Source organism: Rhizobium ruizarguesonis (assembly GCF_012349115.1).
Lineage (GTDB): Bacteria > Pseudomonadota > Alphaproteobacteria > Rhizobiales > Rhizobiaceae > Rhizobium > Rhizobium ruizarguesonis.
The window spans coordinates 1-55157 of sequence record NZ_PQIG01000069.1 but is presented as its reverse complement, the minus strand read 5'-3'; the positions used below and the strand labels follow the sequence as shown (position 1 = coordinate 55157).

The 55157-nt window shown below is 61.5% G+C and carries 57 protein-coding genes and 1 tRNA gene (1 of these 58 running past the window's edge); 29 read left to right on the top strand and 29 right to left on the bottom strand.

Annotated features, from left to right (window positions below; genetic code table 11):
* The 5 genes from C3Y91_RS11570 to C3Y91_RS11550 all read left to right on the top strand — a co-directional run.
* A protein-coding gene (locus C3Y91_RS11570; RefSeq protein ID WP_024323315.1) for an ABC transporter substrate-binding protein crosses the window boundary here: on the top strand, positions 1–1139 show its 3' portion. The gene continues 100 nt to the left of window position 1, outside the view; only the last 1139 of its 1239 coding nucleotides appear in the window; the start codon falls outside the window, past its left edge; its stop codon occupies positions 1137–1139.
* A gap of 75 nt (positions 1140–1214) precedes the next feature.
* On the top strand, positions 1215–2132 hold the full coding sequence (locus C3Y91_RS11565; RefSeq protein WP_020572040.1) for a carbohydrate ABC transporter permease: 918 nt from the start codon (positions 1215–1217) through the stop codon (positions 2130–2132).
* Positions 2129–2992: a carbohydrate ABC transporter permease gene (locus tag C3Y91_RS11560; RefSeq protein ID WP_168575320.1), complete on the top strand. Its 864-nt coding sequence runs from the start codon at positions 2129–2131 to the stop codon at positions 2990–2992. The genes C3Y91_RS11565 and C3Y91_RS11560 overlap by 4 nt, the downstream gene beginning before the upstream one ends.
* A 20-nt stretch (positions 2993–3012) precedes the next feature.
* Positions 3013–4935, top strand: a complete 1923-nt coding sequence (locus C3Y91_RS11555; RefSeq protein ID WP_024323317.1) for a glycoside hydrolase family 127 protein — start codon at positions 3013–3015, stop codon at positions 4933–4935.
* 22 nt (positions 4936–4957) lie between these two features.
* Positions 4958–6031: an ABC transporter ATP-binding protein gene (locus C3Y91_RS11550; RefSeq protein ID WP_024323318.1), complete on the top strand. Its 1074-nt coding sequence runs from the start codon at positions 4958–4960 to the stop codon at positions 6029–6031.
* Between the two features lie 56 nt (positions 6032–6087).
* On the opposite strand, the gene dxr is transcribed toward C3Y91_RS11550, so the two are convergent.
* Positions 6088–7278 carry a 1-deoxy-D-xylulose-5-phosphate reductoisomerase gene (gene dxr, locus C3Y91_RS11545; protein WP_024323319.1) on the bottom strand — a complete coding sequence of 397 codons (1191 nt, stop codon included), beginning with the start codon at positions 7276–7278 and terminating at the stop codon, positions 6088–6090.
* 382 nt (positions 7279–7660) lie between these two features.
* Here dxr and C3Y91_RS11540 point away from each other — a divergent pair, with 382 nt between their 5' ends.
* Both C3Y91_RS11540 and C3Y91_RS11535 read left to right on the top strand, forming a co-directional pair.
* Positions 7661–8311 carry a hypothetical protein gene (locus C3Y91_RS11540; RefSeq protein ID WP_024323320.1) on the top strand — a complete coding sequence of 217 codons (651 nt, stop codon included), beginning with the start codon at positions 7661–7663 and terminating at the stop codon, positions 8309–8311.
* A gap of 63 nt (positions 8312–8374) precedes the next feature.
* Positions 8375–8665, top strand: coding sequence for a BON domain-containing protein (locus tag C3Y91_RS11535; protein ID WP_024323321.1), 291 nt, complete (start codon positions 8375–8377; stop codon positions 8663–8665).
* A gap of 83 nt (positions 8666–8748) precedes the next feature.
* Here the strand turns inward: C3Y91_RS11535 and C3Y91_RS11530 are convergent, their stop codons facing one another.
* Both C3Y91_RS11530 and C3Y91_RS11525 read right to left on the bottom strand, forming a co-directional pair.
* Positions 8749–8901 (bottom strand): hypothetical protein, encoded by a 153-nt coding sequence (locus C3Y91_RS11530; RefSeq protein ID WP_165419162.1) that lies wholly within the window; start codon positions 8899–8901, stop codon positions 8749–8751.
* Between the two features lie 116 nt (positions 8902–9017).
* Positions 9018–9260 carry a hypothetical protein gene (locus C3Y91_RS11525; protein WP_018482748.1) on the bottom strand — a complete coding sequence of 81 codons (243 nt, stop codon included), beginning with the start codon at positions 9258–9260 and terminating at the stop codon, positions 9018–9020.
* Between the two features lie 147 nt (positions 9261–9407).
* Between C3Y91_RS11525 and C3Y91_RS11520 the strand changes: the two genes are divergently transcribed.
* Positions 9408–9926 carry a DUF2937 family protein gene (locus C3Y91_RS11520; RefSeq protein WP_024323322.1) on the top strand — a complete coding sequence of 173 codons (519 nt, stop codon included), beginning with the start codon at positions 9408–9410 and terminating at the stop codon, positions 9924–9926.
* Between the two features lie 230 nt (positions 9927–10156).
* On the opposite strand, the gene eat is transcribed toward C3Y91_RS11520, so the two are convergent.
* The 5 genes from eat to C3Y91_RS11495 all read right to left on the bottom strand — a co-directional run bounded on the left by eat (position 10157) and on the right by C3Y91_RS11495 (position 15619).
* On the bottom strand, positions 10157–11521 hold the full coding sequence (gene eat, locus C3Y91_RS11515) for an ethanolamine permease (RefSeq protein ID WP_018069276.1): 1365 nt from the start codon (positions 11519–11521) through the stop codon (positions 10157–10159).
* A 29-nt stretch (positions 11522–11550) separates the two neighbouring features.
* Positions 11551–12297 (bottom strand): ethanolamine ammonia-lyase subunit EutC, encoded by a 747-nt coding sequence (eutC, locus tag C3Y91_RS11510; RefSeq protein WP_168575319.1) that lies wholly within the window; start codon positions 12295–12297, stop codon positions 11551–11553.
* Entirely contained in the window at positions 12294–13742 is a 1449-nt protein-coding gene (locus C3Y91_RS11505) for an ethanolamine ammonia-lyase subunit EutB (RefSeq protein WP_168575318.1), read from the bottom strand. The genes eutC and C3Y91_RS11505 overlap by 4 nt, the downstream gene beginning before the upstream one ends.
* Positions 13743–14324: 582 nt before the next feature.
* A tRNA-Arg gene (locus tag C3Y91_RS11500) sits at positions 14325–14401 on the bottom strand.
* Between the two features lie 54 nt (positions 14402–14455).
* Positions 14456–15619, bottom strand: coding sequence for a M20 aminoacylase family protein (locus tag C3Y91_RS11495; protein ID WP_018069273.1), 1164 nt, complete (start codon positions 15617–15619; stop codon positions 14456–14458).
* Between the two features lie 157 nt (positions 15620–15776).
* Here C3Y91_RS11495 and C3Y91_RS11490 point away from each other — a divergent pair, with 157 nt between their 5' ends.
* Entirely contained in the window at positions 15777–16910 is a 1134-nt protein-coding gene (locus C3Y91_RS11490) for a D-alanyl-D-alanine carboxypeptidase family protein (protein ID WP_018069272.1), read from the top strand.
* A 19-nt stretch (positions 16911–16929) separates the two neighbouring features.
* The gene (locus tag C3Y91_RS11485) at positions 16930–18084 is read left to right on the top strand and encodes a CobW family GTP-binding protein (protein WP_018069271.1); all 1155 of its coding nucleotides are present in this window, start codon (positions 16930–16932) and stop codon (positions 18082–18084) included.
* Positions 18085–18183: 99 nt separating this feature from the next.
* Here the strand turns inward: C3Y91_RS11485 and C3Y91_RS11480 are convergent, their stop codons facing one another.
* The 5 genes from C3Y91_RS11480 to C3Y91_RS11460 all read right to left on the bottom strand — a co-directional run bounded on the left by C3Y91_RS11480 (position 18184) and on the right by C3Y91_RS11460 (position 21994).
* Positions 18184–18408, bottom strand: a complete 225-nt coding sequence (locus C3Y91_RS11480) for a sulfurtransferase TusA family protein (protein WP_018069270.1) — start codon at positions 18406–18408, stop codon at positions 18184–18186.
* Between the two features lie 5 nt (positions 18409–18413).
* A complete protein-coding gene (locus C3Y91_RS11475; RefSeq protein ID WP_018069269.1) occupies positions 18414–19643 on the bottom strand; it encodes a L,D-transpeptidase family protein in 1230 nt (409 codons plus the stop codon).
* A 196-nt stretch (positions 19644–19839) separates the two neighbouring features.
* The gene (locus C3Y91_RS11470) at positions 19840–20793 is read right to left on the bottom strand and encodes an acetyl-CoA carboxylase carboxyltransferase subunit alpha (RefSeq protein WP_003543368.1); all 954 of its coding nucleotides are present in this window, start codon (positions 20791–20793) and stop codon (positions 19840–19842) included.
* A 62-nt stretch (positions 20794–20855) separates the two neighbouring features.
* Positions 20856–21821, bottom strand: coding sequence for a site-specific tyrosine recombinase XerD (gene xerD / locus C3Y91_RS11465; RefSeq protein WP_502362156.1), 966 nt, complete (start codon positions 21819–21821; stop codon positions 20856–20858).
* Positions 21818–21994, bottom strand: a complete 177-nt coding sequence (locus C3Y91_RS11460) for a hypothetical protein (protein ID WP_012759201.1) — start codon at positions 21992–21994, stop codon at positions 21818–21820. The genes xerD and C3Y91_RS11460 overlap by 4 nt, the downstream gene beginning before the upstream one ends.
* A 148-nt stretch (positions 21995–22142) precedes the next feature.
* Here C3Y91_RS11460 and C3Y91_RS11455 point away from each other — a divergent pair, with 148 nt between their 5' ends.
* The 3 genes from C3Y91_RS11455 to C3Y91_RS11445 are packed head-to-tail and all read left to right on the top strand — an operon-like array spanning position 22143 to position 25170.
* Positions 22143–22733, top strand: coding sequence for a shikimate kinase (locus tag C3Y91_RS11455; protein ID WP_018069267.1), 591 nt, complete (start codon positions 22143–22145; stop codon positions 22731–22733).
* A complete protein-coding gene (gene aroB / locus C3Y91_RS11450; RefSeq protein ID WP_168575317.1) occupies positions 22730–23860 on the top strand; it encodes a 3-dehydroquinate synthase in 1131 nt (376 codons plus the stop codon). The genes C3Y91_RS11455 and aroB overlap by 4 nt, the downstream gene beginning before the upstream one ends.
* On the top strand, positions 23860–25170 hold the full coding sequence (locus tag C3Y91_RS11445; protein WP_024323336.1) for an HlyC/CorC family transporter: 1311 nt from the start codon (positions 23860–23862) through the stop codon (positions 25168–25170). Before aroB ends, C3Y91_RS11445 begins: the two co-directional genes overlap by 1 nt.
* A gap of 100 nt (positions 25171–25270) precedes the next feature.
* On the opposite strand, the gene C3Y91_RS11440 is transcribed toward C3Y91_RS11445, so the two are convergent.
* Complete coding sequence (locus C3Y91_RS11440; protein WP_018069264.1) at positions 25271–25555, bottom strand: BolA family protein; 285 nt, start codon at positions 25553–25555, stop codon at positions 25271–25273.
* 102 nt (positions 25556–25657) lie between these two features.
* On the opposite strand from C3Y91_RS11440, the gene C3Y91_RS11435 reads away from it, so the two are divergent.
* The 5 genes from C3Y91_RS11435 to C3Y91_RS11415 all read left to right on the top strand — a co-directional run bounded on the left by C3Y91_RS11435 (position 25658) and on the right by C3Y91_RS11415 (position 31414).
* Positions 25658–26275, top strand: a complete 618-nt coding sequence (locus C3Y91_RS11435; protein WP_011653732.1) for a J domain-containing protein — start codon at positions 25658–25660, stop codon at positions 26273–26275.
* 310 nt (positions 26276–26585) lie between these two features.
* Positions 26586–27578 carry a cobaltochelatase subunit CobS gene (gene cobS / locus C3Y91_RS11430; protein ID WP_018069263.1) on the top strand — a complete coding sequence of 331 codons (993 nt, stop codon included), beginning with the start codon at positions 26586–26588 and terminating at the stop codon, positions 27576–27578.
* A gap of 12 nt (positions 27579–27590) precedes the next feature.
* Complete coding sequence (gene cobT, locus C3Y91_RS11425) at positions 27591–29492, top strand: cobaltochelatase subunit CobT (RefSeq protein ID WP_018482763.1); 1902 nt, start codon at positions 27591–27593, stop codon at positions 29490–29492.
* Between the two features lie 96 nt (positions 29493–29588).
* Positions 29589–30662: an esterase-like activity of phytase family protein gene (locus C3Y91_RS11420; RefSeq protein ID WP_409202076.1), complete on the top strand. Its 1074-nt coding sequence runs from the start codon at positions 29589–29591 to the stop codon at positions 30660–30662.
* A gap of 185 nt (positions 30663–30847) precedes the next feature.
* Positions 30848–31414 (top strand): ATP-binding protein, encoded by a 567-nt coding sequence (locus C3Y91_RS11415; RefSeq protein WP_024323338.1) that lies wholly within the window; start codon positions 30848–30850, stop codon positions 31412–31414.
* Between the two features lie 6 nt (positions 31415–31420).
* On the opposite strand, the gene C3Y91_RS11410 is transcribed toward C3Y91_RS11415, so the two are convergent.
* Both C3Y91_RS11410 and rpmB read right to left on the bottom strand, forming a co-directional pair.
* The gene (locus C3Y91_RS11410; RefSeq protein WP_017962311.1) at positions 31421–32056 is read right to left on the bottom strand and encodes a VUT family protein; all 636 of its coding nucleotides are present in this window, start codon (positions 32054–32056) and stop codon (positions 31421–31423) included.
* Positions 32057–32168: 112 nt separating this feature from the next.
* Complete coding sequence (gene rpmB, locus C3Y91_RS11405; protein ID WP_003543341.1) at positions 32169–32465, bottom strand: 50S ribosomal protein L28; 297 nt, start codon at positions 32463–32465, stop codon at positions 32169–32171.
* A gap of 243 nt (positions 32466–32708) precedes the next feature.
* On the opposite strand from rpmB, the gene C3Y91_RS11400 reads away from it, so the two are divergent.
* Positions 32709–33491: a DUF3108 domain-containing protein gene (locus tag C3Y91_RS11400; protein WP_168575316.1), complete on the top strand. Its 783-nt coding sequence runs from the start codon at positions 32709–32711 to the stop codon at positions 33489–33491.
* A gap of 30 nt (positions 33492–33521) precedes the next feature.
* Positions 33522–34412 carry an aromatic amino acid exporter YddG gene (yddG, locus tag C3Y91_RS11395; protein WP_168575315.1) on the top strand — a complete coding sequence of 297 codons (891 nt, stop codon included), beginning with the start codon at positions 33522–33524 and terminating at the stop codon, positions 34410–34412.
* 59 nt (positions 34413–34471) lie between these two features.
* On the opposite strand, the gene C3Y91_RS11390 is transcribed toward yddG, so the two are convergent.
* The gene (locus C3Y91_RS11390) at positions 34472–34900 is read right to left on the bottom strand and encodes a cupin domain-containing protein (RefSeq protein WP_075225916.1); all 429 of its coding nucleotides are present in this window, start codon (positions 34898–34900) and stop codon (positions 34472–34474) included.
* The gene (gene gloB, locus C3Y91_RS11385) at positions 34900–35670 is read right to left on the bottom strand and encodes a hydroxyacylglutathione hydrolase (protein WP_075225917.1); all 771 of its coding nucleotides are present in this window, start codon (positions 35668–35670) and stop codon (positions 34900–34902) included. The genes C3Y91_RS11390 and gloB overlap by 1 nt, the downstream gene beginning before the upstream one ends.
* 53 nt (positions 35671–35723) lie before the next feature.
* On the opposite strand from gloB, the gene C3Y91_RS11380 reads away from it, so the two are divergent.
* The 4 genes from C3Y91_RS11380 to C3Y91_RS11365 all read left to right on the top strand — a co-directional run bounded on the left by C3Y91_RS11380 (position 35724) and on the right by C3Y91_RS11365 (position 39184).
* Positions 35724–36515, top strand: a complete 792-nt coding sequence (locus tag C3Y91_RS11380; protein ID WP_018448111.1) for a class I SAM-dependent methyltransferase — start codon at positions 35724–35726, stop codon at positions 36513–36515.
* 223 nt (positions 36516–36738) lie between these two features.
* Positions 36739–37836, top strand: coding sequence for a histidinol-phosphate transaminase (gene hisC / locus C3Y91_RS11375; protein ID WP_018069254.1), 1098 nt, complete (start codon positions 36739–36741; stop codon positions 37834–37836).
* On the top strand, positions 37833–38756 hold the full coding sequence (locus C3Y91_RS11370; RefSeq protein ID WP_075225919.1) for a prephenate/arogenate dehydrogenase family protein: 924 nt from the start codon (positions 37833–37835) through the stop codon (positions 38754–38756). The genes hisC and C3Y91_RS11370 overlap by 4 nt, the downstream gene beginning before the upstream one ends.
* 8 nt (positions 38757–38764) lie before the next feature.
* Positions 38765–39184, top strand: coding sequence for a GNAT family N-acetyltransferase (locus C3Y91_RS11365; protein WP_075225920.1), 420 nt, complete (start codon positions 38765–38767; stop codon positions 39182–39184).
* 103 nt (positions 39185–39287) lie between these two features.
* Here the strand turns inward: C3Y91_RS11365 and C3Y91_RS11360 are convergent, their stop codons facing one another.
* On the bottom strand, positions 39288–40304 hold the full coding sequence (locus C3Y91_RS11360) for a DUF2125 domain-containing protein (protein ID WP_018069251.1): 1017 nt from the start codon (positions 40302–40304) through the stop codon (positions 39288–39290).
* 51 nt (positions 40305–40355) lie between these two features.
* Here C3Y91_RS11360 and C3Y91_RS11355 point away from each other — a divergent pair, with 51 nt between their 5' ends.
* Positions 40356–40886 carry a gamma-glutamylcyclotransferase gene (locus C3Y91_RS11355; RefSeq protein ID WP_075225921.1) on the top strand — a complete coding sequence of 177 codons (531 nt, stop codon included), beginning with the start codon at positions 40356–40358 and terminating at the stop codon, positions 40884–40886.
* Between the two features lie 2 nt (positions 40887–40888).
* On the opposite strand, the gene C3Y91_RS11350 is transcribed toward C3Y91_RS11355, so the two are convergent.
* The 4 genes from C3Y91_RS11350 to ftsE all read right to left on the bottom strand — a co-directional run bounded on the left by C3Y91_RS11350 (position 40889) and on the right by ftsE (position 44323).
* Complete coding sequence (locus tag C3Y91_RS11350) at positions 40889–41686, bottom strand: lysophospholipid acyltransferase family protein (RefSeq protein ID WP_075225922.1); 798 nt, start codon at positions 41684–41686, stop codon at positions 40889–40891.
* A gap of 187 nt (positions 41687–41873) precedes the next feature.
* A complete protein-coding gene (locus tag C3Y91_RS11345; protein WP_075225929.1) occupies positions 41874–42584 on the bottom strand; it encodes a YdcF family protein in 711 nt (236 codons plus the stop codon).
* A gap of 73 nt (positions 42585–42657) precedes the next feature.
* Positions 42658–43671 carry a cell division protein FtsX gene (locus tag C3Y91_RS11340; protein WP_075225923.1) on the bottom strand — a complete coding sequence of 338 codons (1014 nt, stop codon included), beginning with the start codon at positions 43669–43671 and terminating at the stop codon, positions 42658–42660.
* Positions 43664–44323, bottom strand: coding sequence for a cell division ATP-binding protein FtsE (gene ftsE / locus C3Y91_RS11335; protein ID WP_003543317.1), 660 nt, complete (start codon positions 44321–44323; stop codon positions 43664–43666). Before ftsE ends, C3Y91_RS11340 begins: the two co-directional genes overlap by 8 nt.
* A gap of 205 nt (positions 44324–44528) precedes the next feature.
* Between ftsE and C3Y91_RS11330 the strand changes: the two genes are divergently transcribed.
* The 3 genes from C3Y91_RS11330 (at position 44529) to C3Y91_RS11320 (ending at position 46382) form a co-directional block, all read left to right on the top strand.
* A complete protein-coding gene (locus tag C3Y91_RS11330; protein WP_075225930.1) occupies positions 44529–45191 on the top strand; it encodes a hypothetical protein in 663 nt (220 codons plus the stop codon).
* A gap of 134 nt (positions 45192–45325) precedes the next feature.
* Entirely contained in the window at positions 45326–45868 is a 543-nt protein-coding gene (gene hpt / locus C3Y91_RS11325) for a hypoxanthine phosphoribosyltransferase (protein WP_003543314.1), read from the top strand.
* A gap of 154 nt (positions 45869–46022) precedes the next feature.
* Complete coding sequence (locus C3Y91_RS11320; protein WP_003543311.1) at positions 46023–46382, top strand: response regulator; 360 nt, start codon at positions 46023–46025, stop codon at positions 46380–46382.
* Positions 46383–46527: 145 nt separating this feature from the next.
* On the opposite strand, the gene C3Y91_RS11315 is transcribed toward C3Y91_RS11320, so the two are convergent.
* From C3Y91_RS11315 to argH, 4 genes are all read right to left on the bottom strand, one after another.
* Complete coding sequence (locus C3Y91_RS11315; protein ID WP_168575314.1) at positions 46528–49182, bottom strand: TIGR02302 family protein; 2655 nt, start codon at positions 49180–49182, stop codon at positions 46528–46530.
* Between the two features lie 165 nt (positions 49183–49347).
* Entirely contained in the window at positions 49348–50616 is a 1269-nt protein-coding gene (gene lysA, locus C3Y91_RS11310; protein WP_018069243.1) for a diaminopimelate decarboxylase, read from the bottom strand.
* 11 nt (positions 50617–50627) lie between these two features.
* Positions 50628–50840: an LPS translocon maturation chaperone LptM gene (gene lptM / locus C3Y91_RS11305; protein ID WP_018069242.1), complete on the bottom strand. Its 213-nt coding sequence runs from the start codon at positions 50838–50840 to the stop codon at positions 50628–50630.
* A gap of 133 nt (positions 50841–50973) precedes the next feature.
* Positions 50974–52377, bottom strand: a complete 1404-nt coding sequence (gene argH, locus C3Y91_RS11300) for an argininosuccinate lyase (RefSeq protein WP_130665179.1) — start codon at positions 52375–52377, stop codon at positions 50974–50976.
* Positions 52378–52417: 40 nt separating this feature from the next.
* Here argH and tlpA point away from each other — a divergent pair, with 40 nt between their 5' ends.
* Positions 52418–53080, top strand: a complete 663-nt coding sequence (tlpA, locus tag C3Y91_RS11295; protein ID WP_130665178.1) for a thiol:disulfide interchange protein TlpA — start codon at positions 52418–52420, stop codon at positions 53078–53080.
* 49 nt (positions 53081–53129) lie between these two features.
* Here the strand turns inward: tlpA and C3Y91_RS11290 are convergent, their stop codons facing one another.
* Together C3Y91_RS11290 and C3Y91_RS11285 are read right to left on the bottom strand one after the other, a co-directional pair.
* Positions 53130–54011, bottom strand: coding sequence for a 3-hydroxybutyryl-CoA dehydrogenase (locus C3Y91_RS11290; protein ID WP_168575313.1), 882 nt, complete (start codon positions 54009–54011; stop codon positions 53130–53132).
* Between the two features lie 148 nt (positions 54012–54159).
* Positions 54160–55089 carry an electron transfer flavoprotein subunit alpha/FixB family protein gene (locus tag C3Y91_RS11285; RefSeq protein ID WP_130665177.1) on the bottom strand — a complete coding sequence of 310 codons (930 nt, stop codon included), beginning with the start codon at positions 55087–55089 and terminating at the stop codon, positions 54160–54162.
* Between the last annotated feature and the right edge of the window lie 68 nt (positions 55090–55157).

The window sequence follows — 55157 nt, the reverse complement described above, 5'->3', positions numbered from 1 at the left end:
TCGGCGACGCCTTCAAGAAGGTCGTCGAAGCCTATAATTCCGGTCACGAGAACAAGGTCGTGATGACCGAGGTGCCGTTCTCCGAGCTGGTGCAGAAATATGCGACGGCGATCGCCGGCGGACAGGCGCCGGACGCCCTGTCGATGGACCTCATCTATAACCCTGCCTTTGCCGCGGCCGGCCAGCTGGAAGATCTGACGGACTGGGCAAAATCCCTGCCGTATTTCAATTCGCTTTCGCCATCGCATGTTCGCTTGGGCACCTATCAGGACCGGATCTACGGCCTGCCGCTTTCGGTCGAAACATCCGTCTTTGCCTGGAACAAGGATCTCTACAAGAAGGCCGGTCTCGACCCGGAAAAGGCACCTGTGAATTGGGACGAAATTACCGCCAATGCCGAGAAGATCCGGGCGCTCGGTGACGACACCTATGGCTTCTATTTCTCCGGCGGCGGCTGCGGCGGCTGCATGATCTTCACCTTCACGCCGCTCGTCTGGGGTGCGGGCACCGATATCCTGTCGGCCGACAGCAAGACGGCGACGCTCGATACGCCTGAGATGCGCAAGGCCGTCGATATCTACCGCAACATGGTCAAGAAGGACCTGGTGCCGGCGGGAGCGGCCAGCGACAACGGCGCGAACTTCCTGACCTTCACCAACGGCAAGATCGGCCAGCAAAGCCTCGGCGCCTTTGCCATCGGCACGCTGGTGACCGAGCATCCCGATATCAACTTCGGCGTGACGCTCATTCCCGGCGTCGGCGGGAAGCCTTCGTCCTTTGCCGGCGGCGACAACTTCGTCATCACCAAGGGTACGAAGAAGATCGACGCGGTGAAGGAGTTCCTCGAATATGTGTATTCGATGGACGGCCAGAAGATCATGGCGAAATATGGCAGCCTGCCGACGCGCGGCGATATCGCCGACAAGGTGCTTGAGGGCCTCGATCCGCGCATGCAGGTCGGCCTGAAGGCGATCGGTGTGGCCAAGACCCCCTATACGCTGCAGTTCAACGACCTGATCAACAGCGCCAACGGGCCATGGGCAAGCTTCACCAACGCCGCGATCTTCGGCGACGACGTCGACGGCGCGTTTTCGAGTGCGCAATCGGAAATGCAATCGATCATCGATAGCGGCCAGTAAACTCTCCCCCGGCCGCGGCCGGGGAGCGGTGGCAGCTTCCCGGCCAATCCCACTCGACAGATGCGGAGCGTTTTGATGACCGGTTCCGGTTCAGAGATTCTATTGCCTCGGCGCAGGCGACGGCGCCGATCGAACTGGCGCGGCCTCGTCTACATCGCGCCGGCCATGGCGCTGGTCATCGTCTTCTTCATCATGCCGGTTCTCTTCACCGGATGGATGAGCCTGCATAACTGGCCGCTGATGGGGGCGTCCCGCTGGATCGGCTTCAACAATTATGTCCGCATGGCCAACGACACCCGCTTTATGACGGCGCTGAATTTCACGGCCTATTACACCGTGATCGTCACCATCGCGATCTTCGCGATCGCCTTTCCGCTGGCAATCTTCGTCGAGAAGGAACGGCAGTTCGTCGGCGCCTACCGGACGATCATCTTCCTGCCTGTCGTGGTCGGTCTTGCGACAGCCTCCCTGCTCTGGGTCTGGCTCGCCAATGTCGATAGCGGCTTCATCGGCCCGGCCTTGAGAGGGCTCGGCCTCGTCGAAAAGAGCCCCAATCTTCTTGCGACTTTCGACACCGCCTTTTTGACGATCGTGGTGATGGTCGTCTGGAAGATCGCCGGCTTCACGATGATCATTCTTTTGACCGGGCTTCAGGCCATTCCGTCCGAGCTGACGGAGGCGGCCCGCATCGACGGCGCCGGCCGCTGGCAGCGTTTCCGGCATCTGACGCTGCCGCTGATGCGCAAGACGATCGCGCTGGCGCTGATCGTCTCCGTCACCGGTTCGATCCTCGCCTTCGACCAGTTCTACATCATGACGTCAGGCGGACCGCAGAACAAGATGATCTCGGTGGTCTACTACATCTTCAATCAGTCCTTCGTGTCGTTCAATCTCGGTTATGGCGCAGCACTGTCGATCGTGCTTCTCGCCATTCTGGTGGCGATCAGCATCGTGCAGCTCTGGCTGCTTCGCGTCGGGGAGGAGCGTCCATGACCACGTCAAGGGAACGCCGCGCGCGCAAGGCCATCCGGACGAAGTCGGCCTATCATCTGACCGGCATCGCCATATCGCTCTTCTTTCTCGCCCCCTTCGTGATCACGCTGTTGTCCTCCTTCCGGCATGGCACGGAGGCCAGCCTGCCGCCCTTGCCGCCCTGGCCGACATCCGGCGTCAGCATCGATTCCTACGCGCTGCTCGATACGTTCGGCGCCGGCATCTGGCAGCACATGATCAATTCGCTATTCGTTTCGGTCGCCACCGTGGTGCTCACCGTCGCCGTCAGCCTGCTCGCCGGTTACGGCTTCTCGCGCTACCGGTTCCCGCTGAAGAATGCGCTCTTCGTGCTGATCATCGCGACGCTGATGATCCCGTTCCAGTCGATCCTGACGCCGCTCTTCATCATCCTGGCAAAGCTCGGCCTCAACAATTCGCTGCTTGGGCTGACGCTCGTCTATGTGACGCTGCAACTGCCCTTCTCGGTCTTCATGATGCGCAACGCCTTCGACGCCGTGCCGAAAGAGATTGAAGAGGCCGCACGCATCGATGGGGCGCGGGACCTCAGGCTTCTGGTGCGGGTTCTTCTGCCGCTGGTGCTTCCGGGTGTCGCGACGGTCGCGATCTTTGCCTTCCTCAATGCCTGGAACGAGTTTCTCGCCGCGCTGGTGCTGCTCTCCAGCAATGAGAAATACACCCTGCCGGTGCTGATGACGGCGGTTCGCGCCGGACGGCTCGGCGCCATCAACTGGGGAGCGGTCCAGGCCGGTGTCGTCGTCATGACGATCCCCTGCCTGATCGTCTTCCTGCTCCTGCAACGCTACTACATGCGCGGGCTGATGGCCGGCGCGGTGAAATGATCTTAGAGAAAGTGGAGCCCATGACCAAACCAAGCAACGACCGCCAGTTTCGCCCCGTCGCCGTTCCCGATGTGGAGCTCGGCGGGTTCTGGGGCAAATGGCAGGACGCCGTCTGCAATTCCACTGCCGAGACCCTGCTCGACCGCTGCGTCGAGGCCGGCATGCTCAAGGCGATCGACGTCGATCAGCCGAGCCCCGGCGTCGTCATTCCCATTCAGCCATGGGGCGGCACGACGCAGATGTTCTGGGATTCCGACCTTGGCAAGTCGATCGAAACGATCGCCTATTCTCTCTATCGCCGGCCGAACCCGAAGCTGGAAGCCCGCGCCGATGAGATCATCGACATGTATGAGAAGCTGCAGGACGAGGACGGCTATCTGAACGCCTGGTTCCAGCGCGTGGAGCCGAACCGCCGGTGGACCAATCTGCGTGACCATCATGAGCTCTATTGCGCTGGCCACCTGATGGAAGCCGCAGTTGCCTATTATCAGGCGACCGGCAAACGCAAACTGCTCGACATCATGTGCCGCTATGCCGATTACATGATCAAGATTTTCGGCCACGGCGAAGGCCAGATATCAGGCTATTGCGGCCACGAGGAAGTCGAGCTGGCGCTGGTCAAGCTCGCTCGCGTGACCGGCGAGAAGAAATATCTCGAATTGTCGAAATACTTCATCGACGAACGCGGCACCGAACCGCATTTCTTCACCGCCGAGGCAAGCCGCGACGGGCGCGATGTCTCCGAGTACCACCAGAAGACCTATGAATATGCGCAGGCGCACCAGCCGGTGCGCGCGCAGACAAAGGTCGTCGGCCACGCGGTGCGCGCCATGTATCTCTATTCCGGCATGGCCGACATCGCCACCGAATACAAGGACGACAGCCTGACGGCAGCGCTGGAAACGCTCTGGGACGATCTGACGACCAAGCAGATGTACATCACTGGCGGTATCGGGCCGGCTGCCTCCAACGAGGGCTTTACCGATTACTTCGACCTGCCGAACGATACCGCCTATGCGGAGACCTGCGCCTCGGTCGGCCTGGTGTTCTGGGCGAGCCGCATGCTCGGCCGCGGTCCGGATCGGCGCTATGCCGATATCATGGAACAGGCGCTTTATAACGGCGCGCTGCCTGGCCTTTCCACAGACGGCAAGACATTCTTTTATGACAACCCGCTCGAAAGTGCCGGCAAGCACCACCGGTGGAAGTGGCACCATTGCCCCTGCTGCCCGCCCAACATCGCCCGGCTGGTGACCTCCATCGGCTCTTACATGTATGCCGTCGCGGACAACGAAATCGCCGTTCATCTCTATGGCGAGAGCACCGCGCGGCTGAAGCTTGCCAACGGCGCCGAGGTGGAGCTCGGGCAGACCACCAACTATCCGTGGGACGGTGCGGTCGCCTTCACCACCAGGCTGGAGAAGCCGGCGAAGTTTGCACTGTCGCTGCGCATTCCCGACTGGGCCGAAGGCGCAACCCTCAGCGTCAATGGAGAGATGCTCGATCTCAACGCCAATATGCGCGACGGATATATCAGGATCGATCGTGAGTGGGCCGCGGGCGATCGTGTCGCCCTCTACCTGCCGCTGGCGCTTCGGCCGCAATATGCCAACCCGAAGGTGCGCCAGGACGCCGGCCGCGTCGCGTTGATGCGTGGCCCGCTGGTCTATTGCGTCGAAACCACCGACAATGGCGAAGACCTCAATGCCATCGTCCTGCCCCGTGAGCTCTCCACAGCCGAAACCGTCATGCTGAAGGATCTCAATGATGCCGTCGCCCTCGATCTCAAGGTCGAGCGCGAGGAAACATCGAACTGGGGAACGCCGCTCTACCGCAAAGCGCCGGCCGAAAGGCAGGTCGCCACCGCGCGTTTCGTGCCCTATCATCTCTGGGACAACCGAGCGCCCGGAGAGATGCTCGTCTGGGTCCAGTCGGACAAATAGGTCTTTGGGGATGACGAACGGTATGGGTAACAAGAGCGTCGTGCTCCAGGACGTGCGAAAAAGCTATGGCAATCTGCAGGTGGTCCATGGGATCGACCTGACGATCGCGGAGGGCGAATTCGTCGTCTTCGTCGGCCCTTCCGGCTGCGGAAAATCGACGCTTCTTCGCATGATCGCCGGCCTGGAAGACGTGACCGACGGGGAGGTCGAGATCAAGGGACGCATCGTCACCGATCTCGATCCATCCGAGCGCGGCATCGCCATGGTCTTCCAATCCTACGCGCTCTATCCGCATATGAGCGTGCGCGACAACCTGGCCTTCGGCTTGAAGATGGCGCGCACGAATGCCGCGGAGATAGAGACACGCGTCAAGGCCGCTTCCGCAATCCTGAAGATCGACCATCTTCTCGACCGGCGGCCGGGACAGCTTTCCGGCGGCCAGCGGCAGCGTGTGGCGATCGGCCGGGCGATCGTGCGCAAGCCGGATGTCTTCCTGTTCGACGAACCGCTGTCCAATCTCGATGCGGAACTGCGCGTTTCGATGCGCATCGAGATCGCCCGCCTCCACCGCGAACTCGGCAACACGATGATCTATGTCACGCACGACCAGACGGAGGCGATGACGCTCGCCGACAAGATCGTCGTCCTGCGCGACGGCCGCGTCGAACAGGCGGGAACGCCACGGGAAATCTACGAAAATCCCTCGAATACCTTCGTGGCGGGCTTCATCGGCTCGCCGAGGATGAACCTGCTCAATGCCCGTTGGGGTGAGGGGGGCCTGGTCGAAGTCGCCGGTCGGCAGATCGAAAGCGGCCTGCCGCCGGCGGACAGGCCGTTTGGTGGCGCGGTGACGCTCGGTCTGCGGCCGGAGCATCTGAAGGTGGCATCCGACCTTTCGGGCAGCCTGACGGCCAGGGTGGATTTTTCGGAGTATCTCGGCGGAACGCAATATCTCTATTGCCAGCTTGCCGATGGCCAGTCGCTGACCGTCGAGCATCGGTCACCGATCAGTATCGCGGCGGGCGAGCAGGTGAGCCTGCTGTTTGAACCGTCTGATTGCCGGTTGTTCGACGAGGGCGGGAACCGGTTGAGCTAATCGCGGCCGTCAGGATCACAGGCGGGCGAGCACTCGGCGATCGGCCCGTCTGAACTTCACTCGGCGATCGCCAGGGTCATGAGCTCTGCCGCTCTTTGCCGGGCTTCCCTGTCGGCGGCGAAGACATCGTCCATGCCGGAAGCCGCCGGCAGGCGGGCCAGATCGTCCATCACCCTCTCGGTGACCTCGGCCATTGCGAGGAAGGACAGTCGCCCTTCGATGAAGGCTTCGAGCGCCACTTCCTTGGCGCCGTTCAGCACCGCGCCCTGAACGCCGCCGCGCGTCATCGCCAGGCGCGCGAGCCGCAGCGCCGGAAACCGCACTTCATCCGGCGCCTCGAAATCCAGCCTGGCGAGCTTGGCGAAATCCAGCCGCTCGACCGGCAGGTTCGGCCGGCGCGGAAAGGACAGGGCATAACCGATGGCGGTGCGCATATCGGGCGCGCCAAGCTGCGCCAGCACAGACCCATCCGTATAGCCGACCATGGAATGGATGATCGATTGCGGGTGGAAGATGACCTCGATTTGTTCGGGGCTGAGGCCGAAAAGGTGCCGGGCTTCGATCATCTCCAGCGCCTTGTTGAACATCGAGGCGCTGTCGATCGAGATCTTCAAGCCCATCGACCAGTTCGGGTGGGCGCGCGCGGTTTCCACCGTCACATCAGCCATGTCACGCAGCGAGGCGGTGCGGAAGGGGCCGCCCGACGCCGTCAGGATGACCCGCTCGACGGCGTGGCGCTGGTTCTCTTCCAGCACCTGGAAAATCGCGTTGTGCTCGCTGTCGACCGGAAGCAGCCTGCCGCCGCCTTCGCGGATCGCTGCGATAAAGAGATCACCGGCCGATACCAGGCATTCCTTGTTGGCAAGAGCGATATCGGCGCCGCGGCGCGCAGCGGCAAGCGTCGGCGCCAGGCCCGCAGTGCCGACGATTGCTGCCATCACCCAGTCGACTTCGCGGTCGGCGGCTTCCATCAGGCCGGATTTTCCCGAGGCGACCGCGATGCCGGTGCCGGAAAGTTCGCTCTTCAGTGATTCGTAATGGCGGTCGTTTGCCGTCACCGCCAGCCGCGCGCCGGATGATTTCGCCTGCCGGGCCAGCAATTCGACATTGCCGCTGCCGGTCAGCGCGGCGATTTCGAAGTTCTCCCGTCCGCCCAGGTGATCGACGACATTGAGTGTATTCTGGCCGATCGAACCCGTCGAACCGAAGATGCTGAGGCGCCGCGGCGCGCTTTTGCCGGTCATCATGTAGAATTTCGCGAAAATTTCTCTCGTAGGCTCAGGCTCTACTAGGCTTTGGAGGGGGCGGCAAGTGTGCGGTGCAGCAGATTTCAACCCTTGAGGGGTTTACAGCACGGCGGTTGGATGTGATCCTTCTAACATTGCTTGAGGAATCGCGGTTCCGTTGCGGCTGGTTTCGGTCGCATGGGCAATTTGAGGCGCTAAGGCGTCTATTGAAGAACAGGCACTCGGTGCCGCCGGCTTTCCGAGCCAACCATTAAATCGAGGATGAAACCGGGATGAGCGGCTTGGCCGAGATCCCTCATCGCGTTCGCTGCGAGCGCTTCTGTGTGCTGCTGCTTCGGTTTCGGAGCCGCAGCCCTGTGTCAGGCAAAACGTTCTTACCTTCATGACGACAATCAAAATAGCATGCATTCTTTTCGCCATCCTGCCCTCGCTCACCGCCGCAGCGCGGGCGGACGACCTGCTGATCTGGTCGCCGGCCAAGCTTTCGGACCGGTCCTACAAGGCGACGATGGGGTTTCGTTTGCCGGCGGAATGGGAAACGAGCGCCGGCGCCGATATTGCGCTGGCCTCGACCAAAGGCGGGGCGCTGCTGCCCGATTCCGAACAGGCAATGCTTTGGGGCCGGATCATCAGGACGAGCGTCACCCCGGCAAGCCGGTCACAGCAGGGCGCGAGCGTCAGCGTCGATACGCTGCGCGGCAGCGGCGCGCTGACCCTCAGCCGCTCGCGAAGCTGGATCCTATCCGATTCGCTCGACATGCAATCGAGCCGGTCCATCAGCGTGCAATATGACGCGGTCGAAGCCCGGCAGGCTTCGGTGACGGCATCGCAGGCGCTGAAGCTCATCCATCCCTGGACGGGAACCTCGCTTTCGGCAGGGACAGGCGTCAGCAATGCCAGCGGCGACTTCTCAAGCACGGTGGGGGTCAGCCAGACCATCCTGCCGAACCTCAATCTCGATGCCTCGGTGAGCAATCCATTTTCGGGGGGTGAGGCAGGCAGCGTCAATCTCCGCTACCGCGTCAACTGGTAGCGGCGCTGAAACCAAACTCTGTCGAAGGGCGTTTCCTCTGCAGGTTTCACGGAGGAATGGATCATGGTTTTCAAGGAGCAGACATTTCACGGGCTCGAACCCGAGATGGAAGCGGAAATCGCCAATCGTGCATCGGTCGAGGCAGCCGTCGCCAATGCGCTGGCGATCGCCGGCGGTATCGATGCGTCTGATGTCGAAGTGACGATGGAGAACGACCAGATAGTGCTGAGCGGCACCGTCGGCACGGTCGGCGAGATCGACCGGGCAACCGCGGTTGCCAAAGCCGTCGAGGGCGTGCATGCGGTGCTAAACCGGATCCTGCTTGGCGGATCCTCGCTCGACGGCACGCATTAATCATATGGCGGGCCGCTCCAGGGCCAGACCCTGCCGGACGAGGACTATTCCCACGTCGCCGCTATAAGTTGGCACTCAGCTGATCAACCGGCGAAGCGTTCGACGAGGAAGGACGAGCCGGCCAGACGATCCGTTTTATGTGCGGCGCCCGATCCCTGCGGCTGGTAGGCGATGGCGAGCAGCAGGACACTGACGGCGACATAAGCGATGGCCAAAAGAATCATCTTGATACGCATGATGAATACTCCTGTTTCACAATAAACGCGGCTGATATTGCGAAGTTCCTCATCGGCGAGATCAAATGGAAAGCCCGGCTGGGAAGATCAGCCGGGCTTTTCCTGCAGGGATTGCCTTATCGGCAGATTCGGGTTTCCTTGACGACCGTATGGCCGTGACGGCGGATTTTCTCCGTCTTGGTGAAGCAGTCCTGCGAGACGTGGCGTGGCCTCATGTGATGGCGGTAATAGGGCCGTTCCGCATGACGGTAAGTGGGGCGCGCATCATCCGTGGTGATGGTCACACTTGCCGCCTGGGACGGCATTGCGGAAAAGATGGACGCAGCAGTGAGCGTGCAGGCAAGGATAATCTGTTTCATGACAAGCCTTTCTTTCTAAGTTGGTCACGGCATCAACTCGCTGGAAGTACAGTCGGTTCAATCACATAGAGTTACCGATTGTGTCGAAGGCAGAAACCTTTGACGCGCCGGATCGTTAGCGCAGCGGGATAGCCGGAGGCATAGATCATGGGACCGATTGCAAGGATCATCACTGTCGTCGCCGGGCTTGCCGGCGGCACGGTCTTTTCGCAGGCGCCGGAATTTGCGCAGCAATACCGCCAGCGGATTGGTGGGGCGATCGACGAATTGCGGGTCATCGTCGAGGATTTCAATGCCCAGGCGGCCGAGCATCACCTCGATCGCCAGCAGGCGCTGAACGCCTATGCGCAATCATCCGACGATTTTCTGCGCGACCGCGGCGTCTCGATGCGCAGCACGATCACGCGTTACGAAACGCTGTTGTCGCAACAACTCCACCTCGGCACCGCCGCACCCGTCGCCAAGCCTTTCATCCTGCTGCGGGAGGCGGATGAGGGCGTTCTCGCCAATACCTGGCGCGACTTCGTACCCGGCGTGCCCGTCAGTTTTGCCGGTCTAGTCTGGGGCGCGATTGGATTTATCGGCGGCTGGGTCGTGGCTGCGCTGCTGGGATTGGGTGCGCGGCGGGTCACGAGGACACGGCGCGTCCATCGTCAGGTGCGGTGAACCAATCGGTGGCGAACGCGGCTTGGCGCACTGAAGATCGAACGGTCTTCGAGCTCATTTTCGAGAATGGTTTAAGAACTTTGCCCGCGGGTTGGCCCACCTGAACGGCGAGGCGAAACGACTGGCCCCGGAACGGGATGATATCAGTCAAGCTTTGCGCTGAAATGACCCCCGCCAAACTTCGGCGGGGGCGTCGATATTGATCGGAACCGGTTCGTTCAGTCGCCTTGTTACGTGGACGCTGCCGCTTCCTTGGTGATGCCACCTGAAAGCAAACGCCAAATGCCGAATGCCACTACGCCCATCGCGAGGAAGATCACAAAGATCAGGAAGTTGTAGTAGATCATCGCCGCCAGCGCGACGAGGGCGAGCCCGAGGGCAATGGCTGGCACCACGGGATAACCCCAGGCCCTGAAGGGTCGGGCGAGTTCAGGTTCGGCCTGACGCAGCTTGAACAGCGACGCCATCGAGACGATGTACATGATGATCGCGCCAAACACCGACATGGTGACAATATTGGCGGTCAGCGGCAAACCGCCGATCTGGATCAGGCTGTCGGAAAAGATGGCTGCGATGCCGACGGCTCCACCTGCAAGGACTGCGAGATAAGGCGTGCGGAATTTCGGATGGATTTTTGCAAGGACTTCCGGGAGGTAGCCGGCGCGGCCCAGCGCAAAAATCTGCCTGGAATAGCCCATGATGATGCCGTGAAAGGAAGCAATCAGGCCGAACAGACCGATCCAGACCAGCATATGCAGCCAACCGGAGGATTCGCCCACGACCGCCTTCATCGCCTGCGGTAGCGGATCGTTGATGTTGGACAGCGTGCGCCAGTCGCCGACGCCACCGGCGAAGATCATGGTGCCGAAGGCGAGGAAGACGAGTGTCAGAATACCCGCAATATAGGCAATGGGAACGGTGCGGGTGGGGTTCTTGGTCTCCTCAGCCGCCATCGCCGCACCTTCGATCGCCAGGAAAAACCAGATGGCAAATGGAATGGCGGCAAAGATGCCTCCAATGGCACCGACCGAGAATTCAGGGGCGCCAGCCCAGCCATTGGCCGCGAAATTGGCAAAAGAGAAGCCCGGCGCAACGACACCCATAAAGATCAGCAGTTCGGCAATCGCCAGAATGGTGATGAAGAGTTCGAAGGTTGCCGCGATGGTAACTCCGACGATATTGAGCGCCATGAAAATGATATAGGCGCCGACAGCCGCCACTTTCGGATCGAGGCCCGGGAACTGCACATTGAGATAGGCGCCGATGGCCAGCGCGATGGCCGGAGGGGCGAAGACGAATTCAACCAATGTCGCAAAGCCCGCAACGAAGCCGCCGAGCGGGCCGAAAGCCCTGAGCGCATATGCAAAAGGGCCGCCGGCATGGGGAATAGCCGTCGTCAGCTCCGTGAAGGAGAAAATGAAGGTGGTGTACATCACGGCGATCAGGATTGTGGTGATCAAGAACCCGAGTGTGCCGGCAGCCGCCCAGCCATAGCTCCAGCCGAAATATTCGCCGGAGATGACGAGGCCGACGGCAAGTCCCCATAAATGCAGCCCGGTCAGGCTTTTGGCGAGCGTCGGTTGAGAATTTGACATGATTGTTCCCCTTTTTTGTAGATTGAATTTTATGCTTCTTGATGTGGCAGCGCTTCTATGGCGCCTTCGGCATTTTCCTTGAGATCGACACCAGTCAGCTGCAAGCGAAGCGCCTCCCGGACGATCCAAACGATCTTGTCCGCTGCGACCTCGTAGCTGAGCCCATCGGCATGAATATTCGAAATACAGTTGCGCTCGCTGTCACGCCGTCCCGATTGCGGTCGGAACGTGATGTAGGCGCCGAGACTGTCAGGTACGCTTAGTCCCGGCCTCTCGCCGATCAGCACGATCGCAACTTCCGCACCAAACGCTGCGGCTGCCTCATCACCAAATGCCACCCGCGCCTGCTCGCCCAATATCACCGGGGCGACGCTGAAGTCGCCGAGACGCTTCATGCATGCCTTAAACAGCGGCACCGCATGGTGCTCGACCGCCGAGGCCGAAAGTCCGTCTGCGATGATGAAGGCGATATCATAGCGATCGCCTGAGCTCGGGAGATCGGCTGCGTTGGTCTGACGGCCGAGATCCGGGCGCGCCAGATAGATCGTACGGTCTTTGGCGCGAGACCGAATCCGGACCGTCGGCACGGGAGCAAGCTGCTTGGCAAGGGCGATAAAATCCACTTGCCCGTGCACCGCATCCCGCGCCCGGGCATGGGCAAGCTGGAAGTCGAGAATTGCCGATGTCGGTAAAGCGTCGCCTGCCCTTCCAAGCCCAATCCGGGCGCGTGTGGCGTTGCGGAACCGCGCAAACGGATCTCGTTCGAAGGGAGTCATGCCGATGCCCTGTAGCTCAAGAGGTTACGAGAAAAGGCGCCCGAGGCGCTGGCAGGCGCAAGACGACCCGCGTGATCAAGCATGCCCATGCGATGGAGCCAGGCTTCGAACTCCGGAGCGGGCGGACGATTGAACTGGTGCCTGAGGCCGACAATATCGTGGTAGGAAAGGCTCTGATAATTGAGCATGACGTCGTCGGCGCCGGGCACTGCGATCAGAAAGCTGACGCCCGCAACAGTCAGCAATACCATCAGATTATCCATATCGTCCTGGTCGGCTTCAGCATGGTTCGTGTAGCAAACGTCGACCCCCATCGGCACACCAAGCAGTTTGCCGCAGAAATGGTCTTCGAGCCCGGCGCGGATAATTTGCTTGGCGTCGAAAAGATATTCGGGGCCAATGAAGCCGACGACTGTATTGACGAGCAACGGATTGAGTTCACGTGCAACGGCATAGGCCCGCGCCTCCACCGTCTGTTCGTCGACACCATGATGGGCGTCGGCCGAGAGAGCGCTGCCCTGGCCGGTCTCCAGATACATGACATTGTTTCCGACCGTGCCGCGCTTCATGGAAAGTGCTGCCTGCTGGCCTTCCCTGAGGACGGCGAGATCGACGCCGAAACCCTTGTTGGCGGCCTCAGAGCCGGCGATTGACTGGAACACCAGGTCGAGCGGCGCTCCAGCCTCGATCGCCTTGATTGACGTGGTGACATGGGTCAATACGCAGGATTGGGTCGGGATATCGAACCGTTCGCGCAGCCGGTCGAAAAGAACCATCAATCTTATGCAGGCCTCGAGATTGTCGGTCGCCGGGTTGATGCCGATCACCGCATCGCCGATCCCATAGAGAAGTCCATCGAGCGTCGAGCCGGCGACGCCTTCAGGATCATCAGTGGGATGATTGGGCTGAAGGCGGCTCGATAGTCGGCCGGGCAGACCGATCGTGGAACGAAAGGCAGTGACCACCCTGCATTTGCCGGCGACGGTGATCAGATCATGGTTGCGCATGATCTTGGAGACCGCCGCGACCATTTCGGGGGTGAGGCCCGGTGCAATGGCAAGCAGTTTTTCGGCGGTCGCGTCATAAGAGAGAAGCCAATCGCGAAACTCACCGACCGTCATATGAGATACCGACGCGAATGCCATCCAATCATGGCGGTCGACGATCAACCGACTGACCTCGTCGGTCTCGTATGGGATGACGAGGTCTTCCAGGAAAGTCTTGAGAGGCATATCCGCGAGCAGGTAGCGGGCGGCCACCCGCCGCTCGTTGCTTGACGCTCCGATCCCGGCCAGCACGTCACCTGATTTCAGCGGCGAAGCGCAAGCCAATACCGATTTCAGATCCTGAAAGACATGGCGTTCGCGTCCTAGAACGATCGAATATGTTGTCATCTGCTCCTGGCCGTCGACCGGCCTATTCCAAATGTCCGAGAACTCATCCACCTTCCGGTTGTGAGCATTCGCTGGCTTCCGCCGAGTATGCTCGGCTCTACGCCAAGCAACGCAAGAAGCGTGCCATTCTTTATGGGCTGGGAGGCCGGGGCAGCCGTGCCAAGGACCTCGCATGGCTGGACCATGACGGCCTACGCTGCGCGCCCATCGCAGAGATCATTTTCAACTAGGGATAGATAATCAGTCGGAGCGATTTATCCACTTTGCGACGGCATGCTCCGATATGCGCACATTTGCGTCGAGCGCACACTGATCGCGAAAATATTCGTTGACCGTTCCTGATCTACTGGTTCTGGCCGCCTGCCTTTTTCGGTGGGGCAGTCTGTGCTGAGACGCGATCGTCAACTTTGAGCGAACTGATCGTGGATCGCCCCCGATGTTGAAAAACTAGCCAGTTGAACGAACCCAATTGATCGCCAATTTCTTCGGCCCAAGAGCTCGGTCGTGCGGCCTCAGGGCGACGCTCGGCCTCGCTGCTAACGGTCAAGGCCGGTTTCTCGTGACATCGTTATTGCATTCTTGCATGTCTGCAGGGACGTACGTTCTGTCGAGGGAGATAGGCATCTGATTGACTGGTGATCCCGGCGCGATTCGAACGCGCGACCCCCAGATTAGGAATCTGGTGCTCTATCCTGCTGAGCTACGGGACCACTTGAGTGCCATGCATACAAAAGGCTTGGCGTGAAGCCAAGCCTTAATTGTTGCTAGAGGCCGAGGCGCTGTTCGGCGAGGCGGACCCAATAGGAGATGCCGTGGGCGATGGCTTCGTCGTTGAAGTCGTAGGCCGGGTTGTGCAGGCCGGCGCTGTCGCCATTGCCGATGAAGATGAAGGCGCCGGGGCGGGCGTTCAGCATATAGGAGAAATCCTCGCCGCCCATCATCGGATCGATTTCCGCGTTGACGTTCGCCTCGCCGGCGATGGCGCTGGCGGTGGCCACAGCATGCTCGGTTTCATCGGCATGGTTGACGGTGACGGGATAGTTGCGATGGAAGCTGATGTCGGCCTCGGCGCCGTGGGCAGCGACCAAGCCCTCGACGATCTGCCGGAACCGCGTCTCGGCGAGCGTGCGCACCTCGGGGTCGAGGGTACGAACCGTACCGGCGAAGGTCGCGTCGTTCGGAATGACGTTATGGGCGAAACCGGCATTGAACTTGGTCACCGAGACGACGACCGAGCGCAGTGGATCGGCAGTGCGCGAGGCGATCATCTGCAGGTTGGCGATGATCTGGGCGCCGATGGCGATCGGGTCGATCGTCCGGTGCGGCTGGGCGGCGTGGCCGCCGCGGCCCTTCACGGTAACGGTGAATTCGTCGGTCGCCGCCATGATCGCGCCCTTGCGGGTGGCGAACTGGCCGACCGGCAGGCCCGGCAGATTGTGCATGCCGTAGACCTCTTCGATATCGAAGCGCTCCATCATGCCGTCCTTGACCATGAGATTGCCGCCGCCGCCGCCTTCTTCGGCGGGTTGGAAGATGACGGCGACATTGCCGTTGAAGTTGCGGGTCTCGGCCAGGTATTTTGCGGCGCCGAGCAGCATGGCGGTGTGGCCGTCATGGCCGCAGGCATGCATCTTGCCAGGCGTCTTCGAAGCCCACGGTTTGCCGGTGATTTCGGTGAGTGGTAGAGCGTCCATGTCGGCGCGCAGGCCGACCGTGCGGGAGCCTTCGCCCTTGCCCTTGATCAGGCCGACGACACCGGTGCGGCCGATACCGGTGACGATCTCGTCGACGCCGAATTCCTTGAGTTTTTCGGCGACGAAGGCGGCCGTATTTTCCACCGCGAAGAGGAGTTCGGGCCGGGCGTGGATGTGGCGGCGCCATTCGGCGACCTCGTCCTGCAACTCTGCGGCTCTGTTCAAAATCGGCATATCGGCGTTCCTGTTATGAAATCTCGACAATCTTTCATCGCATCACAAGCGTGTGAGGCTGTGGAAATTACTTAGTCAATGACCTTTGCCATGTCATAGCCATATAGGCTAAATAGGGGAAGATTTCGAGATTTTCCTGATATCTGAAGGACGAACCGTGTCGACGCGCCACTTCCGTTTGTTTGCTGCCTTGCGGCCGCTTTCTTTCGTATCAGCGGCGACTGCCGTTTTTCTGGGCTCCGTTTCGCTTGCCCAGGCCAATCCGCATATTCTCGTCGACGTGCAGACAGGCCGCGTGCTCGAGCATGAGGAAGCCTTCCGCAAATGGTATCCGGCCTCGCTGACCAAGCTGATGACCGTCTATACCGTGTTCGATGCGATCCGCGCCGGGCAGATCAGCCTCGATACGCCCATCGTCATGAGCAAGCGCGCCGCCGCGCAGCCGGCTGCCAAGATGTATTTCAAGGCTGGCCAGAAGCTGACGCTCGACAGCGCACTGAAGATCCTGATGGTGAAATCAGCCAATGACATCGCGGTCGCGGTTGCCGAAGCCATTGGCGGCACGCAGGAGGGCTTCGTGACGCGGATGAACGGCGAGGCGCTGAAGCTCGGCATGACGGATTCGCATTTCGTCAATCCGAACGGCCTGCCCGGCAAGGGCCAGTATACGACGGCACGCGACCTTGCGGTGCTGACGGTGGCGCTGCGCCGCGATTTTCCGCAATATGCCGGCTATTTCGCGCTGGAGGGCTTCACCACCGGCCAGCAGAACGTGCCGAGCCTCAACATGCTGATCGGCCGCTTCGCCGGCGCCGACGGCATGAAGACCGGCTTCATCTGCGCCTCGGGCTTCAACCAGATCGGTTCGGCAACGCGCAACGGCCGCACGCTGGTCTCCGTCGTGCTCGGCACCGACAGCCTTGCAGCGCGTGCCGATGCGACGGCGAACCTTTTGCAGAAGGGCTTCACCACCCAGCCTGCCAGCAACGACACGTTGGGTTCGCTGAGACCCTACGGGTCGGGACAGGACCAGGTGACCGACATCAGCGCCGATATCTGCAGCGCCAAGGGCGCCAAGGTGCGCAGCGAAACGCGCGACGAAGTCGGCCGCATGCGAGTGCAGTCACCCTACATCCAGCCAATGGACCACGATCCGCAATTCGTCTTTGCCGGCCTCATTCCGGGCCAGGATCCGCAGCCGGCCGCGCAGCCGGAAAAAATGGCGCGCGGCGATACGGCGGGAGCGATCGCCAACGTGCCGGTGCCGATGCCGCGCCCGACATCCTTTTAAGCTTTTAAGGTAAAATGACATGAGCGCGCTCAACGACAGGATTCCGGTCACCGTCCTGACCGGCTTTCTCGGCGCCGGCAAATCGACGCTGCTCAACCGCATCCTCAAGGATCCCGTGATGAAGGACGCGGCCGTCATCATCAACGAATTCGGCGACGTCGGCATCGACCATCTCCTGGTCGAAAGTTCCGGCGATTCGATCATCGAACTATCAGACGGGTGCCTCTGCTGCACCGTGCGCGGCGAGCTTGTGGATACGCTGGCGAACCTGATGGACGCGGTGCAGACGGGCCGCGTCAAGCCGGTGAAACGCGTCGTCATCGAGACGACGGGCCTTGCCGATCCTTCACCGGTCATGCAGGCGATCATGGGCAATCCTGTCATCGCCACGAATTTCGAGCTCGACGGCGTCGTCACCGTCGTGGACGCGGTGAATGGGCAGCAGACGCTCGACAATCACGAGGAAGCGCGCAAGCAGGCGGCGGTCGCCGACCGGCTGATCGTCTCGAAAAGGGCGATGGCCGAGGCAACGGACGGGCTGGAAAAGCGCCTGCGGGCGCTCAATCCGCGTGCCGTGATGATGGATGCCGACAGCGCCGAAGCGGGCAGTGCCGCGGTGCTGGTCAACGGGCTCTATGATCCGGCGACGAAGATTGCCGATGTCGGCCGCTGGCTGCAGGACGAGGATGCGCACGAGGCGCATCATGATCATGATCACCACGGTCACCACCATCATGATCATCACCATCTTGGTGATCAGGGGCATGCGCACCAGGACCCGCACGACGTCAACCGTCACGATGCCTCTATCCGCTCTTTCTCGATCATCGAGGAGAAGCCGATCGATCCGATGGCGCTTGAGATGTTCATCGATCTCCTGCGTTCGGCCCATGGCGAGAAGCTGTTGCGGATGAAGGCGATCGTGTCCGTCTCCGACCGGCCGGATCGGCCGCTGGTGCTGCATGGGGTGCAGAGCATCTTCCATCCGCCGGTGCGGCTGCCCGCCTGGCCGGGAGAAGACCGGCGCACACGCATGGTGCTGATCACTCGGGATCTGCCGGAAGCCTTCGTGAAGGATCTCTTCGACGCTTTCCTCGGCAAGCCGCGCATCGACATGCCGGATCGTGCGGCGCTCTCCGACAACCCGCTCGCCATCCCCGGCCTCAGAATTTAAAGCATGTCGCGCAAAAGTGTGCAGCGGTTTTGCGCCAAAGACATGCGGAAAACAAAGACCTAAAGTGCGGCAAGCGAATCTGAAAGATCGCGACGCTCTTTAGCGCTTGCGGATCAGGAAGCGGTGGCCGCTTTCGGTCTTTTCCGTCTCGATCAGCTCGTGGCCGTCCTCATTGCAGAAATGCGGCATATCGATCACGGCCAGCGGATCGGTGGTGTCGACGCGAATGAGCGTGCCGCTCGCCATGGCGGCGAGCTTCTTGCGTGTCTTGATCACCGGGAATGGGCATTTCAGGCCGCGAAGATCGTAGAGAACGGGGTTCAAGCCGTTCAGTTCCTCGCCCAGAATTTCCAGAACGGCTTCTTTGCCGTGGCTTCCGCCGTTTCCTGCGGTTCGGGCGCTGTAAAGGCCAGCGGGTTCTGTATCGGCACCGGCACGACCGCAGGTGTCGCGGCAGCGACGGCCACTGCCTGCGGCTGGGCAGGTGCTGCAGGCGGCGTGGCGCCCGGCGCGCTCTTGGCAGCGAGGCCCTGCGCGGTGCGCTTGGCCATCAGGTCTTCAAGTTCGGCGACCTTGACCATGCGGCCGGCTTCCAGCGAGGTGCCGGTCGGAGCGTAGGCGAGTTCGCGGCCCTTGCGCGTCTTGGCGACCACGGCCTTGCGCTCGGCTTCCGTGGGATCGTACCAGGCCATGCCGTCAAATTTGCCCATCGCCTTGGCATAATCGGCATCGTAGGTCTTGCCGTAGGAGGCAAGGGCCGCCGTCAGCGCCGGCGGCGTCGACATCGCAGGGCACTTGCCGGCGGCATTGAAGGCGCTGCCGTCGGTTGCCTGCTGATTGAAGACGTATTTCTTCTCGCAGACATTCACCTCAGGCGGGCGCTTCGTCACTTCGAAATTGTCGTAGCCGACCTTCAGCATCTTCCAGAAGTCGTAACTGCTGTCGAGGCGATGCTTGACCATGTTTTCCGCCGTCATGCGGAAGGGGAAGGCCTGCAGCTGCACAGTCGACTGGCCGCCCTTGAAGGCGTCGCGGGCGAAGGCGTAGATCTCCAGCACCTGCTGGTCGGTCATCGAATAGCAGCCGGAGGACGAGCAGGCGCCGTGGATCATCAGATCGGAGCCGCTGCGGCCGTTCGCCGCGTCGTAGCGGTTCGGAAAGCCGGTGTTGATCGCCAGATAATATTTCGAATTGGGATTCAGGTTGGCGCGCGTCAGGTCGTAGAAACCTTCCGGCGCCTGCCGGTCGCCGGTCTTTACCTTCGGACCGAGACGGCCGGACCAGGCGCAGATCTTGTAATCGGCGATCTTGTCGAAACGGTTGTCGGTCTTCGCCTTCCATATCTCCATGGCACCTTCTTCCTTGAAGATGCGGATCATGATCGGCGAATTGCGGTCCATGCCCTTGGCGGCCATGGCAGTGAGGATATGGCTGGGAAGCGGCTGTTCGACCTTGTTCTTAACCTTGGAAAGATCGACCTGCGCGGTTTCCAACGCGTCATTGCAGCCGGACAGAGCCAGCGCCATGAGGGAAATATAGGCAAAATGACGTATGCGCATCCAAACTAGCCCATAAATATAATACGACCCGGTCCGCCTATGGAGTCCGGGCATCAGAAGGAATCATAGGCGGCTTATACTTTATAAAATCTTACCAGCCAATGACGTGCCTGGAACATCCCCGCAAGCGCGATTGCTACAGATAACATCAATGTGGCCAAGATTTGGCCCCAATCGCCTAAGAGCCGAATGTCTGCTAGAGATTGCGGCCCATGGCGAGGAATTTCTGTCGGCGGTCGTTGCGCAGCTGTTCGCCGGAGCGGGGTGCCATTTCGGCCAGCGCACCGGCGATTACGTCGCCGGTTGCGGCTATCACGCTGTCCGGATCGCGATGCGCGCCGCCGAGCGGCTCGGAAATGATGCCGTCGATGACGCCGAGCGATTTCAGGTCTTCGGCGGTGATCTTCATGTTGGTCGCCGCTTCACGGGCGCGGGTGGAATCGCGCCAGAGGATGGAGGCTGCCCCTTCCGGCGAGATGACGCTGTAGATCGAATGCTCGAGCATATAGACCTTGTTGCCGGTGGCGATGGCGATCGCCCCGCCCGAGCCGCCTTCGCCGATGACGACGGAGACGAGGGGAACCTTCACGCCCAGGCACATTTCCGTGGAGCGGGCGATCGCCTCGGCCTGGCCGCGCTCTTCGGCGCCGACGCCGGGATAGGCGCCTGCCGTATCCACCAGCGAAATCACCGGCAGGCCGAAACGATCGGCCATCTCAAGGATGCGGATCGCCTTGCGGTAGCCTTCCGGGCGGGGGCTGCCGAAATTGTGCTTCAGGCGGCTCTTGGTGTCATTGCCCTTTTCCTGGCCGATGACGGCGACAGGCTGGCCGCGGAAACGGGCAAGGCCCGCCTGGATCGCGGCATCCTCGGAAAATTTGCGGTCGCCGGCAAGCGGCGTGAATTCCTGGAACAGCGTCTTGGCGTAATCGACGAAATGCGGGCGCTGCGGATGGCGGGCGACCTGCGTCTTCTGCCAGGGATTGAGCTTGGAATAGATTTCAACGATGGCCTCACGGACGCGAACCTCCAGCCTGCCGATCTCATCGGTGGTGTCGATGCTCTCGTCTTCCGTTGCGAGCTTCTTCAGCTCGATGATCTTGCCTTCGAGGTCGGAGATCGGCTTTTCGAAGTCGAGATAATTGTGCATGAGGTGCGTTTCCGTTCCTTGTGCCCGGGGCGTTTTCCTGGCTCCGCCCCTTGTCGCCGGTCCTATTCGTGCTTTTTCGCCTGTTTGGCAAGGGGGTGATGCGTCTGGACAAGCTGCTGCAGCCTCTCTTCGAGGACATGTGTGTAAATCTGCGTGGTCGAAATGTCCGAATGGCCGAGGAGTTCCTGTACGACGCGCAGATCGGCGCCGTTGGCAAGCAGGTGGCTGGCAAAGGCGTGGCGCATGACATGCGGCGAGATCAGCGACGGCGTCAGACCGGCGCGGATCGCCAGGTTCTTGAGGTCGCGGGCGAAAACCTGGCGCGGCAGATATCCCTCCTTCGAGGCGGAGGGAAATAGCCAGGGGCTTTCCTGCGGCGGCTCCTTCGTCGCGGCATTTTCGGCCGCCAGCCGGCGCCCATAGGATTTCAGGGCTGATATCGCCGATTGCGACAGCGGCACCAGCCGTTCCTTGTTGCCCTTGCCGCGGATCATCAGGAAACGGCCCTCCTGATCGAGCACACGGGCAGGAAGCGAGACGAGCTCGCTGACACGCATACCGGTGGCATAGAGCAGCTCCAGCAGCGCCAGCATGCGCAGGCGCTGCAGCTGGCCCGGAGCCGGATCGTCTGCCTCGGCCTCGGCCTGCGAAAGCAACCTGCCGACCTCCTCGACGCCCATCGTCTTCGGCAGCGGACGGCCTTTCTTCGGCGCGTCGAGAATGCCTGTGGGGTCGTCGGTCCTCAGGCCCTCGGCGTAGAGAAACTTGTAGAACTGCCGCATGGCCGCAAGCCGGCGCGCCTGGGAGGAGGGTTTGAAGCCCTTTCGGGCGAGTGAGGAGAGATAGGCGGCGAGATCGGCGGAGGCGGCTTCGGTGAGCCTTATGCTGCGCTCCTTCAGGAAGGATCTGATATCGTCGAGATCGTGTTCATAGGATTGCAGCGTGTTGGCGGCAGCACCCCGTTCGGCGCTCATCATCTCCAGGAAAGATTCCACATGGACGCGGCCGAGATCCACCATGCCGCTCACTTCCTGGTCGTGTCGATCGCGCCCGTGGCGGGCGGATTGACCCGCTCGGACGGAATGCGGATCGTCACGTCGCGCTGCTGCGGCTCCACGAAGGTCACAAGCGCCAGCATCGCTCCGTAGACCGTCCCGGCGAGGATCGCGCAGACGAACAGGAAACGGAACAGGGTCGGCATCCAGCAACTCCTTCATGCTCTGCTTCTGTTATAAGAAGCCTATCTGCAAGTGCAAGAAGCGGTATTCAAGCCATGATTCCCTTGTCCGCGACTTGACGCTCCATCTGCATTTGTCGATACCGTTTGCAAACAAAGTGTGAATGGACCGATGAGTGAACAACTGCTGACCGTTGCTGACAGCTTGAAAGACAGAGCTCGCGCCGCGCTCGGTTCACGCAACCTGATCCTTGTCGGCCTGATGGGCGCCGGAAAATCCTCCGTCGGGCGCATCGTCGCCAGCCAGCTCGCCATTCCCTTCATCGACAGCGATCTTGAGATCGAGCGGGTTTCGCGCATGACGATCGCCGAGCTTTTCGCCGCCTATGGCGAGCAGGAGTTCCGGGCGCTGGAAGCGCGGGTGATCAAGCGGCTGCTGAAGAGCGGGCCGCGCGTCGTCTCCACCGGGGGCGGCGCCTTCATCAACGACCGGACGCGCAAGCATATCAAGAAGGGCGGCCTTTCCGTCTGGTTGAAGGCCGATCTCGACGTGCTCTGGGACCGGGTCGCCAAGCGCGACACGCGGCCGCTGCTCAAGACCGAAAATCCGAAGCAGACGCTCGAGGGCCTGATGAATGCGCGTTATCCGATCTATGCGCAGGCTGATCTGACCGTGCTTTCGCGCGACGTCCGCAAGGAAATCATGGCCGACGAAGTCTTAAAGGCCTTGATCGAAGCTCAGAAGGAAAGTGCAGCGTCATGAATGCGATAACCTCCGCCCCCGCCATCCGAACGGTGCATGTGCCGCTCGGCGAGCGCGCCTACGACATCCTGATCGGGCCGGGGCTGATTGCGCGGGCCGGCGCCGAGATCGCCTCTCGCCTCAAGGGCCGCAAGGCGGCTGTTGTCACCGACGAAAATGTCGCTCCGCTCTATCTCAAAGCCTTCGTCGCAAGTCTGGATGAAGCGGGCATCGCCTCGGCTGAGGTCGTCCTGCCGGCCGGCGAGAAGACCAAGAGCTTCGAACATCTGATCACTGTCTGCGACAAGGTGCTTGAGGCGCGCGTCGAGCGTAACGATTACGTCATCGCGCTCGGCGGCGGCGTCATCGGCGACCTTTCGGGATTTGCGGCCGGCATCGTCCGCCGAGGCGTGCGCTTCGTGCAGGTGCCGACCTCGCTTTTGTCGCAGGTCGATTCCTCCGTCGGCGGCAAGACCGGCATCAATTCTCGGCACGGCAAGAATCTGATCGGCGTCTTCCATCAGCCGGACCTGGTTCTGGCCGATACGGATGTGCTGAATTCGCTGAGCGAGCGTGAATTCCGCGCAGGTTACGCCGAGGTCGCGAAATACGGGCTGATCGACAAGCCGGATTTCTTTGCCTGGCTGGAAGCGAACTGGAAGGCGGTTTTTACCGGCGGCTCCGCGCGCATCGAGGCGATTGCCGCGAGCTGCCAGGCGAAGGCCGATGTCGTTGTTGCCGACGAGCGCGAGAACGGCCCGCGGGCGTTGCTCAATCTCGGCCATACTTTCGGCCATGCGCTGGAAGCGGCGACCGCCTATGACAGCTCCCGCCTCGTGCATGGCGAGGGCGTTTCGATCGGCATGGTGCTGGCGCACGAATTCTCCGCACGAATGAACCTTGCAAGCCCGGACGACGCGCGGCGTGTCGAGCGGCATCTGAAGGAGGTCGGCCTGCCGACCCGCATGTCCGACATTCCGGGCGACCTGCCGCCGGCTGAAATGCTGATGGACGCGATCGCCCAGGACAAGAAGGTCAAGAGCGGCAAGCTCACCTTTATCCTGACGCGCGGCATCGGCCAGTCCTTCGTCGCCGATGATGTGCCGGCGTCCGAAGTGATCAGCTTTCTCAGGGAAAAACACCCTTGATAGCGATCGAAGGCGCTCTGGCATTTCTGGAAACATATTGGCCGGAAATCCTTTCGATCACGGCACTCGTGCTCATGTCAGCCTTCTTCTCCGGCTCGGAAACCGCGCTTACCGCCGTTTCGCGCAGCCGCATCCATACACTGGAGGCGAACGGCGACGAGCGCGCCGGCCTCGTCCGGCAACTGATCGAACGGCGCGATCGGTTGATCGGCGCGCTGCTGATCGGCAACAATCTCGCTAACATTCTCTCCTCCTCGATCGCCACCAGCCTTTTCCTCGGGCTGTTCGGCAATTCCGGCGTGGCGCTGGCGACGCTTGCGATGACCGTCATCCTGGTCATCTTCGCCGAAGTGCTGCCGAAGAGCTGGGCGATTTCGACGCCAGACCGCTTCGCGCTCGCCATCGCCGTTCCGGCCAAGCTCTTCGTCACCGTCGTCGGCCCGGTTTCCTCCTTCGTCAACGCGATCGTCCGGCAGATTCTGTCGCTGTTTGGCATCAACCTCTCTCGCGAGACGTCGATGCTGACGGCGCATGAGGAGCTGCGCGGCGCCGTCGACCTGCTGCATCGCGAGGGATCGGTGGTGAAGGCCGACCGCGACCGCCTCGGCGGCGTGCTCGATCTTAGCGAACTCGAACTGTCCGACATCATGGTTCACCGCACCGCGATGCGGGCGATCAACGCCGACGATCCGCCGGAAGCGGTGGTGCGCGCCATCCTCGAAAGTCCCTATACGCGCATGCCGCTCTGGCGCGGCACGATCGACAACATCATCGGCGTCGTCCACGCCAAGGATCTGCTGCGGGCGCTTGCCGAGCCGAATATGGAGCCGCAGAACCTCGATATCGTGAAGATCGCCCAGAAGCCGTGGTTCGTGCCCGATAGCACCAACCTCGAAGACCAGCTCAACGCCTTCCTGCGGCGCAAGCAGCATTTCGCCGTCGTCGTCGATGAATATGGCGAGGTGCAGGGCATCGTCACGCTGGAGGATATTCTCGAGGAAATCGTCGGCGACATTTCCGACGAACACGATATCGAGATACAGGGCGTGCGTCAGGAGGCCGATGGTTCCGTCGTCGTCGACGGCGGCGTTCCGATCCGCGACCTGAACCGCGCGCTCGACTGGAACCTGCCCGATGAGGAGGCGACGACGATCGCCGGCCTCGTCATCCACGAATCGATGACCATCCCGGAAGAGCGTCAGGCCTTCACCTTCTACGGCAAGCGTTTCGTCGTCATGAAGCGGGAGAAGAACCGCATCACCAAGCTGCGCATCCGGCCGGCCGGGGAAGACGGCGCAAAGCCATCCTGATCCCAGCAATTCAATTGTTACAGCGTTGTTTGCGCGTCTGAAAAGACGCGCGGCGCTGTAGGATTGCGGGCCGCCAATGCCTATATAGGCTTTGGTGGCGCTACCAGCGGGTCGGTTCGCCGGGTGCTGCCGGTTCGACGGCCAGCGCATGCAGACCGGCATCGAGCTCCGGTTTCAACAGGTCGGTGATCGCCCGGTGACGCGCCAGCCGCGACATGCCGGCGAATTTCCCGGAAACGATCCTCACCCGCATATGGGTTTCGCCGGTGCCGGTGATATCGGGCTGGTGGCCGGCATGCAGATGGCTTTCGTCGATGACGCTCAGGCGTTCGGGCGCGAAGGCTTCAACAAGTTTTTCTTCGATGCGGGTTCGCAGGGTCATCATCCGGTCTTGCTGGTTCGCGAAAAGGGTTCCTACCAAGCCTGCAACATTCCCATTTGTCAATTCTTGTTGTCGCTTCGCGACAGCCCCATAATTAGCGCCGTCATGAGACTTGATTCCAAATATTTCGATCGCATCCGAACACGCCGCAAACGCGAGCCAGAGACAGAGCAGGCGCCGCCTACCTGTCAATGGGACGGGTGCGACAAGAAGGGGGCGCATCGCGCTCCCGTCGGCCGCAATGCGGAAGGCCAGTTCTTCTTGTTCTGCTTCGAGCACGTCAAGGAATACAACAAGGGCTACAATTATTTCTCCGGTCTTTCGGACGGCGAGATCGCGCGTTACCAGAAAGAGGCGATCACCGGCCATCGGCCGACATGGACGGTCGGCGTCAACAAGGCGGCGAAGGACAGTCCGCTGCATTCGGAGATCCGCTCCGGCGCCTATACGCGTGTTCGCGATCCCTTCGGCTTCGTCAAGGAAGGCGGCAAGGGCAGCGGACCGCGTTTTCCGCAGGCGCGCAAGCTGAAATCGCTTGAGACCAAGGCCTTCGAAACGATGGGCCTCGACGCCAATGCGACATCGGCGGAGATCAAGAGCCGCTACAAGGAACTGGTGAAGAAACACCATCCGGATGCCAATGGCGGCGACCGCGGCTCGGAGGAGCGTTTCCGCGCCGTCATCCAGGCCTATCAATTGTTGAAGCAGAACGGTTTTTGTTAATTCCCGTCCTTGCTCTTGGGCTTCAATCGGGTATGGTCCAAATCGGCTGAGGCCGCAGGCAAACGCGGCTCATATTTGTGCGTTTTCCCGACATCGCCTCCGCCGACCTTCCGGACGCGGCGTTTCTTGTCCGGGACTCTTTCAAGAATGCTCGCACGCGGTCATTATCCCGCCGAGGTTTCGTTTCAGTCCCGGAGAAGCATCGCCGACGTTCCGACCTGGACGGGCGCGGAATAAAAAACGCGGCGTCTGGGTTGCGACATGGCCTGAGACAGTATGGCCGGGTGGCATCACCCGCCTTGGAGACATGATGAGCAAGATCGACCTGGATATATCAGAACTGCCCGATAGCACCGTTTCGGTCCGCGAGGCCTTCGGTATCGATTCCGACATCCGCGTTCCCGCCTACAGCAAGGGCGACGCCTATGTGCCGGACCTCGACACCGACTACCTGTTCGACCGCGACACGACGCTCGCCATTCTCGCAGGCTTCGCCCATAACCGCCGCGTGATGATCTCCGGCTATCACGGTACGGGCAAGTCCTCGCATATCGAGCAGGTGGCGGCGCGGCTCAACTGGCCTTGCGTGCGCATCAACCTCGACAGCCATGTCAGCCGTATCGATCTGGTCGGCAAGGATGCGATCGTCGTCAAGGACGGGCTGCAGGTCACCGAATTCAAGGACGGCATCCTGCCCTGGGCCTATCAGCACAATGTCGCGCTCGTCTTCGACGAATATGATGCCGGCCGTCCCGATGTGATGTTCGTTATCCAGCGCGTACTCGAATCCTCCGGCCGCCTGACGCTGCTCGATCAGAGCCGCGTCATCCGGCCGCACCCGGCCTTCCGCCTGTTTGCGACCGCCAATACGATCGGCCTCGGCGACACGACCGGCCTCTATCACGGCACGCAGCAGATCAACCAGGCGCAGATGGACCGTTGGTCGATCGTCACCACGCTGAACTACCTGCCGCATGATCACGAAGTGAATATCGTCGCCGCCAAGGTGAAGAGCTTCGGCAAGGATAAGGGCGGCCGCGAGACCGTTTCGAAGATGGTTCGCGTCGCCGACCTGACGCGCGCCGCCTTCATGAACGGCGATCTTTCGACCGTCATGAGCCCACGCACCGTCATCACCTGGGCCGAAAACGCCGAGATCTTCGGCGATCTCGCCTTCGCCTTCCGCGTCACCTTCCTCAACAAGTGCGACGAGCTGGAACGCCCGTTGGTCGCCGAGCACTATCAGCGCGCCTTCGGCGTCGAGCTGAAGGAAAGTGCCGCCAACATCGTTCTCGGAGCTTGAGACCGACCGATCATGGCAGCTCGCGGTGACAATTCGAAAGCAAAGCCCGGCGCGCCTGTCGACGTCGAGCCACTGCGCCGGGCGATAACCGGTTGCGTGCGCTCGATCGCCGGCGACGGTGATGTCGAGGTGACCTTCGCCAATGAACGGCCGGGGATGACCGGCGAGCGCATCCGGCTGCCGGAACTTTCCAAGCGGCCGACGGCGCATGAGCTGGCGGTCACCCGCGGTCTCGGCGATTCGATGGCGCTGCGCCTTGCCTGCCATGACGAGAAGGTGCATGCGACGATGGCGCCGCAGGGCTCGGACGCCCGGGCGATCTTCGATGTGGTCGAGCAGGCGCGTGTCGAATCGATCGGTGCGCTGCGCATGGAGGGCATGGCGTCGAACCTGCGCTCCATGACGGAGGAGAAATATTCCAAGGCGAATTTCACCGGCATCGAGCGTCAGGAAGACGCACCGGTCGGCGAAGCTGTTGCGATGATGGTGCGCGAGAAGCTGACCGGCCAGCGTCCGCCGGCCTCCGCCGGCAAGGTGCTCGACCTCTGGCGCGACTTTATCGAGGACAAGGCAGGGTCCGAACTTGACAACCTGTCGAACGCGATCAACGACCAGCAGGCCTTCGCCAAGGTCATCCGCAACATGCTGTCGGCCATGGAAATGGCCGAGGAATACGGCGACGACGACAGCGATGCCGACAATGACGACCAGTCGGAGCAGGAAGACCAGTCGAGCGGCGACGAGCAGGACCAGGACGAGGTCGACGAGGATGCCGGCACGGATGCCGCCCCTGTCGAGGACAGCGAGGTCGCCGACGAGCAGATGGAGGACGGCGAGACCGAAGGCGCCGAAATCTCCGACGACGACATGATGGAAGAAGGCGAGGACGATTCGGAAACGCCGGGCGAGACCCGCCGTCCGAACACGCCCTTTGCCGATTTCAACGAAAAGGTCGATTATCACGTCTTTACCGAAGAGTTCGATGAGATCATCACCGCCGAGGAACTTTGCGACGCCGCCGAGCTGGAGCGCCTGCGCGCCTTTCTCGACAAGCAGCTGGCACATCTGCAAGGTGCGGTCGGCCGTCTCGCCAACCGGCTGCAGCGCCGCCTGATGGCGCAGCAGAACCGCTCCTGGGATTTCGACCTGGAAGAGGGCTATCTCGATCCGGCCCGGCTGCAGCGCATCATTATCGATCCGATGCAGGCGCTCTCCTTCAAGATGGAGCGCGACACCCAGTTCCGCGATACCGTCGTCACGCTGCTCATCGACAATTCCGGCTCGATGCGCGGCCGGCCGATCACGGTTGCCGCCACCTGTGCCGACATTCTCGCGCGCACGCTGGAGCGCTGCGGCGTCAAGGTCGAGATCCTGGGCTTCACCACCAAAGCCTGGAAGGGTGGGCAGGCGCGTGAAAGCTGGCTTGCTGGCGGCAAGCCGCAGACGCCGGGACGCCTCAACGACTTGCGCCACATCATCTATAAGTCGGCCGACGCGCCGTGGCGGCGGGCACGCGCCAATCTCGGGTTGATGATGCGCGAGGGCCTGCTCAAGGAAAATATCGACGGCGAGGCGCTGATCTGGGCGCATAATCGCCTGCTCGCGCGCCGCGAGCAGCGCCGCATCTTGATGATGATCTCGGACGGCGCGCCGGTCGACGATTCGACACTGTCGGTCAATCCGGGCAATTATCTGGAGCGGCACCTGCGCGCCGTCATCGAGCAGATCGAGACGCGTTCGCCTGTGGAATTGCTGGCGATCGGCATCGGTCACGACGTGACGCGCTACTATCGCCGCGCCGTGACGATCGTCGATGCGGACGAGCTTGCCGGTGCGATGACCGAGCAGCTTGCCTCGCTGTTCGAAGATCAATCCGTCCAGCCGCGCGGCGGCCGGATACGCCGTGCCGGCTGACGCCGCTCAAAGGAAACTCTTGGAATGCTAGATCAGGATGATTTTAGGCCGGATGGCCTAAAATCTGAATCCGGATCTAAATCAAAGAAATAGAGCATGATGTCGTCCGAAAACCGCTTACACTTTTCGGCATCATGCGCCATGCGCCTCTGGCGTGCGGCGTCGATCGCTCTCGGCATCGCAGCCGGCGCTTCCTCGTCATGGGCCGGCGACGACGTGCCGGTCATTAGCCGGCAAATCACCGACTTCAGGATCGGCTCTTCTCAGACGACATTCGGCTCGCTGGAATTTCTCGGCGGGCTGGAGATGGTCTCCAGCAGAGCGCTGTTCGGCTCGCTCTCCTCCATCCGTTTCCGGCAGGACCAGAAACATTTCGTCGTCGTGCTCGATACCGGCCAGTGGCTGACCGGCAGCATCGAGCGTGACGTCAAGGGCAGGCTTTCGGGTCTCTCGGATGTCGAGATCACGCCGATGAAGAACAGCGCCGGGCGCAGCTTCGAGGGCAAGGGACATATGGATGCCGAGGGCCTGGCGCTCGACGGCGACCGGATTCTGGTCTCCTTCGAGCAGGATCATCGCGTCGATGTCTATCCCGATCCTGGCTTTGCCGGCTCGGGAGCGATCGCCACCCTGCCGATTCTTATCCCGCGGAGGATGCTGGACGACAACCGCGGCATCGAGACCATCGCCGTGGCGCCGGCATCCAGCCCGCTGCGGGGCGGCGTGGTCGTCGTCTCCGAACGCGGTCTCGACAGTGACGGCAACCGGCTGGCGGCCATTCTCAGTGGGCCGCTGAAAGGGCGTTTCTCGGTCGAGCGGGACGGCAGTTTCGACATCACCGACGGCGCCTTCCTGCCGAGCGGCGACCTGCTGCTGCTGGAACGCCGCTTCAACATGGCCGAAGGCATCGGCATGCGCCTTCGGCGCATCAAGGGCACTGATATCAGGCCTGGCGCCATTGTTGACGGCGAATTGCTGCTGGAAGGCAATTTCAACTCGCAGATCGACAATATGGAAGGGCTCGATGCTTTACAGGCCGCCGACGGCACGACCCATATCATTCTGGTGTCGGACGACAATCATTCGATCCTGCAGCGCAATCTGATGCTGGAATTCCGGCTTTCGGAAGAGGCCGCGTGGTCAGCGCCGAATTCCCGGAAGCAGAATTGATCCTAGCCATCGGCCCGAAAATCGGAATCGATTTTCGGAAAGCACGATGCGTAGATTCAAAATGTTAGAGCGTCCTTTGTGCGTCCGAAAGGACGCACAAAGGACGCTCCAGACGTCAGGCTGATGTCATATGCCTCGTCTATCCCGCTCGCGGGATAGACGAGGCAGTCTTCGGAGGGAAGTTCATGGTGCATATTCATGTCATGGGCGCGTCCGGTTCTGGAACGACATCACTGGGCCGTGCGCTTGCCGAAAAGCTCGATATCGCCCATCTCGATACCGACGATTTCTTCTGGCTGCCGACCGATCCGCCGTTCACGACGCCGAGGGATGCCGACGACCGCATCAGGCTGCTGCTCGATGAAGCGGCACGGCATGACGGCTGGGTTCTCTCCGGATCGGCGCTGAAATGGGGAAGGCCGATTGAGCCGTTCTACGATCTGATCGTGTTCCTCAGGATCGATCCGGAGCTTAGAATGACGCGCATCCTTGCGCGGGAGATTGCGCGATACGGAAATAGAATCAGGCCCGGCGGCGACATGGCCGTCAAGAGCGGGGAGTTTCTGGAATGGGCGGCGAACTATGACACGGCCGGCCCCGAACGCCGCAGCCTTGCGGCACATGAGCAATGGCTGGAAACACATACAGTGCCGGTGCTGCGGCTCGATTCATCGCTAGGTATCGACGATCTCGCGGCAGAGGTGCTGCTTCATCCGGTCATCGCCGCCGGTGCGGTCCGGCGGCGTCCGTGACCTAAATTAGCTGGCGCGAGCCGCCTGCATCGGCCGCAGCACGTTCATCAGCGCGCCATAGGGCAGCAGCATGACGAGGCCGACGATCATCTTCACGGCGAAATCGCCGATCGCCCAGGAAATCCAGCGCGGAGCCTCCGTGGCGAAGACGCCGAGGACGGGGGCTGCTTCGAGCGCAAAGGGATCGTTGGGGCCGAGGAAGACGAAAAACGCGGCGAAGGACAACGAGAAGAACATCACCGTATCGAGCGCCGAGCCGATCAGCGAACCGACCAGCGGCGCGCGCCACCAGGCTTGGCGGCGAAGGCGGTTGAAGACGGCGATATCGAGCAGCTGGCCGGCGAGATAGGCCGAGCCGGAGGCGATGGCGATGCGCGGCACCGAGGTGAAGAAGGAGAGCGTCACGCCGACGACGAAGCCAGCAAACACGACCTTGCGGGCTGCCTGCGGGCCGAACTGACGGTTGGTCAGATCGGTGATCAGAAAAGCGATCGGATAGGAGAAGGCGCCCCAGGTCAGGATGTCGGCGAGGTTGATGCCGGCGACTTCGGCGTTCAGCGGAAACTGGACGAGGAAGTTGGAGGCGACGACGACGAGCGTCATCAGCGCGACATAGGCAATGGTATAGCGGGTCTTCAGCATTTTTTTATCCTGGGTGATGCCACCAGTTGGAGGAGCAAACCGACAAAGCAAAAGGCTTGTCCGGTATTATCCGTTCAAGCCTTTTGAAGCCGTATGAAAGAAGGGCAGAAGCTTACGCAGCAGCGGCTTCAGCGGTCTTCTTGGCGATCTGACGGCGCAGCAGACGCGCGCGCATCGACAGTTCGTTTTCGCTGGCCTTCAGCAAGAAGGCATCGAGGCCGCCACGATGCTCGACAGTGCGAAGAGCGGCAGCCGAAACGCGAAGACGGTAACGCTGGTTAAGAGCGTCGGAAATCAGCGTAACCTGGCACAGGTTCGGCAGGAACCGGCGCTTGGTCTTGTTGTTGGCATGGCTGACATTGTTACCAGTCAGGACGGCCTTGCCGGTCAATTCGCACACGCGGGACATGGAACACCTATTCTTGTTTTTCTCGGGCCATCGAATTGCCACTCCCGGCAAAGCCAGGCGCGCAATCCAACGGGCATGATTGGAAAGTTGCGGTTCTATAGTCAGACAGGCTGCTCGCGTCAAGCCAAACCTTGGCCTTTCCCGCAATTCTGTCAAAAAGCTGCTGTTTTCTTCCCTTCGCGGCAGGAGTATACAGCGCTCAGCAAGGGCCTGCCAGCGCGCAGCAAGACAAGGCTTTTTTCCATGGCTCATTCGGGCAGACGGATTTTCATTTCGGCCATCGCCGCGCTTCTTGCCATACCGGCATCGGCGGCCGAAATCCAGCATCGGACGGAATACCGGGTGGCGCTCGCCGGCCTGCCGATCGCGCGCGCCGCGTTCCTGACGCAGATCGAAGACGATCACAGTTACAAGATCGCGGGCGACATCAACTCCGCCGGTCTTGCCGATCTCGTCACGACGATTTCGGCGAAGACCAGCGTTTCAGGCGTCGTGCGCAATGACAGATTGCAGGCGCAGAAATATTCGCTCTACTACAAGAGCGGCAAGAAGAAGGTCCGCATCTACGAGGTCAGCTACCGCAACGGCAACATCATCTCGGCGACGACCACACCGATGCCGAAGCGTCCGAAGAACTGGATCGACGTCACGCCGCGCGACATGCGCTCGGTGCTCGATCCGATCTCCGGCCTGGTCTTTACCGGCGATACCAAGGTCTGCTCGCAGACGCTGCCGATCTTCGACGGCGAGACGCGCATGGATCTTGTGCTCTCGCCGAAGGGCGACGAGGATTTTTCCACCAATGGGTTCAAGGGCAAGGCAACCGTCTGCAGCGTGCGCTTCGTGCCGCGCTCGGGCTACAAAAAGGGCCGCAAGGATATCGACTATCTCAGCAAGAGCGACCGCATGGAAATCTGGTTTGCCAAGTCGGACGCGGCAAATGTATACGCTCCTGTCTATGTGCGCATTCCAACCGAATATGGAATGGTGACGATCACTGCCGTCAAATACGGCAGCAACAGCTGACGGGGCTTCTGTCTCCGTGAAAGGGGACAGGTGAAGCTTCGCGCGACGTTGATTGGTTTTACGGCCATTCTGATGTGGTCGTTCCTGGCGTTGTTCACGGCCGCCTCCGGCAAGATGCCGCCGTTCCAGCTTTCGGCCGTCTGCTTTGCGATCGGTAGCATTCCCGGCCTCGTGGTGCTTACCCTCAATCCCGCGCGACTGGCGCTGCTGAAGCAGCCGGCCAAGGTCTGGATAACAGGTATTTCAGGGCTGTTCGGTTATCACTTCCTCTATTTTACCGCGCTCCGGAACGCGCCGGCGGTGGAGGCGGGGCTGGTCGCCTATCTCTGGCCGCTGTTGATCGTCGTCGGTTCGGCGCTGCTGCCGGGCGAACGGCTGCGCTGGTATCATGTGGCGGGTGCGCTTGCCGGACTTTGCGGCACCTTCCTGATCGTCGGCCGCAACGGCATCGATTTCGACGGCGCCTATGCCATCGGTTACGGTGCTGCCTTTCTCTGCGCCTTCACATGGTCCGGCTATTCGCTACTGACGCGGCGTTTCGACGCCGTCTCCACGGATGTCGTCACTGGCTTCTGCCTTGCGACCTCCATCCTGTCGTTCTTCTGCCATCTCGGCCTGGAGACGACCGTCTGGCCTGCAACGAGTTTCGAGTGGGTCGCCGTCGCCGGACTCGGGCTCTTCCCGGTTGGGGCTGCCTTCTACGCCTGGGATTACGGCGTCAAGAACGGCGATATCCAGATCCTCGGCGCGGCAAGTTACGCAGCACCACTGCTATCGACACTGATTCTGGTGCTGTTCGGATTTGCCGAGCGGAGCTGGCGCATTGCTCTCGCCTGTGTGCTCGTCACCGGCGGGGCGGTGCTCGCCGCTCAGGACATGTTCCGCCGCAAAATTCCGGTGCAGTCCGCGACAGCAGAGTAGGTCTTAGAACAGGATGTCAGAGCATGATGTCGTCCGAAAACCGCTCACACTTTTCGGCATCATGCTCTAGCGCCGGGCTTCCAATCGAGCGGCGCCATCTCGAAGCTCGAAAATTCGAAGCCGGGCGAGACGGTGCAGCCGACCAGGGTGAAATCGCCAAGGGTTTCGGCCGATTGCCACCAATTGGCGGGAATGATCGCCTGCGGCCGCTCGCCGGCGAACAGGTTCGTTCCGAGCGTCAAGGTCTCGCTTGCAGTTCCGTCTTCCGACCGATGCAGCGAGAGCGGCGCGCCGGCGTAATAATGCCAGACCTCCGCCGCGTCATGGACGCGATGCCAGTGCGAACGCTGTCCCCTGGTCAGCAGATAATAGATCGCTGTCGAGTGGCCGCGTTCCCCGCCCGCCGCATCGCGGAATGTCTGCACGTACCAGCCACCTTCGGGATGCGGCTGCATGCCGAGTTCGCGGATGATGTCCTCGGGCGACATCAGAAATTGTCCTTGCGCTTGCGGATCTCGGCAAAGACTTCCTCGTTGGTCTTGCCTTCCATCAGCAGATTGCGGCGGATCGCCGGATCGGCGGCGCGCAGGAACGGGTTGGTTTCCTTTTCCAGCCCCAATGTCGTCGGGATGGTGAATTTGCCGTCGGCGCGCAAGGCTTCGATCTCGGCGGCACGGCTCTTCAGTCGCTCATTGTCCGGATCGACGGTCAGTGCGAAGCGGGCATTGGACAATGTGTATTCATGGCCGAAATAGACGGCGGTCTCATCGGGCAACACGGCGAGTTTCTGCAGGGAATGCCACATATCGGCGGCGGGGCGTTCGAACAGCCGGCCGCAGCCGAGCGCAAACAGCGTGTCGGCGGCAAACAGCAGCTTGTCATCGGCAAAGTGATAGCAGATGTGGCCGGCGGTGTGGCCGGGTGTCTCGATGACGTTGACGGTGTGATCGCCGAAAAGGAAGCTGTCGCCATCGGCCATCGTCCGATCGAGGCCGGGAATGGCGACGGCCTCGTTGATCGGGCCGATGACCTCGCAGCCGAATTGCTCCTTCAGCGCCAGGTTGGCGGTGACATGATCGGTGTGATGATGCGTGGTGAAGATATGGGTGATTTTCCAGCCGCGACGTGTCGCCGCTTCCAGGATCGGCGCCTCCTCCGGCGCATCGATCGCCGCGGTAAAGCCTGTCTCCTGATCGTGCACGAGAACGCCGAAATTGTCGGTGCGGCAGAGAAAAACGTCTAATTCCAAAGGTTTCATCGTTCAATAATCCCTTATCCCAGGAGTCTTGCGGAAATGTAGAGGTTCCGGCCTTGAAGTCCAACCGCCCGCTGATAACATTTGTCGCAATGCACGCCGATATCGTCGACTTACGCCAGTTCTATCATTCCGAGCTCGGACGTCTTGCCGAGCAGTCGATCGCCATGGCGCTGTCCTCGCTCTGGGTGCGGCTGCCGCAGGAGCGTCTGGTCGGTCTCGGATATGCCGTGCCTTTCCTTGATCGCTTCCAGGCCGATACCGAGCGCACCTTCGCCTTCATGCCGGCCGGGCAGGGCGCGGTGAATTGGCCGATGGGCTCGCTTTCGACGACGGCGCTGATTTTCGACGAGGAACTGCCGCTGCCGGATTCCTCGATCGACCGGGTGCTGATGGTGCATTCGCTGGAATTTGCCGAAAGCCCGCGCGAGACTCTGAAGGAACTCTGGCGGGTGCTGGCGCCGGGCGGACGGCTGGTCATCGTCGTGCCGAACCGGCGCGGCGTCTGGGCACGCATGGAGCATACGCCCTTCGGTTCGGGCCGGCCCTATTCCCGCGGTCAGCTGACAAATCTGCTGCGCGAGACGAATTTCACGCCGGGCGCGACGGCTGAAGCGCTGTTCTTCCCGCCCTCGAAGCTCAGGACCATCCTGCGGCTTCGCCGCGCCTTCGAGCGGATCGGCCGAACGCTATGGCCGGCCTTCTCGGGCGTCATCATCGTCGAAGCGCAGAAGCGGCTCTATCAGGGGCTGCCGGTTGCGGCGCGGGCCTCCCGCCGCGTCTTCGTGCCGGTTCTCGCACCGCATGGCGTGCCGACCACACGCACGACAGCGCCGCGCGTCTTTTAAGACGCGCAAAGGACGCTGTAACACTTTGAGTGCGGCATAATCTTATCCCTAAATCGATTCCGATTTAAGGAATTATGCAGGAGGTAACGTCGCGCCCAGCGTTCTCCAACTGCTTGTGTCACGCCCATAGCTCTCGACAACAATCGCATTCCGCTTTAATGCCACTTGGTGTTTTTCAGCCCGGATTTCCGGCAATTCCAAGGTCGAACCCATGAGCGTTGAGATGAGCAAGCCTGTTCCGCGTCCCGGTATTCTCGATATCGCAGCCTATGTGCCGGGCAAGGAACATGCGCCGGGTGTTGCCCGCGTCTACAAGCTTTCGTCCAACGAAACGCCGCTCGGCGCCAGCCCGAAGGCAATCGAGGCCTTCAAGGCGGTTGCCGACAATCTGGGGCGTTATCCTGACGGGCAGGCGATCGAACTGCGCGAGGCAATCGCCGCCGTGCACGGTCTCAATCCGGCAAACATCCTCTGCGGCAACGGTTCCGACGAACTGCTCGGCCTGCTCTGCCATGTCTATCTCGGCGCCGGTGACGAGGGCATCATCACCGAGCACGGCTTCCTCGTCTACAAGATCCAGATCCTCGGCGCTGGCGCCACGCCTGTGGTCGTCAAGGAGAAGGACTATACCGTCGATGTCGATGCGATCCTTGCCGCGGTGACGGAGAAGACGAAAATCGTCTTCATCGCCAATCCCGGCAATCCCACAGGCACCTATGTTTCCGTCAGCGAGATCCGCCGTCTGCAGGCCGGACTGCCGAAACATGTCGTCCTCGTGCTCGATGCCGCCTATGCCGAATATGTGCGCCGCAACGATTATGAAGCCGGCATCGAGATCGTCTCCTCCCATGCCAACGTGGTGATGACCCGCACCTTCTCGAAGGCTTATGGTCTTGCGGCGTTGCGCGTCGGCTGGATGTATGCGCCGGCCGAGATCGTCGACGCGTTGAACCGCGTGCGCGCGCCGTTCAACTTGAACGCGCCGGCAATCGCCGCCGCTGCCGCTGCCATCCGCGACCAAGTCTTCATCCAGCAGGCCGTCTCCTTCAACCAGATGTGGGTCGAGAGGCTCACCCAGGCGCTCGAAGCGATCGGGCTGAAGGTGACGCCGTCCGTCGCCAATTTCGTCCTCATCCATTTCCCGGAGATCGACGGCAAGCGCGCCGCGGATGCCGACGATTTGCTGACGAGCCGCGGCTACATCCTGCGCGCCGTGCGCGGCTATGGTTTCGCCAATGCGCTGCGCATGAGCATCGGCCCCGAAGAGGCCAACCGCGGCGTGATTGCTGCGCTCACCGAATTCATGGGACATCAGGCATGAGCGTGCAGTTCGATCGGATTGCGCTGATCGGCATCGGCCTGATCGGCTCTTCGCTTGCCTACGACATCAGACGGCTTGGTCTTGCAAGGGAGATCGTCGTCGCCACGCGCAGCCCCGATACGCTGAAGCGTGCGGAAGAACTCGGTCTCGGCGACCGCTACACGACGTCTTCGCAGGATGCCGTCAAGGATGCCGATCTGGTGATCGTCTCGGTGCCGGTCGGCGCTTCGGAAAGTGTGGCGAAGGAGATTTCGGGAAGCCTGAAGCCCGGGGCTATTGTCACCGATGTCGGCTCCACCAAGGCCTCGGTCATTGCGCAGATGCTGCCGCATATGCCCGCCGATGTGCATTTCATCCCCGGCCATCCCCTGGCCGGTACTGAGAAATCCGGCCCGGATGCCGGCTTCCCCGGCCTCTTCGAAGGCCGTTGGTGCATCTTCACGCCGGTCGCGGATACCGATGAGACAGCGTTGAAGCGGCTGCGCAGCTTCTGGGAAGCGCTGGGCTCGAAGGTCGACGAAATGGATGCCGAACATCACGACAAGGTGCTCGCGATCGTCTCGCACCTGCCGCATATCATCGCTTACAATATCGTCGGCACCGCCGACGATCTGGAGACGGTGACGGAGTCGGAAGTCATCAAATATTCCGCCTCTGGCTTTCGTGATTTCACCCGCCTCGCCGCCTCCGACCCGACCATGTGGCGTGATGTCTGCCTGCACAACCGCGATGCGATCCTCGAAATGCTGGCGCGCTTCTCGGAGGACCTCGCCTATCTGCAGCGCGCCATCCGCTGGGGCGAGGGCGACAAAATTTTCGAACTCTTCACCCGCACACGCGCCATCCGCCGTTCGATCGTCCAGGCCGGCCAGGATGTCGACGCGCCGGATTTCGGCCGCCACGCGCTGGACAAGAAGTAGCCGCCGCGATGGTAGTGGCGATACGCGCCGGCCAAGCAGATATCGACTGGCTGGTGCGCGCGGATGCCAGCGCCGGTGCGGCGTGGGTATCGCGCTGCGTGGCGCTCGGCGAATATCTGGTTGCCAAGGAGGCCGATGAGATTGTCGGCTTCCTGCGTTTCTCCCGCTTCTGGGGCAGGGTTCCCTATATGGAAATGATCCGCGTTCTGCCCGGCCATCGCCGGTTGGGCGTTGGAACGGCGCTGTTTCTCGCCTGGGAAGAAGCCATGCGCAGCGACGGCGCCCGCCTGTTGATGACGTCGAGCGAATGCGATGAAAGCCGGCCTCAAGACTGGCATCGCCGCAACGGATTTTCCGAAAGCGGCGCGATCGAGTTGCCCGGCCTGCAATCGGTGCCGGAAGTCTTCTTCATCAAGCGAATCGCCTGAAGCGCCTCGCGTCGAGCCGGAATCATCCGACGCGCTTCAGGCCTTTTCTACTTCGTATGCATCCCGTTGCCCAAAACCACTGGACACTTTTGGGCGAGATGCATCAGATCGGCGGAATCCGGCCGAGCGGAATGAAACCGCTGACGGTGGCATTGCCACGATCGACGACGAGGTCAACCGAGACCTTGTCGCCGCCACCGGCAAGCGACTTCAGCAGCTTTGTCGCCGTGTTGACGGTCGAGGCGATATCCGGAAAGGCCTGTTTCAGGCTGTCGCCCCAGGGGCCGAGCTGTTCGATCTCCAGCTTGAACTTTCCCGAGAGCAGACCCTGTTCGTCAAAGGAGAAGGGGCCAGTCAGCGTCATCACCTTGCCGTCGCCGATGTCGGCGACGATGCGGCGCAGTTCACCGGTGGCGCCATTGAGGCCGTTCGGATCACTGCCGTCGATCAGGCCGGCCTTGCCGGCGATGGTCAGATCGATGCTGGCAGACATTTTTGGAAAGATCTGCGGCCAGTCCTTGATCGCCGTATTCGCATCCTGCACGGAGATCGCGCCATCGAGATCGGCGCCGTTCTGGCGCAGATGGATTTCGGTGCGGGCGGCATCGAAGCTGATGGTCTGGCCGGTGTAGGAGGAGACGGCCATCGCCTTCAGACCCTCGATGACGGTCGAGCTGCGGTCGATGCCCTGCAGCCTGGTCGCAAGACTCGCCTGCAGGTTCGTCCATTGGGCCGAGATCGACAGGCCGTTGGTGGTGCGGATTTCGGCCGGCGAATCGAGTTCCCAGACAATATTGCCGGGTGCATAGACCTGTGCTGCCGAGCGTAGCGCGCCGAAGGTGGCGGAGACGCCGTTGACATTGTCGTCGACGTCGATCTTGGAGCAGAACAGGCCGATACGGAAGGGATAGCCGCGGAATTCGATATCGGAGCATTCGCCGCTGACGCCTGCCTGGTCGCGTGGCGCGATCGCCTTCAGCACCGTGGTCTTCAATGCCGACGCCGCATAGAACCAGCCGCCGGTATAAAGCGCGATCACCAGGAGGATACCTCCACCCAGCAACCAGAATTTCTTACCGCTGCCGGATTGGCTGCTGCCGGATCGGCTTGACGCTGCCATGATGTTCTCCAATGGTGAATCGCAAATGTGATTCCCGGTCTGGCGTGCGATATGGACGAATTTTGGGTATTTGGCTACGGTTCGCTGATGTGGAATCCGGGCTTCGAGTTTATGGAGCGGTCAGAGGCTCTGGTCTACGGCTACAGGCGTTCGCTTTGTGTCCGCTCCTTTGTCCATCGTGGCACACGCGACAATCCGGGCCTGGTTCTCGGCCTCGACAGGGGTGGCGCCTGCCGCGGCATGGCTTTCCGCATTTCGCCTGAAAAATGGAAAGAGGTGATCGATTATCTCCGCGCCCGCGAACTGGTCACCAATGTGTATCTGGAGCGCCGGGTGCGGCTGCAGCTTGCCGGCCGGCGCCGGGTGGAAGCGGTCGCCTACATCATCGACCGCGAGCATGAACAATATGCCGGCGCGCTCGATGCGCTTGCGGCGGCACGGGTGGTGAACGACGCAAAAGGCCAGTCAGGTCCGAATGATGCCTATGTCTTCAACACGCTGACGCATCTGAAGCAGATGGGCATTCGCGACCATTGGCTGGAGCAGGTCGTCAACGAAGTGGAGCGGCTACGCGCCGCCTGATCTCAGGCAGTTGCCGCGTTCAGCTTGCGCAGCTCGACCAGTCTTTCGACCGCCGTCGGCGGTAGCGGCAGATGCGGATTTCGTTCGACCGTTTCGAGCAGAAGCTCGTCGCTTGCCCGCTCCGATACCTCGATCAGATGGGCGAAAAAGGCGTCCGGATCCATTCCCGGCATGATTGGCGGCAGGATTCTCACTTTGAAATGACCGGGATAACGACGAATGCTCCGCCGCGGCCAGAACAGACCGGGATGCATGGCGACCGGTACGACGGGGAGGTTAAGGTCGCGGTACATGCGGGCGATGCCGTATTTATAGACCGGTTCCGCACCCGGCGGGCGGCGGGTGCCCTCGGGATAGATGATGAGCTGGCGGCCGGTCGAAAGCTCCTCCTTCGTGCGTTTCAGCACTTCCACCATCACCTTGCCGCGGGCGCCGCGATCGACCGGGATCATGCGCTGCTTCTTCGCATACCAGCCGAAGAGCGGAATCCACATCAGTTCGCGCTTCAGGATGTAGACCGGATCCTCCAACCAGGGCAGCAGCGCGTAGGTATCCCAGAAAGACTGGTGCTTCGGCGCCAGGATGTAACTGCCATCAGGCAGGTTCTCCAGGCCCTCGATCTCGAAGGTAGTGCCGACGATCACTCGCATCAGCCAGTGGTTGGAGCGCGCCCAGTTCTTCGGGATCGCATAGGCGATCTTGCGCGGCACGACGAAATAGTAGGGCGAGAGCACGATCATCCGGATGATGAGGTTGGCATAGAAGATCGTGTTGAAGAGAACGGAACGCAGGGCGATCATGAAACTTTCCCGAGGCATGCTCACGCGACCGGCCTACACGATATTGCCCGTCATAAAAAGCGTTTGATGCTGCCTTGATGTAAAAGCCTGGAGCAATTCCAGCAAAAGTGCGCAGCGGTTTTGCGTCCGGAATTGCGCAAAACAAGAAGATAGAGCGTCCGTAGCGCGTCCTATCCGACGTGCGGCTTTATTGCTGGCCGGACGCATTTGCCGAGCGCAGCCCGGTGTGGCGGCCGAAGCCGGTGATGTTGCGGGCGCCGGCCAGCAGCACTTTCGCATATTCGGCAAGCATGACGCGCATCGCATTCGGGTCGGTGAACCAGTTGCTGCTCTTCAAATCCGAATTGACCACGGGATAAGCGATGAACTCGATGTCGGGATCGACATAGGAGAGTTCGGCGAGGCTTCGGGGCATGTGGTAATTGTTGGTGACGATCAGAACGCTCCGGTATCCCTTGGCGTGGATCCAGTTCGAAGCTTCCTCGGCATTGCCGATCGTGTCGATCGCATCGTAGCCGATATCGACACAGCAGGAGAACAGATCGGCCGAACCCTGCGTCATTTTGCGGATCTGTGCCGGCGTCGTCGTCGGGTGGACGCCGGAAATGAGCAAACGTTTGCCAGCACCCTTCTGCAACAGCTCCACGGCCTGGTCGATGCGCTGGTAGCCACCCGTCAGGACCACGATCGCATCTGCCTTCGGCTCGGCCGGCGGTCTGAGTGTCGTCACCGAATCGGCAAAACGCAGAAAACCGCCGAACACCAGGGCGATTACCAGCAGGCAGCCAAAGCCGCCCCAGCGCAGCAGGCGGCGGATCGGCCCGCGCCGCGGCGGCAGACCCACCGGGCGATCAAGCTCCGGGTCCTGATGAATCGGGTTGGGTGTCGTATCTCCCATGGTCATGAATCGTGATTATACGCTGATTGCGGCGCAGAACAGACGCTTTCATGGCAAAACGGCACGGTCACGATCAACTTCCGATGCCGTCGGTGCGCGTCGGGTCCGAGCGTAGTGTATCGATTTCGTAGATCGTCCGCATGACGGTCAGCCGCGCGGTGAAGGTGGTGAGGAGCGCGATGATGATCATCGTCGCGAAGATGCCGGCATAACCAAGCACGCCGACGGAGAAGGTGCCGAAGAGCGCGGTCGCCTGATCGGTTTCCGGGGTGGCGAGGGTGCGGCTTTGCCAGAAACCGGCGGTGGCGAAGAAGAGAGCGGCAAGCGCGCTGCCGATCGCCGAGCCCTTGAGGCTGATCTTCAGGAAATGCTTCTGGAATTCGCTGGCGACGAAGGAGCTTTCGGCGCCGACGAAATGCAGCACTTCGACGACGTGACGGTTGCCCGACAGCGCGCCGCGCGTGGCGAAGACGACGGTGAGCACCATCGCCGTGAAAACCAGGAGCAGGATGCCGGTGCCGATCATGACAGTCGTGTGCGCCATGGACACCAGCCGGTCGACCCAGGTGCGGTGATCGTCGAGGCTGGCCTGCGGGATACTGTCCTTCAGCAGCGCCCGCATCGAATCGAAATCCGGCGGATTGCTTTCGTCGATGGTGATGATGACGAGGCGGGGAACAGGCAGATCCTTGAGATCGAGACCGGGGCCGAGCCAAGGTTCGAGCAGGCGAGCGGTCGCCGCTTCGTCGACGATCTGGCCGCTTTTGGTGCCGACGAAGGTCAGCGCCAGGTCGCGCGCCTGGGTCAGCGCTTTTTCCATGTCGAGATTGTCGTCCGGCTTGATCTGAATGGTGATCTCGCGGGAGATCTGGCTCTCCCAGCTTGCCGCCGTCGAGCGCACCATGCTGACGCCGCCGAGCGTCAGGCAGGCGAGAAAGGCCATGATTGATATCACCACCATCAACGCACTGCCCTGGATGTTGGAAGGCGGCAGGATCGGCGCGGTCGGACGCACGCGCAATTCCGGCCGCTTCTGCTGGATCTTGGCAGCCGCCTTCTCGGGGTTTCTGGACGGGGGCTCAGTCATAAATATCGAGATGCCCCTCTGAGAGGATCATGCGGCGGGCTTCCACCTGTTCCATCAGCGCCAGGTCATGCGTGGCGATCACGACCGCCGTGCCGAGGCGGTTCAGCTCGAGGAAAAGATTGAGCAGGCGTTTGGCCATCGGCGGGTCGACATTGCCCGTGGGTTCGTCGGCCAGCAGCACTTCCGGCCGGTCCATCAGCGCCCGGGCGATTGCGGCGCGCTGCTTCTCGCCGCCGGAGAGCACAGGCGGCAGCACGTTGATGCGTTCGCCAAGGCCGACCCATTTCAACAGTTCCAGGACGTCGGTCTTGTAGGAGCTCTCATCCTTGCCGCGCACCCGTAAGGGCAAAGCGACATTCTCATAGGTGGTGAGATGGTCGAGCAGGCGGAAATCCTGGAAGACGATGCCGACGCGGCGGCGCAGAAGCGGCAGTTCGGGGCGGGGGATTTCGGAAATGTCGCGCCCGAACATGCGGATCAGGCCGCGTGTCGGCTGCAGCGACATGAAAAGCATCCGCAGCAGCGACGTCTTGCCGGCGCCCGATGGGCCTGTCAGAAACTGAAAGGATTTCTTCGGGATGTCGAAGGTAAGGTCCCGGAGGATTTCCGGGCCCATGCCATAGCGCAAACCGACATTCTCAAAGTGGATCAACGGGCAGCTCAGTCTGTTGTGGGTTTCACCGCACGACTTGTTAACCAACACCGTTAACAGCCGGTAAATTTTGCTGGAAAGACGCCCGTTTGATGGCGATCTTTGCGAAGCATTAACCATTAAAATTTACGACTGAGCAGGATTCGTTTCAATGCCAGATTTCTCCTGGCAACGAAACCATGTGGACATCTGCGAGGCAGCCACCATGGAAGCATCCTCCTTCAGTCGCCGGACGCCGGGCCAGGCCTATGATTTCCTGCCGCCGGAGCCCGCCAACCGTCTGTACCGCTCGGCGCGCCCTGCCGATATCTCCGACGCTGAATTCGTTACCCTCGGCAAAGTGCGGCCCAGGGAATTCAGCGCAAGGACCCATAACGACAACCGCAAGCGCATAGCTGCCGCACAGGCCGCACGGGCTGCACAGCCGCCGCTCATGCCAGCGATGGCCGCTTCCGTTCTGCGGACAGCGGAATCCTGGCTGCAGCGCGCGTCGATGCGGAGCTTCGCAGCGCTGGTGCTGGCGCTCGTCGTGCTCGTCTTCGGGCTCGCGGGTGGTTTTTCCGGCCTTTCCGGCGAGCGCGCCACTTCCGGAGCGCCGCTGCATTTCACCCACGTCACGGTGACGCCGCGTGATGCAAACGGCATGCGCGTGCTCGTTATCAACGGCATCATCGAAAACGAGAGCGGCACGACGCAGACGGTGCATCCGATCCGTGCCGATCTCGTGACCGACGAGCGGCTGACTGCAAGCATCGTCATCGACCCGCCGGCCGATGTCATCTATGGCGGCCAAAGCCGGGGCTTCTCGGCTCGCGTACAGCATGCCGGCGGAAAGATGGCGGAGGTCCGGCTTTCCTTCCTGCCATAGACGTAACAGGACATGGAATGGTCGACTTTCCCGCCACAGGTCGCGCCAATCCCGTTAATTTCATGGTCGGCGAGGCTGTTTCAGGCTCGCATATGTGCTAACGGCTTACCCTTCTTTTCATGGAGCAAGCCCTTATGCCTGTCGTGCGCGGAAAAAACATCGAGCCGCTTTTCACCGCCGAGCAGATCGCCGAGCGCAATCATTCGATGGCGCGGGAGATTGCCAGTGGCCCGACCAAGGACCTGCTGGTCATCGCCGTGCTCAAGGGCTCCTTCATTTTCGCCGCCGACCTGATCCGCGCCCTGCATGATAGCGGGCTTGCCCCGGAGGTCGAGTTCATCACTCTGTCGAGCTACGGCATCGGCACGGTTTCGCAGGGCGTACGCATCGTCAAGGATATCGACAGCGACGTGCATGGCCGCGACGTCCTGCTGATTGACGATATCCTCGAATCCGGCCGAACGCTGCTCTTTGCCAAGGAACTGCTCTTCGAGCGTGGCGCGCGCAACGTCACGATCGCCGTGCTGCTCGACAAGCGCGTCAAGCGTAAGGAAAAGCTGGAGGCTGATTATGTCGGCTTCGAATGCCCCGACTATTTTGTCGTCGGCTACGGCATGGATGTCGCCTATGCCTTTCGCGAACTGCCCTTCGTCGGCGTGGTCACCGGGGACGCCTGAGCCGCTGCAAAGTGTTACAGCGCTTTTGCGCGACATGCCTTAGCCGTTCGAGACGGGTTGTTAACCATCTCGTCCATCGCTTCACCATCTTTACCGATCGAAAAGGAAAGTCTGGTGATTTCCGTCGCGGGGCTGACGACGGAGCGATGCACATATGGCAAGAATTCTGATTACGGAAGACGAGGACTCCCTGCGGTCCTTCGTAGCCCGGGCCCTGCGACTCGATGGCCACGAGACCGATGAGGCCGCCGATGGGGCCGAGGGGCTGGAGAAGCTCAAGGACGGGGTCTACGATCTGCTGCTTTCAGACATCCGCATGCCCGTGATGGACGGCATTGAACTCGCCCATCAGGCAAAAGACGCTTTTCCTGGCTTGAAAATCCTGCTGATGACCGGCTATGCCGAACAACGCGAACGGGCCGACGATCTTGCCGAGAAGATTATCGACGTCGTCGCCAAGCCATTCGCGCTTCCCGATATCCGCAAGGCGGTCGCCCGGGCGCTTGTCGCTTAGAGCCTGGATGCCGAAAAGTATCAGCGCTTTTCGGTCGACATCCCGCTCTATTTCTCTGATTTAGATCAGGTTCAGATTCTAGGCCGCTCCGGTCTAGAATCATCCTTTCCAGTGCGCGTCCTATCATTGCGCGGAGGCGTAAGGCCTACTGGATGTCCAACAACCGTTCGAGATACCGCCGTTCCATTTCCTGCGGCGGATTGTTGCCAAGCTTTTCGCGAATCGCGTCGAGGATTTCTCGTGCCCGCTGAACGTCGATTTCGTCAGGCACCTTCACGCTGTTGTCGCCGAAATCCGGCCCCTGGGGCCGGCGCGGCCGGCCGAGCGGGTCGCGGCCGTTCTGGTCGCCTTGGCCTACCTGGCCGTTCGGACCTTGACCCTGCTGGCCCTGCTGCGCCTGCATCATCTGGTTCATCATGTCGCGGGCGCCCTGGCGAAGCGCTTCCAACGCGCGGCCCTGACCCTCGACGGCCGGTTGGCCGCGGCCCTGGCCGAGTTCACGGCCGGCGCCTTCCATTTCGCGCTGCGCCTGCCCAAAGCCCGGGCCGGGTTTCATTCCCATCTCGCCGAGGCTCTTCTGCAATTCGCCGAGCTGCTTGCCCAGCGCATCCTGCTGGGCGCGCAGCTGTTTCAGCGCCTCACGCAGCTGCTCGGCCGTCATCTGGTCGGAGGGCTGCTGTCCATCCTTGCCTTGCTGGCCCTGTTGCTGATCCTGCGGCTCGCCGTTCTCTCCGGGGTTCATCTCGTCGAGCAGCGGATCGTTCTCGCCCATGTCGGGCTCGCCGCGCTGCATGCGGTCCCTGAGCTGCTGGTCGAGCCGGAAGGTCTGCTCCATCAGCTTTTGCTGGTCGCGCAGGATCTCGCCGAGCTTGTCGATCTGCTTGCGGGCCTCGCTGTTTTCCTGGCTCTGCTGGCTGCGCTGCGGGCGGCCGGCCTGCAGGTTGTTCATCATCCGCTGCAATTCCGACAGCATCTGCTGGGCCGCGTCACGATTGCCGGAGCGGGCGAGATTTTCGATCTGATCCATCATCCGTTCCAGATCCTGCTGGCGCAGAATGTTCTGCGCGTTCTGGTTCGGCTGCATTGGCGCGTTCTGCATGCGTTGGGCGAGCTCGGTCATATAGTCCTGCATCGCCTTGCGCAGCTCGTCCATCAGCTTCTTGATCTCTGCGTCCGGGGCGTTGCGGTCCAACGCGTCGGCGAGGTTCTGCTGGGCCTCGCGCAGCTTGCGCTCGGCCAGCGAAAGATCGCCGTCCTCCATGCCGAGGGCAATCTCCCACAGATATTGGGCCGTATCCTTCAGCGCATCCTCGCCCCTTGCAAGCTTCATACGCGTCAAGGCGGATTCCAAGAGCAGGTAGTTGGTGAGCTTCGGGATGGTCTCCTCGGGGCGGATGGTCAGCGCCTCGTTCAGGGCGATGGCCTGCGGCATCTTGCGCGTATCGAGCGCGAAAACCTGCCGTTCCTCGGCGACGGCTGCGGCGAGCGGTTCGTTGAAGGGGCGTGACGGTAGCGTCATCTCATGCGGCGGGCTGCGGCCGGTCTGGCCGGCGGCATCCTTGGCGACGAGCGTGATGCGCACACGTTTGCCGGCAAGCGGATGTTCGGTCAGGTTGCGGCTGGTTACAGCCTTGGCGTCGCGGGCGTTGCGGCGGGGAATATCCAGCCGATATTCCGGCAGTGGATAGAGCGGCGTTGCCGTCGGATCGGTTTCGACGGGAACAATCTCCGCATGCGCCTCCTGGACCCCGTAATCGTCCTTGACGGTGAAGGCGATTTCAAGCGCGCCGTTGACGCTGGGCTTCGGCAAGCCGTCGAAGGCAATCTCTGGCGCCTTGTCGGGGAGTACGTCGAAGCTCCAGCGGCGGCCGTTGACCTCGAGTGCACCGTTCTCCTGGAGCTTCATCATATGCGTCTGCGCGATGAGAGCCTGGCTGGTCGGTGCCGCCGTCTGCTGCTCGCTGCCTGATGCCGCCGTCTGCTGCGGCTTGGTATCTGCCTGCACGGCGATATCCTGCGCCTCGCCGTTCGCCTTGCGGAACACGACCTTTTCGGCCGTCTTTCCGCCGCTGACGCGCACGGTGAGGCTTGAAAACTGCGGAATGCCGATCGGCGCCTGCTCGCTGCCGTCAGCCGTCAGATAAACCGGGGCGCGACCGGTATAAGAAGGCGGCGTCACCCAGGCGTCGATGCGCACTGCCGGATCGCTGACCACCTGCTCGGGCGCCGCCTGCAATGCGTCGCGGATCGAGCCGCCGTTGATCGACAGCGAATAACCGAAGGCCGTGACGAGCAGCAGCGCCGGGACGGCGCGCAGGGCGAAACGATCATGCGCGGCGATATCAGGCCGCGGCAGTCCCGCATCGAGCGCTGCGATCTTTTCAGCCATGCGCGTCTGGTGCTCGCGCCAGAGCGCCCGGCCGAAGGGCGTATCGAAGGCCGGCTCGTCTTCCTGGACGGTGACCGGCTGGTGCTGCAGGCCGTTGCGCTCTTCCAGCATGCGGTCGGCTTCGGCGATCCTCGGCCAACGCAGGGTGCGGAAGGGGAGGAGCGAGACGAGAAAAGCGGCAGCAAAGGCGATGAGCAGCAGGATGCGCAGCCAGTCAGGCACGCTGCGGAAGAGGCCGAACCAGGAGGCGGAGAGATAAAAGGCGATGACGGACAGTACCGGCATCAAAGGCGGCAGCAACTGCTCGAAAAAGAGCACGATGCGCGCCAGCAGGCGTTTCGTCGTCACCAGCCGGGCAAGCGAGGGACGGAAGGCAAATGCACCTTTCTTCTGCCTCGAGGGGCTTGTCATCGGTCCGGTCTCCGCGATCTGGCGTTCTGGAACAGAGGGCGCTTCCGGCGATTGCGGGGCAATACGCTCATGAACGAAAGGATAACACTCTTTGTGGCGAAGGCGAGGGCGAGCGGCCGGTAATACCGGCTTTTCACGTTTATTCGCCAAAAAGTGATGGCTTGTTCAGTCGAGCCAGGCCGGAACGGAATCGAGGCTGATCAGCTCGGCATAGGTTCTGCGCGGTCGAATCGTATGGAAATCGCTGCCCCTGACCAGAACTTCGGGCACCAGCAGGCGGCTGTTATAAGTGCCGGCCTGGACCGCGCCATAGGCGCCGGCAGTGCTGACGGCCATCAGGTCGCCGGGCTTCGGCATCGCCATCTCGCGGTCGAGCGCCAGATAGTCGCCGGTCTCGCAGACGGGGCCGACGACATCGGCGCGGATGCGCGGCGCGTTGGCCGCCGAAATCGTTACCGGGCGAATCTCGTGATAGGCCTCGTAGAGCGTCGGGCGGATGAGATCGTTCATCGCACCGTCGACGATGACGAAGGTCTTTTCGCCGCCATCCTTCACATAGAGGACTTCTGTCACCAGGATGCCGGCATTGCCGACGATCAGGCGGCCGGGTTCGGTGATGATCTTGCAGTCCAGGCCGCGCAGCTGGTTCTTGACGATTGCCGCATAGGCGTCCGGCAGCGGCGGCGGATTGTTGTCGTCCTTGTAGGGAATGCCGAGGCCTCCGCCGATATCGACGTGATGGATGGTATGGCCGTCGGCGCGGAGCGTCGCGACAAGGTCATGCAACAGCTTGAAGGCGTCGTCGAAGGGCTGCAGTTCGGTGATCTGGCTGCCGATATGCATGTCGATGCCGGTGACCTCGATGCCGGGTAACTTTGCGGCATGGGCATAGATGGCGCGGGCGCGCTCCCATGAGATGCCGAACTTGTTTTCCTTCTTGCCGGTCGAGATCTTGGAATGCGTCTTTGCATCGACATCCGGGTTGATGCGGAAGGAGACCGGCGCTTTTTTGCCCGCGCTCACGGCGCGCTGGTTGAGGATTTCGAGCTCAGGCTCGGATTCGACGTTGAAGCAGTAGATGCCGGCCTCAAGGGCGAAATCCATCTCGGACGGTGTCTTGCCGACACCTGAGAACATGATGCGGTTTGCCGGAATGTCGGCAGCAAGCGCGCGGCGCAGTTCGCCTTCAGAGACCACGTCGATGCCGGCGCCGAGGCGACCCAGCGTCTTCAGCACTGCCTGGTTCGAATTCGCCTTCATCGCATAGCAGACCATGGAGTCCATGTCGGCGAACGCTTCCGAAAAGACGCGGTAATGGCGCTCCAGCGTTGCAGTGGAATAGACGTAGAAAGGTGTGCCGACCGCCTTGGCGATCTCGGGAACGGGGACGTTCTCGGCATGAAGGACGCCGTCTCGGTACTCGAAATGGTTCACGGGCTTGTGCCTTAAAGAAGGGGATCAAGAAGGAAGGGCTTGTCGACGGTTCCCGGCTGTTTCGTCGGCTTGGAAACGTCGCCTTCCTTGGTTGCCGCAGCGCTCGGCGGATCGAGGTCGCCCTTGCGCCCGCATCCGGCAACGGCAAAGCCGATGACGGCGAGAACCGCCGTCAGGCGGACGAGGTGCGGCAAGCTCTTCATGGATATCCTCTTCTGCGGCATGTGACGGCATCATTCATATCGAATGACGGACATCTTCATAGCGAAGTTTATCCGCCTTGTGCACCCTGATTGTTGGACGGTCTTTCCGCCAGCAGGAAGGGCGCGGGCGGCTTTTCGCCACGCCTGGTATCTCTTAGTTGCGGGCGCGCCAGAAGGCGATCTGCTTGCGCACTTCGGACGGCGCTGTGCCGCCGAAGCTCTTGCGGCTGGCGACCGAGGCCTCCACGGTCAGCACATCATAGACCTTGTCGGTGATGTCGGGATGGATCGCCTGTAGACAGGAGAGCGGCAGCTCGGCAAGGTCGCAGCCCTTGCTTTCGGCCAGTGCGACCGCGCGGCCGGTGACGTGATGGGCGTCGCGGAAGGGGAGGCCGGCTTCGCGCACCAGCCAGTCGGCAAGATCGGTCGCGGTCGAATAGCCGGAGCCGGCCGCCGCCTTCATGCGCGCGGTGTTGACAGTCATGTCGCGCACCATGCCGGTCATGGCAGCGATTGCCAGTTCCAGGCTCTCGGCTGCGTCGAAGACCTGTTCCTTGTCCTCCTGCATGTCCTTGGAATAGGCAAGCGGCAGGCCCTTCATGATCGTCAGCAGCGCCACCAGCGAGCCGTTGATGCGGCCGGTCTTGGCGCGCACCAGTTCGGCGGCATCCGGGTTCTTCTTCTGCGGCATGATCGACGAGCCGGTCGAGAAGGCGTCGGAGAGACGCACAAAACCGAATTGCGGGGTCGACCAGATGACGATTTCTTCTGCCAGACGCGACAGGTGCATGCCCGCAATCGCTGCGATCGACAGAAATTCGATGGCGAAATCGCGGTCGGAGACCGTATCGATGGAGTTGCGGGTCGGCTCGCGGAAACCGAGCGCCTTGGCCGTCATATGGCGGTCGATCGGATAGCCGGTGCCGGCAAGGGCGGCGGCACCGATCGGGCTTTCATCCAGATGCTCGATGGCGTGGCGCACGCGCGAGCGATCGCGGCCGAACATTTCGACATAGGCCATGCAGTGATGGCCGAAGGTAACGGGCTGGGCAGTCTGCAGATGGGTGAAGCCCGGCATGACGCTTTCGGCATGTTCCTCGGCGCGGTCGAGGAAGGCCGCGATCAGGCCGGTCAGCATCTGCTCGGTCTTCTGCAGCTCTTCTTTCACCCAGAGACGGAAGTCGAGCGCTACCTGATCGTTGCGCGAGCGGGCGGTGTGCAGGCGGCCGGCGGCCGGTCCGATCAGCGTCGCCAGGCGTGCCTCGACATTCATATGGATGTCTTCGAGCTGGCGCGAGAATTCGAAATTGCCGCTTTCGATTTCTGACAGGATCGTGTTTAGCCCGTGAACGATCTTGTCCTTATCGTCAGTGGAAATGATCCCCTGATGGGCAAGCATCGTTGCATGGGCAATCGAACCGCGGATATCCTGCGCGAATAGCTTCTTGTCGAAACCGATCGAGGCATTTATCTCCTCCATGATCGCGTCCGGGCCGGAGGCGAAGCGACCGCCCCACATCTGGTTGGAGGATTTGGTGTCCGTGGTGTCGTCGGCCATGAAGGTGTCCGCCTTGAGGATGCATGTCCAGGAGAATGAAATGACGACAAGAAAACCCCTCGGGCTGCCATCCCTGAAATGGATCGCGATGGCCGCCGTTGCGGGTGTCGTTGCCGGTGCGGCAGCGGTATACGTGAAGGAGACGGGGATTGGCAATGGCGGCGGCGAAACGGCGTCTGCCGAATGCAAGCTCGCCAAGGATCGCGTCGCCAGCGTCACACCGCTGATGAAGGGGCAGGTGGCCGCCATGGTCGCCGCCTACGAGCCGCGCAAGCTAACCGCAGTCTCCTTCAACGGGCCGGACGGCAAGCCGCTGACGCTCGATCATTTCGCCGGCAAGACCGTGCTTCTCAATCTCTGGGCGACATGGTGCGTTCCCTGCCGCGAGGAGATGCCGGCGCTGAACGCGCTCGAAAAGGAGATGGGCAGCGACAGGTTCCAGGTGGTGCCGGTCAATATCGATAGCGGCGACGACGAGAAGCCGAAGACGTTCCTCGCCGAGATCGGCGTCGATGCGCTGCAGCTCTACCGCGACAATACGATTTCGGTGTTCAACAATCTGAAGAAGGAGGGCCTCGCCATGGGGCTGCCGGTGACGCTGCTGATCGATGACAAGGGATGCCTGATTTCAGCGATGAACGGGCCGGCCGCCTGGGACAGCGAGGATGCCAAGGCGCTGATCAAGGGCGCGATCGGGTCCTGAAGCCACGATTGGCCACCCTCCTTCGCTGAAGAGGGGGCGCAGCAGAAGTTTACCGCGTCGGGACCGGCACTTCACCGCGATAGTCATAGAAGCCGCGGCCGGACTTGCGTCCGAGCCAGCCGGCTTCGACATATTTCACCAGCAGCGGGCAGGGGCGATATTTCGAGTCCGCCAGGCCATCGTGCAGCACCTGCATGATCGAGAGGCAGGTGTCGAGGCCGATGAAATCGGCAAGCTGCAGCGGCCCCATTGGATGGTTGGCGCCGAGCTTCATCGCCGTATCGATGGCGTCGACCGTACCGACGCCTTCATAGAGCGTGTAGATCGCTTCGTTGATCATCGGCAGCAGGATGCGGTTGACGATGAAGGCCGGGAAATCCTCGGCGACGGTGATGGTCTTTTCCAGCGTGCCGACGAATTCCTTGGCGGCGGAGAAGGTCTTCTCGTCGGTCGCGATGCCGCGCACCAGTTCGACCAGCTTCATCACCGGCACCGGGTTCATGAAATGTATGCCCATGAAGCGTTCGGGGCGGTCGGTGGCGGCAGCAAGCCGGGTGATGGAAAGGGAAGAGGTATTGGTGGCAAGCAGCGCTTCCGGCTTCAGGACCGGACAGACCTGCGCGTAAATCTTCCGCTTGACTGTTTCATCCTCGGTGGCGGCCTCGATGACGAGATCAGACGGGGCGAGATCATTGACATCGGAAGAGCCAGTGATGAGCGACAAGGTCGACTTGCGTTCCTCTTCGGTCATCTTGCCGTTCGTCACCAGGCGGCCCAGGTTGCCATTGATGGTGGCAAGGCCGGATTCGATGCGGTCCTGGGAGAGATCGTAGATGTGAACCCTGTAACCTGCGGCGGCCGAAACATGCGCGATGCCGCAGCCCATCTGGCCGGCACCGATAATACCAATATTCTTCAACACCGCATTCATCTCCAAACCCCCGCACGGCATTCGCCCCCGCGCCGCCGCATTTTTCTAGCAATACTGCCGGACGAAGGATCGCCCGGCAGCAGTAGTAGCCCGATAAAAGATAATTTTCCAGTCATTCGCAAGTGCGAAAGAAAAGCATTTGACGCGGTCAGAGCGCCTTTTCCAATTCCGGCAAGACATCGAAGAGATCGGCAACCAGTCCATAGTCGGCGACCTGGAAGATCGGCGCCTCCTCGTCCTTGTTGATGGCGACGATCACCTTCGAATCCTTCATGCCGGCCAGATGCTGGATGGCGCCTGAAATGCCGCAGGCGATATAAAGCTGCGGCGCCACCACCTTGCCGGTCTGGCCGACCTGCCAGTCGTTCGGCGCATAGCCGGCATCGACGGCAGCGCGCGATGCACCGACGGCAGCGCCGAGCTTGTCGGCGAGCGGCAGGATGACTTCCCTGAACTTTTCCGCCGAGCCGAGTGCCCGGCCGCCGGAGATGATGATCTTGGCAGACGTCAGCTCCGGACGGTCGGAGGCCGACAGCGCATCGCCGACGAAGGTCGAAAGCCCCGGATCGGAAACCGCCGGAATCGCCTCGATGGTGGCTGAGCCACCCTCCGGTGCGGAGGCGAAGGAGGCGGTGCGCACAGTGATCACCTTCTTCGCATCGCTCGCCTGCACCGTCTGGATGGCATTGCCGGCATAGATCGGTCGCTTGAAGGTGTCGGACGAGATCACCTCGATGATCTCGGAGACCTGGGCGACATCGAGCAGGGCTGCGACGCGCGGCAGCACGTTCTTGCCGACCGAGGTGGCGGCAGACAGGATCGTGTCGTAGCTGCCAGCCAGCGAGACGATCAGGTCGGCCAGCGGTTCGGCCAGATTGTTGGCGAGCTCGTCGCTTTCGGCCAGCAGCACCTTGGAGACGCCGCCAAGCTTGGCAGCTTGTTCGGCAGCAGCCTTGGCAGCCTTGCCGGCAACGAGCACATGGATGTCGCCGCCAATCTTTGCGGCTGCCGTCAGCGTCTTGGCGGTCTGGTCGGACAGGCTTGCATTGTCGTGGTCAGCCAGAAGAAGAATGGTCATGATGATGGCTCCTTAGTTCTGGCTTAAAGCACGCCGGCTTCGTTTTTGAGCTTGTCGATCAGCTCGGC

What these genes read in the sequence shown, in the direction of transcription:
- C3Y91_RS11565 (WP_020572040.1), top strand. Translation starts at nt 1,215, where the DNA reads ATGACCGGTTCCGGTTCAGAGATTCTATTGCCTCGGCGCAGGCGACGG.
- C3Y91_RS11560 (WP_168575320.1), top strand. Translation starts at nt 2,129, where the DNA reads ATGACCACGTCAAGGGAACGCCGCGCGCGCAAGGCCATCCGGACGAAG.
- C3Y91_RS11555 (WP_024323317.1), top strand. Translation starts at nt 3,013, where the DNA reads ATGACCAAACCAAGCAACGACCGCCAGTTTCGCCCCGTCGCCGTTCCC.
- C3Y91_RS11550 (WP_024323318.1), top strand. Translation starts at nt 4,958, where the DNA reads ATGGGTAACAAGAGCGTCGTGCTCCAGGACGTGCGAAAAAGCTATGGC.
- dxr (WP_024323319.1), bottom strand. Translation starts at nt 7,278, where the DNA reads ATGATGACCGGCAAAAGCGCGCCGCGGCGCCTCAGCATCTTCGGTTCG.
- C3Y91_RS11540 (WP_024323320.1), top strand. Translation starts at nt 7,661, where the DNA reads ATGACGACAATCAAAATAGCATGCATTCTTTTCGCCATCCTGCCCTCG.
- C3Y91_RS11535 (WP_024323321.1), top strand. Translation starts at nt 8,375, where the DNA reads ATGGTTTTCAAGGAGCAGACATTTCACGGGCTCGAACCCGAGATGGAA.
- C3Y91_RS11530 (WP_165419162.1), bottom strand. Translation starts at nt 8,901, where the DNA reads ATGCGTATCAAGATGATTCTTTTGGCCATCGCTTATGTCGCCGTCAGT.
- C3Y91_RS11525 (WP_018482748.1), bottom strand. Translation starts at nt 9,260, where the DNA reads ATGAAACAGATTATCCTTGCCTGCACGCTCACTGCTGCGTCCATCTTT.
- C3Y91_RS11520 (WP_024323322.1), top strand. Translation starts at nt 9,408, where the DNA reads ATGGGACCGATTGCAAGGATCATCACTGTCGTCGCCGGGCTTGCCGGC.
- eat (WP_018069276.1), bottom strand. Translation starts at nt 11,521, where the DNA reads ATGTCAAATTCTCAACCGACGCTCGCCAAAAGCCTGACCGGGCTGCAT.
- eutC (WP_168575319.1), bottom strand. Translation starts at nt 12,297, where the DNA reads ATGACTCCCTTCGAACGAGATCCGTTTGCGCGGTTCCGCAACGCCACA.
- C3Y91_RS11495 (WP_018069273.1), bottom strand. Translation starts at nt 15,619, where the DNA reads ATGCCGATTTTGAACAGAGCCGCAGAGTTGCAGGACGAGGTCGCCGAA.
- C3Y91_RS11485 (WP_018069271.1), top strand. Translation starts at nt 16,930, where the DNA reads ATGAGCGCGCTCAACGACAGGATTCCGGTCACCGTCCTGACCGGCTTT.
- C3Y91_RS11475 (WP_018069269.1), bottom strand. Translation starts at nt 19,643, where the DNA reads ATGCGCATACGTCATTTTGCCTATATTTCCCTCATGGCGCTGGCTCTG.
- C3Y91_RS11470 (WP_003543368.1), bottom strand. Translation starts at nt 20,793, where the DNA reads ATGCACAATTATCTCGACTTCGAAAAGCCGATCTCCGACCTCGAAGGC.
- C3Y91_RS11460 (WP_012759201.1), bottom strand. Translation starts at nt 21,994, where the DNA reads ATGCCGACCCTGTTCCGTTTCCTGTTCGTCTGCGCGATCCTCGCCGGG.
- C3Y91_RS11455 (WP_018069267.1), top strand. Translation starts at nt 22,143, where the DNA reads ATGAGTGAACAACTGCTGACCGTTGCTGACAGCTTGAAAGACAGAGCT.
- aroB (WP_168575317.1), top strand. Translation starts at nt 22,730, where the DNA reads ATGAATGCGATAACCTCCGCCCCCGCCATCCGAACGGTGCATGTGCCG.
- C3Y91_RS11440 (WP_018069264.1), bottom strand. Translation starts at nt 25,555, where the DNA reads ATGATGACCCTGCGAACCCGCATCGAAGAAAAACTTGTTGAAGCCTTC.
- C3Y91_RS11435 (WP_011653732.1), top strand. Translation starts at nt 25,658, where the DNA reads ATGAGACTTGATTCCAAATATTTCGATCGCATCCGAACACGCCGCAAA.
- cobS (WP_018069263.1), top strand. Translation starts at nt 26,586, where the DNA reads ATGAGCAAGATCGACCTGGATATATCAGAACTGCCCGATAGCACCGTT.
- cobT (WP_018482763.1), top strand. Translation starts at nt 27,591, where the DNA reads ATGGCAGCTCGCGGTGACAATTCGAAAGCAAAGCCCGGCGCGCCTGTC.
- C3Y91_RS11420 (WP_409202076.1), top strand. Translation starts at nt 29,589, where the DNA reads ATGATGTCGTCCGAAAACCGCTTACACTTTTCGGCATCATGCGCCATG.
- C3Y91_RS11415 (WP_024323338.1), top strand. Translation starts at nt 30,848, where the DNA reads ATGGTGCATATTCATGTCATGGGCGCGTCCGGTTCTGGAACGACATCA.
- C3Y91_RS11410 (WP_017962311.1), bottom strand. Translation starts at nt 32,056, where the DNA reads ATGCTGAAGACCCGCTATACCATTGCCTATGTCGCGCTGATGACGCTC.
- rpmB (WP_003543341.1), bottom strand. Translation starts at nt 32,465, where the DNA reads ATGTCCCGCGTGTGCGAATTGACCGGCAAGGCCGTCCTGACTGGTAAC.
- C3Y91_RS11400 (WP_168575316.1), top strand. Translation starts at nt 32,709, where the DNA reads ATGGCTCATTCGGGCAGACGGATTTTCATTTCGGCCATCGCCGCGCTT.
- C3Y91_RS11390 (WP_075225916.1), bottom strand. Translation starts at nt 34,900, where the DNA reads ATGTCGCCCGAGGACATCATCCGCGAACTCGGCATGCAGCCGCATCCC.
- gloB (WP_075225917.1), bottom strand. Translation starts at nt 35,670, where the DNA reads ATGAAACCTTTGGAATTAGACGTTTTTCTCTGCCGCACCGACAATTTC.
- hisC (WP_018069254.1), top strand. Translation starts at nt 36,739, where the DNA reads ATGAGCAAGCCTGTTCCGCGTCCCGGTATTCTCGATATCGCAGCCTAT.
- C3Y91_RS11370 (WP_075225919.1), top strand. Translation starts at nt 37,833, where the DNA reads ATGAGCGTGCAGTTCGATCGGATTGCGCTGATCGGCATCGGCCTGATC.
- C3Y91_RS11365 (WP_075225920.1), top strand. Translation starts at nt 38,765, where the DNA reads ATGGTAGTGGCGATACGCGCCGGCCAAGCAGATATCGACTGGCTGGTG.
- C3Y91_RS11360 (WP_018069251.1), bottom strand. Translation starts at nt 40,304, where the DNA reads ATGGCAGCGTCAAGCCGATCCGGCAGCAGCCAATCCGGCAGCGGTAAG.
- C3Y91_RS11355 (WP_075225921.1), top strand. Translation starts at nt 40,356, where the DNA reads ATGGACGAATTTTGGGTATTTGGCTACGGTTCGCTGATGTGGAATCCG.
- C3Y91_RS11350 (WP_075225922.1), bottom strand. Translation starts at nt 41,686, where the DNA reads ATGATCGCCCTGCGTTCCGTTCTCTTCAACACGATCTTCTATGCCAAC.
- C3Y91_RS11345 (WP_075225929.1), bottom strand. Translation starts at nt 42,584, where the DNA reads ATGGGAGATACGACACCCAACCCGATTCATCAGGACCCGGAGCTTGAT.
- C3Y91_RS11340 (WP_075225923.1), bottom strand. Translation starts at nt 43,671, where the DNA reads ATGACTGAGCCCCCGTCCAGAAACCCCGAGAAGGCGGCTGCCAAGATC.
- C3Y91_RS11330 (WP_075225930.1), top strand. Translation starts at nt 44,529, where the DNA reads ATGGAAGCATCCTCCTTCAGTCGCCGGACGCCGGGCCAGGCCTATGAT.
- hpt (WP_003543314.1), top strand. Translation starts at nt 45,326, where the DNA reads ATGCCTGTCGTGCGCGGAAAAAACATCGAGCCGCTTTTCACCGCCGAG.
- C3Y91_RS11320 (WP_003543311.1), top strand. Translation starts at nt 46,023, where the DNA reads ATGGCAAGAATTCTGATTACGGAAGACGAGGACTCCCTGCGGTCCTTC.
- C3Y91_RS11315 (WP_168575314.1), bottom strand. Translation starts at nt 49,182, where the DNA reads ATGACAAGCCCCTCGAGGCAGAAGAAAGGTGCATTTGCCTTCCGTCCC.
- lptM (WP_018069242.1), bottom strand. Translation starts at nt 50,840, where the DNA reads ATGCCGCAGAAGAGGATATCCATGAAGAGCTTGCCGCACCTCGTCCGC.
- argH (WP_130665179.1), bottom strand. Translation starts at nt 52,377, where the DNA reads ATGGCCGACGACACCACGGACACCAAATCCTCCAACCAGATGTGGGGC.
- tlpA (WP_130665178.1), top strand. Translation starts at nt 52,418, where the DNA reads ATGACGACAAGAAAACCCCTCGGGCTGCCATCCCTGAAATGGATCGCG.
- C3Y91_RS11290 (WP_168575313.1), bottom strand. Translation starts at nt 54,011, where the DNA reads ATGAATGCGGTGTTGAAGAATATTGGTATTATCGGTGCCGGCCAGATG.
- C3Y91_RS11285 (WP_130665177.1), bottom strand. Translation starts at nt 55,089, where the DNA reads ATGACCATTCTTCTTCTGGCTGACCACGACAATGCAAGCCTGTCCGAC.